This is a genomic window from Brenneria rubrifaciens (assembly GCF_005484945.1).
Taxonomy (GTDB): Bacteria; Pseudomonadota; Gammaproteobacteria; order Enterobacterales; family Enterobacteriaceae; genus Brenneria; species Brenneria rubrifaciens.
This window is the reverse complement of sequence record NZ_CP034035.1, coordinates 1,153,430-1,211,100: the sequence shown is the minus strand read 5'-3', so window position 1 is coordinate 1,211,100 and position 57,671 is coordinate 1,153,430. Positions and strand designations below refer to the sequence as shown.

Annotated in this window: 52 protein-coding genes and 2 tRNA genes (2 of these 54 running past the window's edge); 17 read left to right on the top strand and 37 right to left on the bottom strand. The window is 52.4% G+C overall.

The annotated features are described in order from the left end of the window. Together EH207_RS05680 and gpmA are read left to right on the top strand one after the other, a co-directional pair. Positions 1-1,342 carry the 3' end of an efflux RND transporter permease subunit gene (locus EH207_RS05680; RefSeq protein WP_137713112.1) on the top strand. It extends 1,796 nt beyond the left edge of the window, so only the last 1,342 of its 3,138 coding nucleotides appear in the window; its start codon lies beyond the left edge, outside the window; it ends in the stop codon at positions 1,340-1,342. Positions 1,343-1,479: 137 nt separating this feature from the next. Continuing rightward, positions 1,480-2,232, top strand: a complete 753-nt coding sequence (gpmA, locus tag EH207_RS05675; RefSeq protein WP_137713111.1) for a 2,3-diphosphoglycerate-dependent phosphoglycerate mutase — start codon at positions 1,480-1,482, stop codon at positions 2,230-2,232. Between the two features lie 72 nt (positions 2,233-2,304). Here the strand turns inward: gpmA and aroG are convergent, their stop codons facing one another. After that, positions 2,305-3,360: a 3-deoxy-7-phosphoheptulonate synthase AroG gene (gene aroG / locus EH207_RS05670; protein ID WP_137713110.1), complete on the bottom strand. Its 1,056-nt coding sequence runs from the start codon at positions 3,358-3,360 to the stop codon at positions 2,305-2,307. 266 nt (positions 3,361-3,626) lie between these two features. Between aroG and zitB the strand changes: the two genes are divergently transcribed. Continuing rightward, on the top strand, positions 3,627-4,547 hold the full coding sequence (gene zitB / locus EH207_RS05665; protein ID WP_137713109.1) for a CDF family zinc transporter ZitB: 921 nt from the start codon (positions 3,627-3,629) through the stop codon (positions 4,545-4,547). Positions 4,548-4,562: 15 nt separating this feature from the next. Here the strand turns inward: zitB and pnuC are convergent, their stop codons facing one another. From pnuC to sdhC, 24 genes are all read right to left on the bottom strand, one after another. After that, positions 4,563-5,288: a nicotinamide riboside transporter PnuC gene (gene pnuC / locus EH207_RS05660; RefSeq protein WP_137713108.1), complete on the bottom strand. Its 726-nt coding sequence runs from the start codon at positions 5,286-5,288 to the stop codon at positions 4,563-4,565. A gap of 65 nt (positions 5,289-5,353) precedes the next feature. Further along, on the bottom strand, positions 5,354-6,412 hold the full coding sequence (gene nadA, locus EH207_RS05655; protein WP_137713107.1) for a quinolinate synthase NadA: 1,059 nt from the start codon (positions 6,410-6,412) through the stop codon (positions 5,354-5,356). Positions 6,413-6,663: 251 nt separating this feature from the next. Continuing rightward, the gene (locus EH207_RS05650; RefSeq protein ID WP_137713106.1) at positions 6,664-7,380 is read right to left on the bottom strand and encodes a DUF554 domain-containing protein; all 717 of its coding nucleotides are present in this window, start codon (positions 7,378-7,380) and stop codon (positions 6,664-6,666) included. Between the two features lie 387 nt (positions 7,381-7,767). Then, positions 7,768-7,843, bottom strand: a tRNA-Lys gene (locus tag EH207_RS05645). Between the two features lie 46 nt (positions 7,844-7,889). Then, positions 7,890-7,965 (bottom strand) — tRNA-Lys (locus EH207_RS05640). A 173-nt stretch (positions 7,966-8,138) separates the two neighbouring features. Beyond that, a complete protein-coding gene (gene cpoB, locus EH207_RS05635; protein ID WP_137713105.1) occupies positions 8,139-8,909 on the bottom strand; it encodes a cell division protein CpoB in 771 nt (256 codons plus the stop codon). Between the two features lie 9 nt (positions 8,910-8,918). After that, positions 8,919-9,434, bottom strand: coding sequence for a peptidoglycan-associated lipoprotein Pal (gene pal / locus EH207_RS05630; RefSeq protein WP_137713104.1), 516 nt, complete (start codon positions 9,432-9,434; stop codon positions 8,919-8,921). A 41-nt stretch (positions 9,435-9,475) separates the two neighbouring features. Continuing rightward, positions 9,476-10,768 carry a Tol-Pal system beta propeller repeat protein TolB gene (gene tolB, locus EH207_RS05625; protein WP_137713103.1) on the bottom strand — a complete coding sequence of 431 codons (1,293 nt, stop codon included), beginning with the start codon at positions 10,766-10,768 and terminating at the stop codon, positions 9,476-9,478. A gap of 140 nt (positions 10,769-10,908) precedes the next feature. Next, the gene (gene tolA / locus EH207_RS05620; RefSeq protein ID WP_137713102.1) at positions 10,909-11,976 is read right to left on the bottom strand and encodes a cell envelope integrity protein TolA; all 1,068 of its coding nucleotides are present in this window, start codon (positions 11,974-11,976) and stop codon (positions 10,909-10,911) included. A 64-nt stretch (positions 11,977-12,040) separates the two neighbouring features. Beyond that, the gene (tolR, locus tag EH207_RS05615) at positions 12,041-12,466 is read right to left on the bottom strand and encodes a colicin uptake protein TolR (protein WP_137713101.1); all 426 of its coding nucleotides are present in this window, start codon (positions 12,464-12,466) and stop codon (positions 12,041-12,043) included. A gap of 12 nt (positions 12,467-12,478) precedes the next feature. Continuing rightward, positions 12,479-13,165 carry a Tol-Pal system protein TolQ gene (tolQ, locus tag EH207_RS05610; RefSeq protein WP_137713100.1) on the bottom strand — a complete coding sequence of 229 codons (687 nt, stop codon included), beginning with the start codon at positions 13,163-13,165 and terminating at the stop codon, positions 12,479-12,481. After that, entirely contained in the window at positions 13,162-13,566 is a 405-nt protein-coding gene (ybgC, locus tag EH207_RS05605) for a tol-pal system-associated acyl-CoA thioesterase (RefSeq protein WP_137713099.1), read from the bottom strand. The genes tolQ and ybgC overlap by 4 nt, the downstream gene beginning before the upstream one ends. 133 nt (positions 13,567-13,699) lie before the next feature. Then, positions 13,700-13,993 carry a cyd operon protein YbgE gene (gene ybgE, locus EH207_RS05600; protein WP_137713098.1) on the bottom strand — a complete coding sequence of 98 codons (294 nt, stop codon included), beginning with the start codon at positions 13,991-13,993 and terminating at the stop codon, positions 13,700-13,702. Further along, entirely contained in the window at positions 13,990-14,106 is a 117-nt protein-coding gene (gene cydX, locus EH207_RS05595) for a cytochrome bd-I oxidase subunit CydX (protein WP_137713097.1), read from the bottom strand. The genes ybgE and cydX overlap by 4 nt, the downstream gene beginning before the upstream one ends. Before the next feature lie 16 nt (positions 14,107-14,122). Next, the gene (cydB, locus tag EH207_RS05590; RefSeq protein WP_137713096.1) at positions 14,123-15,262 is read right to left on the bottom strand and encodes a cytochrome d ubiquinol oxidase subunit II; all 1,140 of its coding nucleotides are present in this window, start codon (positions 15,260-15,262) and stop codon (positions 14,123-14,125) included. A gap of 13 nt (positions 15,263-15,275) precedes the next feature. Beyond that, positions 15,276-16,844, bottom strand: coding sequence for a cytochrome ubiquinol oxidase subunit I (gene cydA / locus EH207_RS05585; protein WP_137713095.1), 1,569 nt, complete (start codon positions 16,842-16,844; stop codon positions 15,276-15,278). 741 nt (positions 16,845-17,585) lie between these two features. Then, the gene (sucD, locus tag EH207_RS05580; RefSeq protein ID WP_137713094.1) at positions 17,586-18,458 is read right to left on the bottom strand and encodes a succinate--CoA ligase subunit alpha; all 873 of its coding nucleotides are present in this window, start codon (positions 18,456-18,458) and stop codon (positions 17,586-17,588) included. After that, positions 18,458-19,624: an ADP-forming succinate--CoA ligase subunit beta gene (gene sucC, locus EH207_RS05575; protein ID WP_137713093.1), complete on the bottom strand. Its 1,167-nt coding sequence runs from the start codon at positions 19,622-19,624 to the stop codon at positions 18,458-18,460. Before sucC ends, sucD begins: the two co-directional genes overlap by 1 nt. 207 nt (positions 19,625-19,831) lie before the next feature. After that, positions 19,832-21,061, bottom strand: coding sequence for a 2-oxoglutarate dehydrogenase complex dihydrolipoyllysine-residue succinyltransferase (gene odhB / locus EH207_RS05570; RefSeq protein ID WP_137713092.1), 1,230 nt, complete (start codon positions 21,059-21,061; stop codon positions 19,832-19,834). Positions 21,062-21,078: 17 nt separating this feature from the next. Further along, positions 21,079-23,886, bottom strand: a complete 2,808-nt coding sequence (sucA, locus tag EH207_RS05565; protein ID WP_137715278.1) for a 2-oxoglutarate dehydrogenase E1 component — start codon at positions 23,884-23,886, stop codon at positions 21,079-21,081. 259 nt (positions 23,887-24,145) lie between these two features. Next, the gene (locus EH207_RS05560; protein WP_137715277.1) at positions 24,146-24,862 is read right to left on the bottom strand and encodes a succinate dehydrogenase iron-sulfur subunit; all 717 of its coding nucleotides are present in this window, start codon (positions 24,860-24,862) and stop codon (positions 24,146-24,148) included. Between the two features lie 15 nt (positions 24,863-24,877). Further along, complete coding sequence (sdhA, locus tag EH207_RS05555; protein ID WP_137713091.1) at positions 24,878-26,644, bottom strand: succinate dehydrogenase flavoprotein subunit; 1,767 nt, start codon at positions 26,642-26,644, stop codon at positions 24,878-24,880. Continuing rightward, on the bottom strand, positions 26,644-26,991 hold the full coding sequence (sdhD, locus tag EH207_RS05550) for a succinate dehydrogenase membrane anchor subunit (protein ID WP_137713090.1): 348 nt from the start codon (positions 26,989-26,991) through the stop codon (positions 26,644-26,646). The genes sdhA and sdhD overlap by 1 nt, the downstream gene beginning before the upstream one ends. Then, the gene (sdhC, locus tag EH207_RS05545) at positions 26,985-27,374 is read right to left on the bottom strand and encodes a succinate dehydrogenase cytochrome b556 subunit (protein ID WP_137713089.1); all 390 of its coding nucleotides are present in this window, start codon (positions 27,372-27,374) and stop codon (positions 26,985-26,987) included. The genes sdhD and sdhC overlap by 7 nt, the downstream gene beginning before the upstream one ends. Positions 27,375-28,050: 676 nt before the next feature. On the opposite strand from sdhC, the gene EH207_RS05540 reads away from it, so the two are divergent. Next, on the top strand, positions 28,051-29,337 hold the full coding sequence (locus tag EH207_RS05540; RefSeq protein ID WP_137713088.1) for a citrate synthase: 1,287 nt from the start codon (positions 28,051-28,053) through the stop codon (positions 29,335-29,337). Positions 29,338-29,487: 150 nt separating this feature from the next. Here EH207_RS05540 and pxpA read toward each other — a convergent pair whose 3' ends face one another. The 7 genes from pxpA to EH207_RS05505 form a co-directional block, all read right to left on the bottom strand. Then, a complete protein-coding gene (pxpA, locus tag EH207_RS05535) occupies positions 29,488-30,225 on the bottom strand; it encodes a 5-oxoprolinase subunit PxpA (RefSeq protein WP_137713087.1) in 738 nt (245 codons plus the stop codon). Continuing rightward, on the bottom strand, positions 30,215-31,144 hold the full coding sequence (pxpC, locus tag EH207_RS05530) for a 5-oxoprolinase subunit PxpC (protein WP_137713086.1): 930 nt from the start codon (positions 31,142-31,144) through the stop codon (positions 30,215-30,217). The genes pxpA and pxpC overlap by 11 nt, the downstream gene beginning before the upstream one ends. Then, a complete protein-coding gene (gene pxpB / locus EH207_RS05525; RefSeq protein WP_137713085.1) occupies positions 31,138-31,794 on the bottom strand; it encodes a 5-oxoprolinase subunit PxpB in 657 nt (218 codons plus the stop codon). The genes pxpC and pxpB overlap by 7 nt, the downstream gene beginning before the upstream one ends. A gap of 134 nt (positions 31,795-31,928) precedes the next feature. Beyond that, positions 31,929-32,672: a type 2 GTP cyclohydrolase I gene (locus tag EH207_RS05520; protein ID WP_137713084.1), complete on the bottom strand. Its 744-nt coding sequence runs from the start codon at positions 32,670-32,672 to the stop codon at positions 31,929-31,931. Then, positions 32,665-34,128 (bottom strand): deoxyribodipyrimidine photo-lyase, encoded by a 1,464-nt coding sequence (gene phrB / locus EH207_RS05515; RefSeq protein WP_137713083.1) that lies wholly within the window; start codon positions 34,126-34,128, stop codon positions 32,665-32,667. The genes EH207_RS05520 and phrB overlap by 8 nt, the downstream gene beginning before the upstream one ends. A gap of 21 nt (positions 34,129-34,149) precedes the next feature. After that, positions 34,150-35,109 (bottom strand): YbgA family protein, encoded by a 960-nt coding sequence (locus tag EH207_RS05510; protein WP_137713082.1) that lies wholly within the window; start codon positions 35,107-35,109, stop codon positions 34,150-34,152. A 168-nt stretch (positions 35,110-35,277) separates the two neighbouring features. Next, positions 35,278-35,484, bottom strand: coding sequence for a YbfA family protein (locus EH207_RS05505; protein WP_137713081.1), 207 nt, complete (start codon positions 35,482-35,484; stop codon positions 35,278-35,280). A gap of 397 nt (positions 35,485-35,881) precedes the next feature. On the opposite strand from EH207_RS05505, the gene kdpF reads away from it, so the two are divergent. The 7 genes from kdpF to EH207_RS05470 all read left to right on the top strand — a co-directional run bounded on the left by kdpF (position 35,882) and on the right by EH207_RS05470 (position 44,428). Further along, the gene (kdpF, locus tag EH207_RS05500; protein ID WP_137713080.1) at positions 35,882-35,971 is read left to right on the top strand and encodes a K(+)-transporting ATPase subunit F; all 90 of its coding nucleotides are present in this window, start codon (positions 35,882-35,884) and stop codon (positions 35,969-35,971) included. Continuing rightward, the gene (kdpA, locus tag EH207_RS05495; RefSeq protein WP_137713079.1) at positions 35,971-37,659 is read left to right on the top strand and encodes a potassium-transporting ATPase subunit KdpA; all 1,689 of its coding nucleotides are present in this window, start codon (positions 35,971-35,973) and stop codon (positions 37,657-37,659) included. The genes kdpF and kdpA overlap by 1 nt, the downstream gene beginning before the upstream one ends. A 15-nt stretch (positions 37,660-37,674) precedes the next feature. Continuing rightward, positions 37,675-39,807 carry a potassium-transporting ATPase subunit KdpB gene (gene kdpB, locus EH207_RS05490; RefSeq protein WP_175413645.1) on the top strand — a complete coding sequence of 711 codons (2,133 nt, stop codon included), beginning with the start codon at positions 37,675-37,677 and terminating at the stop codon, positions 39,805-39,807. Positions 39,808-39,825: 18 nt separating this feature from the next. After that, positions 39,826-40,401 carry a potassium-transporting ATPase subunit KdpC gene (kdpC, locus tag EH207_RS05485; protein WP_137713078.1) on the top strand — a complete coding sequence of 192 codons (576 nt, stop codon included), beginning with the start codon at positions 39,826-39,828 and terminating at the stop codon, positions 40,399-40,401. Positions 40,402-40,449: 48 nt separating this feature from the next. Continuing rightward, positions 40,450-43,182, top strand: a complete 2,733-nt coding sequence (gene kdpD / locus EH207_RS05480; protein ID WP_137713077.1) for a two-component system sensor histidine kinase KdpD — start codon at positions 40,450-40,452, stop codon at positions 43,180-43,182. Positions 43,183-43,197: 15 nt separating this feature from the next. Continuing rightward, on the top strand, positions 43,198-43,878 hold the full coding sequence (kdpE, locus tag EH207_RS05475) for a two-component system response regulator KdpE (RefSeq protein WP_137713076.1): 681 nt from the start codon (positions 43,198-43,200) through the stop codon (positions 43,876-43,878). Positions 43,879-43,999: 121 nt separating this feature from the next. After that, positions 44,000-44,428 (top strand): EamA family transporter, encoded by a 429-nt coding sequence (locus tag EH207_RS05470; protein WP_137713075.1) that lies wholly within the window; start codon positions 44,000-44,002, stop codon positions 44,426-44,428. 89 nt (positions 44,429-44,517) lie between these two features. On the opposite strand, the gene pgm is transcribed toward EH207_RS05470, so the two are convergent. Both pgm and seqA read right to left on the bottom strand, forming a co-directional pair. Next, the gene (pgm, locus tag EH207_RS05465; RefSeq protein ID WP_137713074.1) at positions 44,518-46,161 is read right to left on the bottom strand and encodes a phosphoglucomutase (alpha-D-glucose-1,6-bisphosphate-dependent); all 1,644 of its coding nucleotides are present in this window, start codon (positions 46,159-46,161) and stop codon (positions 44,518-44,520) included. A 33-nt stretch (positions 46,162-46,194) separates the two neighbouring features. Beyond that, positions 46,195-46,725 (bottom strand): replication initiation negative regulator SeqA, encoded by a 531-nt coding sequence (seqA, locus tag EH207_RS05460; protein WP_137713073.1) that lies wholly within the window; start codon positions 46,723-46,725, stop codon positions 46,195-46,197. Between the two features lie 219 nt (positions 46,726-46,944). Between seqA and ybfF the strand changes: the two genes are divergently transcribed. Both ybfF and ybfE read left to right on the top strand, forming a co-directional pair. Beyond that, positions 46,945-47,712 carry an esterase gene (gene ybfF, locus EH207_RS05455; RefSeq protein WP_137713072.1) on the top strand — a complete coding sequence of 256 codons (768 nt, stop codon included), beginning with the start codon at positions 46,945-46,947 and terminating at the stop codon, positions 47,710-47,712. Between the two features lie 239 nt (positions 47,713-47,951). Then, complete coding sequence (gene ybfE / locus EH207_RS05450; RefSeq protein WP_137715275.1) at positions 47,952-48,248, top strand: LexA regulated protein; 297 nt, start codon at positions 47,952-47,954, stop codon at positions 48,246-48,248. 41 nt (positions 48,249-48,289) lie between these two features. Here ybfE and EH207_RS05445 read toward each other — a convergent pair whose 3' ends face one another. After that, a complete protein-coding gene (locus tag EH207_RS05445) occupies positions 48,290-49,960 on the bottom strand; it encodes a methyl-accepting chemotaxis protein (RefSeq protein WP_137713071.1) in 1,671 nt (556 codons plus the stop codon). Positions 49,961-50,917: 957 nt separating this feature from the next. Here EH207_RS05445 and fldA point away from each other — a divergent pair. Beyond that, positions 50,918-51,445, top strand: coding sequence for a flavodoxin FldA (fldA, locus tag EH207_RS05440; RefSeq protein ID WP_137713070.1), 528 nt, complete (start codon positions 50,918-50,920; stop codon positions 51,443-51,445). A 344-nt stretch (positions 51,446-51,789) separates the two neighbouring features. Next, the gene (gene fur, locus EH207_RS05435) at positions 51,790-52,239 is read left to right on the top strand and encodes a ferric iron uptake transcriptional regulator (protein ID WP_137713069.1); all 450 of its coding nucleotides are present in this window, start codon (positions 51,790-51,792) and stop codon (positions 52,237-52,239) included. Between the two features lie 69 nt (positions 52,240-52,308). On the opposite strand, the gene glnS is transcribed toward fur, so the two are convergent. Both glnS and nagE read right to left on the bottom strand, forming a co-directional pair. After that, on the bottom strand, positions 52,309-53,967 hold the full coding sequence (gene glnS / locus EH207_RS05430; RefSeq protein WP_137713068.1) for a glutamine--tRNA ligase: 1,659 nt from the start codon (positions 53,965-53,967) through the stop codon (positions 52,309-52,311). 192 nt (positions 53,968-54,159) lie between these two features. Next, a complete protein-coding gene (gene nagE / locus EH207_RS05425; RefSeq protein WP_137713067.1) occupies positions 54,160-55,653 on the bottom strand; it encodes an N-acetylglucosamine-specific PTS transporter subunit IIBC in 1,494 nt (497 codons plus the stop codon). A gap of 443 nt (positions 55,654-56,096) precedes the next feature. On the opposite strand from nagE, the gene nagB reads away from it, so the two are divergent. After that, positions 56,097-56,897 (top strand): glucosamine-6-phosphate deaminase, encoded by an 801-nt coding sequence (gene nagB, locus EH207_RS05420; RefSeq protein WP_137713066.1) that lies wholly within the window; start codon positions 56,097-56,099, stop codon positions 56,895-56,897. Between the two features lie 20 nt (positions 56,898-56,917). Next, positions 56,918-57,671: the 5' portion of an N-acetylglucosamine-6-phosphate deacetylase gene (gene nagA, locus EH207_RS05415; protein ID WP_137713065.1), read on the top strand. 404 nt of this gene lie beyond the right edge of the window; only the first 754 of its 1,158 coding nucleotides appear in the window; it begins with the start codon at positions 56,918-56,920; the stop codon falls past the right edge of the window.

Genomic DNA, 57,671 nt, shown 5'->3' with positions numbered 1-57,671 from the left:
TGAAGTTGAATCCGTTTTCGGTAAGGCCGGCCGGGCGGAAACCGCGACCGATCCCGCGCCGCTGACCATGTTGGAAAGCACCATCCGGCTGAAGCCCCGCGAGCAATGGCGACCGGGCATGACCCTGGACAGGTTGGTCGCCGAACTGGATCAAACCGTCAATCTACCTGGGATCGCCAACGTCTGGGTGCCGCCGATTCGTAATCGTCTGGATATGCTGGCGACCGGTATTAAAAGCCCGGTCGGCATCAAGGTGAATGGCAATAATTTGCAGGACATCGAGCGTATCGCCGCTCAGATCGAACAGGTGGTGAAAAACGTCCCCGGCGTGACGTCAGCACTGGCGGAGCGGTTGGCGGGCGGCCGCTATATCGACATTGATATCGACCGCCAGCGGGCCGCCCGCTACGGCGTTTCCGTCGATGAGTTGCAGTCTCTGGTCGCGGCCCTAATCGGCGGACAGAATATCGGCGAAACCGTTGAAGGCCGTCAGCGCTACCCCATCAACCTTCGCTACCCGCGCGAATTGCGAGACTCGTTGGAAAAGCTGCGTGATTTACCCGTCGTCACGGCGAGTGGCGCACGCGTCACGCTTTCAGAACTGGCTGATATTCGTGTCAGCGACGGGCCGCCGATGCTGAAAAGTGAAAACGGACGGCTGTCTGAATGGATTTATGTGGACCTGCGCGGCCGCGATCTGAAATCTGCCGTCGAAGAGATGCAACAGGCGGTGGCGCAGCAGATAACACTGCCGGAAGGGGTGTCGCTCAGTTGGTCCGGCCAATTTGAATATCTCGTACGCGCCACGGAGAAAATGAAAATCGTCGTGCCCTTCACACTGTTGATAATCTTTGTACTGCTGTATGTGACGTTTAAACGGGTGAAAGATGCCCTGCTGATTATGGCTACCCTGCCCTTTGCCCTGATCGGCGGCGTCTGGTTACAGTCTATCCTCGGCTATAACCTTTCTGTGGCCTGCGCCGTCGGCTTCATCGCGCTGGCTGGCGTCTCGGCCGAGTTTGGCGTCATTATGCTGTTGTATCTCAATCATGCGGTGGAAAAATACCGTGTGCCCGGTCAGCCGTTATCCCGGCAACAGTTGATGGACGCCATTTACGAAGGTGCGGTACTGCGTGTTCGCCCCAAAATGATGACCGTCGCCACCATCATGGCCGGCCTGCTGCCCATCATGTGGGGAGGGGGCAGCGGCTCGGAAATTATGCAGCGGATTGCCGCTCCGATGATCGGCGGTATGGTCAGCGCCCCGTTGCTTTCCATGCTGGTTATCCCGGCGGTGTACCTGTTATTCCACAAGGATGATAAGAACACGCTGAAACGATAAAGCAAGAGTGTGATGTGGCGCAAATAGCGAGCGGATAAATCATCCCGCCCAACGACTATCGATTGCCGATAATCGTTCTGCGCCCCTATAATGAAACCCGTTATCACAGAAATCTCAGGATATGGAGGAGTTTAGCTATGGCTGTAACTAAGCTGGTACTGGTAAGACACGGTGAGAGCCAGTGGAACAACGAAAACCGCTTCACAGGCTGGTATGATGTTGATTTGTCCGACAAAGGTCGCACAGAAGCCAAAGCCGCCGGTAAATTGCTTAAAGAAGAAGGTTTTGCCTTTGACTTTGCTTATACCTCCGTGCTGAAACGCGCCATTCATACGCTGTGGAATATACTGGACGAGCTGGATCAAGCCTGGCTGCCGGTAGAAAAATCCTGGAAAATGAATGAGCGTCATTACGGCGCCCTGCAAGGCCTGAACAAAGCGGAAACCGCGGAAAAATACGGTGACGAGCAGGTGAAACAATGGCGTCGCGGCTTTGCGGTGACACCGCCGGAACTGACTCGTGATGATGAGCGTTACCCCGGACACGACCCGCGTTACGCTTCACTGAGCGAGGCAGAACTGCCGTTGACCGAAAGCCTGGCGCTGACGATTGAACGTGTTGTGCCTTACTGGAATGAAACCATTCTGCCACGCATCAAAAGTGGTGAACGGGTGATCATCGCCGCTCATGGCAACTCCCTGCGTGCACTGGTTAAATACCTGGACAACATGGGCGAAGATGAAATTCTCGAACTGAATATCCCGACTGGCGTGCCATTGGTTTATGAATTCGATGAAAACTTCAAACCGATCAAACACTACTATCTGGGCAATGCTGATGAAATTGCAGCAAAAGCCGCCGCCGTAGCGAACCAGGGTAAAGCCAAGTAACAGACGACTACCCTGATAAATAAAAAAAACCGGCTAATCAGCCGGTTTTTTTTATTTACTACGACGCGATGATCATTTACTGCGGCGCTCACGCACCGCCGACGCCAGTTGGCGCAACAGCATATCGGTATCTTCCCAGCCGATGCAGGCATCGGTTACGCTCTGACCGTACACCAACGCTGCATTGCTTTCCAGGCTCTGATTGCCTTCAACCAGATGACTTTCAACCATAACCCCCACAATCGCTTTTTCACCCTGAGCAATCTGGCCGCTCACGTCTTCGCAGACTTCCATTTGCTTTTTGAATTGCTTGCTGCTGTTGGCATGGCTGAAATCGATCATCACCTGCGGCGTCAGGCCCGCTTTTTCCAGACCTGCCTTCACCTCTTTCACATGTTCGGCACTGTAGTTCGGCGTTTTGCCACCGCGCAGAATAATATGGCAATCACGGTTACCGCTGGTGTTGACAATCGCGGAATGACCCCATTTGGTTACGGACAGGAAACAGTGCGGGGCGCTGGCGGCATTGATGGCATCAATAGCGACTTTGATCGTCCCGTCGGTGCCGTTCTTGAACCCGACCGGGCAAGACAAACCCGACGCCAGTTCGCGGTGTACCTGAGATTCAGTGGTCCGCGCGCCAATCGCGCCCCAACTCATCAAATCCGCCATATATTGCGGCGTGATCATATCCAGAAACTCTCCGGCCGCGGGCAGACCCATATTGTTAATTTCCAGCAACAGTTGACGTGCAATACGCAGGCCGTCATTGATCTGATAACTGTTATCCATCAGCGGATCGTTGATTAGCCCTTTCCAGCCTACCGTCGTACGCGGTTTTTCAAAATAAACCCGCATCACCACTTCCAGATCGTCGCTCAGTTCCTGGCGCAATTTAAGTAGGCGGGCCGCATACTCTTTAGCCGCTTGCGGATCGTGAATAGAGCAAGGACCAATGACAACCAGCAAGCGGTCATCATTACCGTTAAGGATCTTATGGATGGCTGTGCGCGCGAACGATACCGTTTCTGCGGCTTTGTCCGTAGCGGGGAATTTTTCCAATAGTGCAACCGGAGGCAAAAGTTTCTTAATGTCTTTAATCCTTAAATCATCATTTTGGTAGTTCATAGTTATTCCATCGATTTCAGAACGGTATTTTCAACGCATACCCCATGCTTGCCACCCGAATGCAAGATAGCCGATCGCTTAGGAGACAAGATTTTTCCAATTATATGTCAATCAGGCGCTGTCGTGGCGCTGAATTCGATGGTATTTATTCATCTAAACACCATCAACGCGCGGTGTCGTAAGATTAAGAGGATATTTTTCACCGCTGCTTACGCCCTAAGTAGCGTAAAATGGATACCAGACAAGCAATCGACAAGGGATAAACGATGGCACACAACCACACTCATGCGGAGTCAAGCAACAGCAAACGCCTGCTGGCGGCATTTATTATTACGGCAACCTTTATGGTGGCGGAAGTGGTGGGGGGATTGTTGTCGGGTTCTCTTGCGCTACTCGCGGATGCCGGTCATATGCTGACCGATACGGCGGCCCTGTTCGTCGCACTTCTGGCCGTCCGTTTTGCCCAGAAGAAACCGAATGCCCGTCATACCTTCGGCTATTCGCGCTTCACCACGCTTGCCGCGTTCGTCAACGCTCTGACGCTGTTGGCCATTACCGCATTCATTGTCTGGGAGGCGATCCAGCGCTTCTACGAACCTCAACCCGTAGCGGGTGTCCCTATGCTACTGGTTGCCATTGGGGGCATGCTGGCGAATATCGTCGCCTTCTGGTTATTGCACCACGGCAGCGAAGAGAAAAACATTAATGTCCGGGCCGCCGCTCTGCATGTGCTGGGCGATTTACTCGGCTCGGTTGGCGCGATCGCCGCAGCACTCATCATTCTGTTCACCAACTGGACGCCTATCGACCCTATTCTGTCGATTTTAGTCTCCTGCCTGGTATTGCGCAGCGCGTGGTCACTGATGAAAGAGAGTATTCATGAACTGCTGGAAGGTACGCCGAGCCAGATAAGTATTGAGGCGCTCAAGAAAGATCTGACCATGAATATTTCCGAAGTGAGAAATATCCATCATGTGCACGTATGGCAGATTGGCGAAAAACCTATGATGACGCTGCACGCACAGGTCATTCCACCTTACGATCACGATGCGTTATTAAGGAAGATTCAGGCGTATTTACTGGAAAACTATCAGGTTGGCCACACAACAATACAGATGGAGTACCAGCACTATGACGGTGAACACTGCGATATCCATCCCGCAGTTGGTCATCATCACCCTCATTGACTTGCCGTGTTCCAATCAGGTGTCGCGGGCCAGCGGTACGGCGTGATTGTCCCGCGCACTTTTAATCCACAGCCAGGAGCCGTTCAGCGCAACCAGCGTCAGAATGGCATATTCCAGCGCCATGGCATAAACCCCCTGATAGGCAAAAATCACCACGCTGATAATGTCGATCACCACCCAAAGCAGCCAGTTTTCAACATATTTTCGCGTCATCAGCAGCATAGCCACAATGGATAACACCATCATTGTGGAATCCCAGAACGGGAACGCGTCAGGTTGCAGCTCCGGCATCTGTACATCCAGGCCGAACATTTGCATAGCCAATACCGCCACGCGCGTCAGCATGGCGAAAACCGGATCGATATAGACCGTCATCAGACCAATCGCCAGCACGCTCGCAGCGGACCAGCCAACCAGCTTCGGCAAAGGTAGCCAGCGGATCCTGAGTTCAATCTCATTCGCATCGGTCTTGCGTGTCCAGGCATACCAGCCATAAATATTGGCGGCGAAAAAGAAAATTTGCAGCAGCAGGCTGGCGTAGAGTTGAATCTGGAAGAAAATTACCGCGAACAGCGTGACGTTGAGCAAACCAAACGGGTAGTTAATGGTCTTTTCCAGACTCGCCAGCCAGATGCACAATAGCCCGAACAACGTGCCGATCGCCTCGATCCAGGACAGCGCGTATCCGCCCGCACCCAGGGGAATGTGAACCAAGATATTGCTGGTACTGAAAAAATCCATCTCACCACCCTGTCTCAATCATTAATGCTGTGTATCGGTCGAAACCCGTTAAGCGCCGTTGTCTGTCAGGCATTCCCGCGTACGCGTAATTTCAATTCCGCCGCAAAAGCAAGCATCCGATTCAGCGGAACCAGTGCGCCTTCGCGCAGTGCGGCATCGACATGGATTTCATGACTTCCCCCCCGTTCCAAACCGTTGGCAATCGCCTCAAGGCCATTCATCGCCATCCAGGGACAATGTGCGCAGCTACGGCAAGTCGCCCCCTCACCCGCGGTTGGCGCTTCTAAAAGTGTCTTATTTGGGCACGCCTGCTGCATCTTGTAAAAAATACCGCGATCGGTGGCCACAATCAGTTCACGCTGAGGCAGCGTTTGTGCCGCCTGAATCAACTGACTGGTTGAACCGACTGCATCGGCCATTTCGACAACGCTTTGAGGAGATTCCGGGTGCACCAGAATCGCCGCCTCCGGGTAAAGCACTTTCATGCGTTTCAGCGCCTGAGTTTTAAACTCATCATGCACGATACAGGCCCCTTGCCAACACAGTACATCGGCCCCGGTCTGCTTTTGCACGTAACTCCCCAGATGGCGATCGGGCGCCCAGATAATTTTTTCTCCCAGACTGTCGAGGTGCTCAATCAATTCAACAGCGATACTGGATGTCACGACCCAGTCGGCGCGTGCCTTGACTGCGGCGGACGTGTTAGCGTAGACCACCACGGTGCGGTCGGGATGACTATCACAAAACTGGCTGAACGCTTCGCTCGGACAACCGAGGTCGAGCGAACACTCCGCCTCAAGCGTAGGCATCAGCACGGTTTTTTCCGGGTTAAGGATTTTTGCCGTTTCGCCCATGAAACGAACCCCTGCGACCAACAGCGTCGAGGCGGTATGCGTGCTGCCGAAACGAGCCATTTCCAATGAGTCCGCCACACAACCACCGGTTTCTTCCGCTAACGCCTGGATTTCCGGATCAGTATAGTAATGGGCAACAATTACCGCATTTTTCTGCTGTAGTAAGGTTTTTATCCTGCCACGGTAGTGCTGCTTTTGTTCAGCAGACAAGGGTTTAGGCTTTGCCGGGAAGGGATAAATTGTTTCATTGCTATCGAAAAGGATGCTCATTATGGATTTCCATGATGACAACGTAGAAGAAAGAACTAAACGGCCTATGTCGCTCAGTTTCAGACTCTGATGTTTTTTATCCTAAACAAAATACCGAAAAAATCGCATAAAGTCGCTTTATTTTTACAGAAATATGACCAGCTTGTTTAATTTTCACAAAACAATAGTCAGCGGACAGCCATGTAACTCTGCCCGCCGCCGAACGATTCACATCGTGTCAATATCGCATTGATATTTTCGCTATCGGCGACTCAGCCGAAGAGACGGTGCCAGTATAGGGATATTGGAACGATCAGTATCAGCGCAGGCAGGAAGTTGACGACCGCAAAGAGCTTAATCTGAGCAATCCGCAATCCGACAGCAACCATAATGATGCCGCCACAGGCGGAAAAATCCCCCATGGTGATCACGGTCATGAAGGGCATTATCAGTTTGGCGAAGAAGAACAGCAGCGCCTGGATAATTAACTGCGGGATGGCAATCGACATCACCGCGAAACCGAGCGTAATTGAGAAGATCATCGCGGTAAAAATATCCAGAGCCGATTTGATAATCAGTAACTGGTAATCGCCGGTTAATCCTTCGGTTAACGCCCCGACCACGCCCGTACCACTAGCACAGAACAACACGATCAAGGCGGTGAAATTTTGTGTATAAACGTCCTGTGGTAACCGGTGTTCAGCCGTTGGCAAAACTCGGCTCAGCATTTTTTGGATAAATCGCCCAAACTGCTGAACGCCATATTCCATACGCAGCAATTCGCCTACCGCAACACCGATGACAACCGCCAAGGCGACTGCGGGCAGTTGCTGCACCTTGACGATCAGGGTTATCCCCATCGCGATAGATACCATGGCAAACGCCGGAGGCAATCCGTCCTGCAGGCGTTGCGGAATAAACCGCCGAAGGGCAACACCCATACCACCACCGATCAGGATAGCGGCACTATTAATCAAAGGGCCTACCATAAAAATCTCCCTAACCACGGCAGCATATGCTTCTCCATGGCGCTGATTCCACAAAAAACTATAGGTTTATAAATGAACTGATGGGTTCTACAGCTCTATAGCAAGGGATTGAAAACCGTAATATAGCGCAAACCTCAGAGTTAGGGGGAAAGCATAAAAAAGAATAGCGAGTTCAAACCTGAACATATCTTATCCCCACACGATAAGTGCGATATAAGAAGTAGGTTGGATTCACATGAGAAAGAAACTACTTTATAGAAATGGTGGTGGTTTATGGGGATTACTCGGCCTGTGGCCTCGCCCCGCTACAAGATCAACGTTTCGCGTTGCAGTCTCGATCCGCGATACGGAAACCGCTCGAAGAAAAATAAACAAAGCGCTTGAAACTGGTGGGTCGTGCAGGATTCGAACCTGCGACCAATTGATTAAAAGTCAACTGCTCTACCAACTGAGCTAACGACCCGCAATGCGGAAACGGCTTAAAGAAAAATAAACAAAATGCTTTAAATTGGTGGGTCGTGCAGGATTCGAACCTGCGACCAATTGATTAAAAGTCAACTGCTCTACCAACTGAGCTAACGACCCAATTCCATGCTGCCCTGGCATGACTTTCTTGCCTTGGCAACGGCGGCATATATTACTAACTTAAATTTCCAGCGCAACCTATTTCCCATAAAAACGGTTCGACTGCTTATTCTTAAGACATTCAGGCACAAAAATTGCGCATAGCGCGCAATTTTTGTGCCTGACGAAAGCGATTATGATGCGGATAAACGTTTTTGAGCCTGTTTTGCACTTTCCGTATTCGGATACATCTTTACGACTTGCTGATAAACAGCTTTGGCTTTATCCAGTTGCCCTTTTTCCTGCATGATCACCCCAACCTTCAATAACGCTTCGGCGCTCTTAGGCGATTTAGGGTAATTTTTCACAACATTGGCAAAATAGTAGGCGGCATCATCTTTTTTACCTTTGTTGTAATTCAACTGCCCAAGCCAATAGTTGGCATTAGGTTGGTAAGTTGAATCCGGGTATTTTTTGACGAAAGCCTGAAATGCGCTGATAGCCTGATCGTACTGTTTTTTCTCCAGTACCAGGGCAACCGCCTCATTGTAATCACTATTCACATCACCAGACGTCGTGGCTGGCGCCGCATTGTTTGCGGCCCCGGCGTCAGTCCCCGCAGTTGGCGAACGGTCCGTTGGCATTGCTGATGACTGCGAACTCAATCCATCTATTTGCTGATAGATCTGTTTTTGTCGTTCAACAACCTGATTCAGTTGATATTGGCTTTCCTGAATCTGCCCACGCAGGTTGTCGATATCGCGTTGCGTATCAGAGAGCTGTTGCTGAAGTTGGGTTAAAAGCTGACTATGAGCGTTGGAAATACGCTCCAGTTGAGTGACTCGATCTTCCACCGAGCCAGAGCCGACATTACTGATTGGCGATTGGGCAGTAGCGGCCCAGGGGACCGCTACGCCAACCAGTAACGACAGACTCAACAAGTGACGTCTGAAGTTACTGTTCATGCGATTCTCTTAGTATACCAGAACGGCACGACGGTTTTTGGCATATGCCGCTTCGTCGTGGCCCAGAACGGCTGGTTTCTCTTTACCGTAAGAGACGATAGAGATTTGATCAGAGGAAACGCCTTTACCTTGCAGGTACATTTGTACCGCGTTGGCACGACGCTCGCCCAGAGCAATGTTGTATTCCGGCGTACCACGTTCGTCCGCATGACCTTCGATAGTCACTTTGTAAGAGGGGTTGCTACGCAGGAATGCCGCGTGAGAGTCCAGCAGTTGCGCAAAATCAGAGCGAATATCGTACTTGTCCAGATCGAAGTAAACGATGTTGTTACGCTGTAATTCTTGCACCTGCAAACGAGCCTGCTCAGAAGAAGACATGTTGCCGCTTTCCATACCGCTACCGCTGCCTGCTGCACCGATGGAAGATTGGTCGTCACTACCCGCATTCTTGTTGGAACTACATGCGGCAACTGCCAGCACCGGCAGAGCCAACATCAGGCCTTTCAGCACTTTGTTGAATTGCATCTTTTTATGTCCTTTGAATAGGTTATTGTACATATCTGCACTTATAGATACGGCGACCAGGCAGGGAATTTAACCTGCCCATCAGTCGCCGGAAGACGCGCTTTAAAACGCCCATCAGTCGAAACCAGTTGCAACACGGAACCCAGCCCCTGTTTAGAGCTATAGATAACCATGGTGCCATTCGGCGCGATACTCGGCGTTTCGTCCAGGAACGTGTCCGTTAATACTTGTACGGCTCCCGTTTCTAGATCCTGTTTGGCAATATGCTGGACACCGCTATTGGAAGCCACCATTACCAGAAATTTACCATCGGCGCTTAATTCAGCGTCCTGATTCTGGGCACCTTCCCAAGTCAGACGTTGAGGTGAGCCACCGTTAACATTCGTTTTGTAAACCTGGGGACGCCCAGCCTGATCGGAAGTATAGGCCAGTGACTGGCTATCTGGGAACCAGCTTGGCTCCGTGTTATTACTGCGGCCATCGGTCACCGGGCTGATTTGTCCAGAACTCAGATTCATCACATACAGATTCAAACTTCCGCTTTTGGACAATGCTAGCGCCAGTTTGCTGCCATCTGGAGAGAAAGAAGGCGCTCCGTTATGGCGAGGGAACGACGCTACCTGCCGGATCGCACCATTTGCCAAAGTCTGGATAACCAGCGCCGAACGACCACTTTCAAAGGTTACATAAGCAAGCTTACTTCCATCTGGAGACCAGGCGGGAGACATCAACGGCTCAGGAGAACGGTGTACGACAAACTGGTTATAGCCATCGTAATCCGCAACGCGCAATTCGTAAGGGAACTGACCACCGTTGGTCTGCACAACATAAGCGATACGAGTACGGAAAGCGCCTTTGATACCGCTCAATTTTTCGAACACTTCATCACTGGCGGTGTGTGCGGCATAACGCAACCACTGTTTAGTCACTTTAAACTGATTCTGCGCCAAAACGCTGCCGGGGTTACCAGAGGTGTCGACCAATTGGTAAGAGACAATATAGCTGCCGTCAGCGCTGGGTTGAACCTGACCGACGACAACGGCGTCAATACCCAGCGCAGTCCAGGCGGCGGGCGTTACCTCAGATGCGGTGGTCGGTTGTTGAGGCATACGATTGGCATCGATCGGATTGAACTTGCCGCTGTTACGCAGGTCAGCACCGACAATACCGCCCACATCTTCAGGCGCAGCTCCCGGCCCCGCCCATTTGAAAGGAACAACGCCGATCGGACGGGCAGAGTCTACCCCCTGGGTAATCTCAATACGCACTTCCGCGTGTACGGCTGCGGCAAACAGCATTAAAAAACTTAATGCGACCTTAAGTACCTGCTTCATTTCATCTCCCTTAACCAGACGCAGAGCCTGCGATCAATTAGCAGAATTTTAACAAAAACAAACCAATGTCAACAAAACACCATAACCTGGTTTGCTTACCATAGTAATAATCTTAAACATATATGGGTAAACAGCCTGGGTTACTGCGGTTTAAAGTCTATCGGCGCATTTTTGAAAGCCTCATAAACATCTGAACTTGGCGGCTTGGGAATTCTCGCCTGTTTAGCCGCGGCGACCGCAGCCTGGCACAAGGCGGGATCGCCACCTTCAGCATTCACATCGATTAACAAACCATCAGGAGCCAGCTTAATACGTAGTGTACACGTCCGGCCTTTAAACAACTGCCAGTCATAAAATTTGCTCTGTATTGCCGCACGAACCTGACTACCGTAACTGTCGAGCGCCGCGCCTGACGCGCCGCTCTTCTTATTGTTACCTGTGCCGGCAGGCGCGCCGCCACCCGATTTAGGGGCGTTTTTTGATGAGGCCAATCCCCCTAACAAATCATCAACGTCGCTTTCCTGCTTACTTGCCTCATCGGCTGCTTTTTTCTTCTCTTCCGCCGCTTTTTTGGCGGCAGCGGCAGCTTCCGTTTTCTTGGCTGCCTCCGCCTTCGCCGCTTCTGCGGCTTTCGCTTTGGCCGCTTCTTCAGCCTGTTTCTTCGCTGCGGCAGCGGCAGCCTGCTTCCTGGTTTCTTCTTCCGCTTTCTTCTTCGCATCCGCCGCGGCTTTCGCCTGTTGCTCCGCTTCGGCTTTTGCTTTTGCGGCAGCGGCCTCGGCTTGTTTCTGCTGCTCTTTCGCCATTTGAGCCGCTTCTTCAGCCTGTTTGCGCTGTTGCGCTTGCTCCTCAGTCTGCTTTTTAGCCTCTTCCTGAGCCTGCAAACGTTCTTTTTCCAGCGCTTTTAACCGCTGTTGCTCAGCCGCCTGCTTCTGCTGTAACTCCTCAGCTTGTTGCTCAGCCTGTTTTTTCCGTAATTGCTCTGAACGCTTTGCATCCGTTTGCTGCTGTTGCTGACGATTGTATTGTTCGACGACGGCGCTGGGATCAACCATGACGGCATCAATTGATGAGCCACCGCCACCTCCGCTGGCGTCCATTGTTTGAGTCAACGAACTCCACAGCAGCAAAGCAATGAGTATGACGTGCAGAACAGCCGAAATAATAACGGCGCGTTTCAGCTTATCGTTTTGTTCGGTTGCCTTTAGCACAAGCGATTCCCAAAAACAGTGTTGCCAAAAATATGCCCAACGATCACTACGGTGGTTAGCCCATCTAAATCGGTTGCGTCATCAAACCCACGGATTTGACCCCGGCCTGATGCAGCAAGTTCAGCGCTTTGATAATCTCATCATAGGGAACATCCTTTGCACCACCAATCAAAAACACTGTCTTGGGATTAGCCGCCAACCGAGATTGCGCTTCTGCCACCACCTGTTCAGCCGGTAACAGATCCATTCTGTTTTGTTCAACAACCAGGCTGTACTGCCCTACCCCGGAAACTTCAACGATCACTGGAGGGTTGTCACTACTGGAAACCGTTTTGGAATCGGTCGCTTCCGGTAAGTCAACTTCAACGCTTTGGGTAATAATCGGCGCCGTCGCCATGAAAATCAGCAACAGCACCAACAACACGTCCAGCAATGGAACAATGTTGATCTCGGACTTCAGTTCACGACGTCCTCTGCGTATTCGTGCCATGCCTCCCCCTGATTATTGGTGTTTATCGCTGGAGAAAGCTTGACGGTGCAGGATGGCGATGAACTCTTCCATAAAGTTGTCATAGTTCTGCTCCAGCTTGTTCACACGCTGGTTAAGACGGTTGTACGCCATGACTGCGGGGATTGCCGCAAACAGACCAATCGCCGTTGCAATCAACGCTTCAGCGATACCAGGCGCCACCATCTGCAAGGTTGCCTGCTTCACCGCCCCCAGCGCGATAAAGGCATGCATAATCCCCCAAACAGTACCAAACAGGCCGATATACGGGCTGATAGAACCCACCGTACCCAGGAACGGGATATGCGTCTCCAACGTTTCCAGTTCACGGTTCATGGAAATGCGCATCGCACGGGAAGCCCCTTCCACCACCGCTTCGGGCGCATGGCTGTTGGCTCGATGCAAACGGGCAAACTCTTTGAAACCGGAATAAAAGATTTGTTCCGTACCCGTCAGGCTTTCGCGGCGGGTCTGGCTCTCCTGATACAAACGAGACAGTTCGATACCGGACCAGAACTTATCGTCAAATGCTTCCGCGTCACGCGTCGCGGCATTCAGAATACGGGTCCGCTGAATGATAATCGCCCAGGAAGCGATGGAAAAACAGATTAAAATCAGCATGATTAGTTTGACCAGAAGGCTCGCCTTCAGGAACAAATCAAGAATATTCATGTCAGTCACTGCTTAAACTCCGCGACAATAGACTTAGGAAGCGCAATGGGCTTCATTTGATGTGGATCGATACAGGCGATCAAAACTTCAGCATGGCTCAATAAGCGACCAGACGAATTGAGAATGCGCTGTGCGAAAGTCAGAGAAGCGCCGCCTATAGAAACGACCTCGCTTTGCACTTCCAACATATCGTCAAGGCGCGCCGGGGCAAGATACTCCACCGTCATCCGGCGAACAACAAAAGCGACATGTTCGCTCATTAAAGCGTGCTGGTGAAAATTACGTTCACGCAGCATCTCCGTTCTCGCCCTTTCATAAAAGGCAACATAGCGCGCGTGGTAAACAACACCACTTGCATCAGTGTCTTCAAAGTAGACCCTAACTGGCCAGCGGAACAACGTATTACTCACTCTGCATCCCGGTAATGCAATAAACATCGCTACTATACGCAAGAGATATGAGGTTTGGAATGGATTGTGACAGTGGAAAGAAAATAATTATGGGTAGCAAGCACCCCATAATTAAACGGAACAGGCGGCAATTTTAGCTAAAGAAGTAATACAAACCTGCGCACAGGATCACAAAGGCCGGAAGCGGCGAAAAAAAAGCGCGCCAACGCACTCGACGAGGGCGAAAACCAACGCCGTGGACCACACCTGCACACACCGCCCAAATCAGCAAAAAACCCTGCCAAACGGACAACTCACTGGTACGAGCGGCAAAACGCGCGGGATCCCAGAAAACACAACCGGCCACCAGCAGGGCCATGATAAGGGAAAGAGCCCTTAGCGGGCTCTTATCCATCAGACGATAGAGTTTATCGACCAAATCACTCATTGCGTTTTATCTTCGGTCACTTTACTTGCCTCGCTCTGCTCAAGCGCCAGGGCAGTGATAATCCCCAGTGAACAAGCAAGAAGCGTTCCGAGTATCCAGGCAAAATACCACATAAAATAAGCTCCTTACTTAGTACATAGAGTGAGAGTTTTGCTCAATATGTTCTTTGGTAATCCGTCCGAACATTTTGTAGTAACACCAGGCCGTATAAGACAGCACAATCGGGACGAAAATGATCGCCACCACGGTCATGACTTTTAGGGTCAACAGGCTGGAGGTCGCATCCCACAGAGTGAGGCTGACATTCGGCGCTGTTGACGATGGCATGATGAATGGGAACATCGCAACACCCACCGTCAGAATCACACAGGCGATGGTCAGTGAGGAAAACAGGAAAGCCCATGCCCCTTTCTCCATTCTGGCCGTCACGATGGTCAGCAGCGGTAATACCACACCCAACAGAGGAATCGCCCACAGTACAGGATAATTGTTGAAATTAATCAACCAGGCACCTGCCTGATGCGCTACTTCTTTGTGCAGCGGATTAGACTCAGCCGCCGTGTTTATCACGGACGTTACGACATAGCCATCAATACCGTAAATCACCCAGACACCGGCCAGCGCGAACGTCACCATCATGACCAACGCGGAGATCTGTGCCGCCGATTTTGAACGAACGTGCAAATCGCCAGTCGTTCGCATCATCAGGTAGGTCGCGCCCTGCGCCACAATCATGGTCAGGCTGACAATACCCGCCAGCAGGCCAAACGGATTGAGGAGCTGGAAAAAGTTGCCGGTATAGTACAAGCGCAGATATTCATCCACATGGAACGGTACGCCCTGCAACAGGTTACCGAACGCCACACCGATCACCACAGGCGGGACGAAGCTGCCGATAAAGATGCCCCAGTCCCACATGTTGCGCCAGCGCGGATCTTCGATTTTTGAACGATAGTCAAAACCGACCGGGCGGAAGAACAATGATGCCAACACTAGAATCATCGCAATGTAGAAGCCGGAGAACGCGGCGGCGTAGACCATCGGCCAGGCAGCAAACAGCGCGCCGCCCGCCGTGATCAGCCACACCTGGTTTCCGTCCCAGTGCGGGGCGATACTGTTGATCATCACGCGGCGTTCGGTATCTCCACGCCCCATCAAACGAACCAGTATCCCAACCCCCATATCAAAACCATCAGTGACGGCAAAACCAATCAGCAAGATGCCGATCAACAGCCACCAGATAAAACGCAAGACTTCATATTCAAACATAGTGGACTCCTGTTTACCGTGCTTCCTGCGCAACCGCTATGGGTTGTTCAAAGTGGTAGCGCCCTGTTTTCAGGCTGCTTGGGCCAAGGCGTGCGTATTTGAACATCAGATACATTTCCGCGATCAGGAATAGCGTATACAGGCCACAAATCAGCGCCATAGAGAAGAGGATATCCCCTGCGGTCAGCGATGAGTTTGCCACCGCAGTCGGCAGTATTTCACCGATGGCCCAAGGCTGACGACCGTATTCTGCGACAAACCAGCCCGCTTCAACCGCGATCCACGGCAATGGAATACCATACAGCGCCACACGGTGCAGCCATCTTTTCTGACCTATTTTTCCACGCAGCACGGTCCAGAAGGACAGACCGATGATCAGCAACATCAGGATGCCGCAAGCCACCATGATACGGAAAGAGAAATACAGCGGTGCAACGCGTGGAATAGAGTCTTTGGTTGCCTGCTGAATTTGTTCTTCAGTTGCATCAGTTACCTTAGGCGTATAGCGTTTCAGTAACATGCCGTACCCCAAATCCTGTTTAGACTGGTTAAACGCTTCTTTAACGGCAGGATCGGTGTTGCCGGCACGCAGTTCTTCCAGCAACTGGTAAGCCTTCATACCATTACGGATACGAACCTGATGCATTTCCATCAGTTCTTTAAGGCCAGTCACTTGCTTGTCGGTAGAACGCGTGGCAATCAGACCCAAAACATACGGTATCCTGATGGCATAGTTGTTTTCCATATTGTCCTGATCCGGCAAACCAATCAGGGTAAAGGAAGCTGGCGCGGGTTGCGTTTCCCATTCTGCTTCAATCGCGGCGAGCTTGGTTTTCTGCACGTCCCCCATTTCATAACCGGACTCATCACCCAGCACGATAACGGATAAAACGGAAGCAAGACCGAAACTGGCGGCAATGGCGAAAGAACGCTTGGCGAAAGCGATATCACGGCCTTTCAGCAGATAGTAGGAGCTAATCCCCAAGATGAACATGGCGCCGGTGGTATAGCCCGCAGCGACAGTGTGAACGAATTTCACCTGAGCAACCGGGTTCAGCACCAGATCGGCGAAGCTCACCATTTCCATACGCATGGTTTCAAAATTGAAATCAGAAGCGACGGGGTTTTGCATCCAGCCGTTCGCCACCAGAATCCACAACGCGGAAAAGTTTGAGCCCAACGCAACAAGCCAGGTAACCGCCATGTGTTGCACTTTTCCCAGACGGTCCCAGCCGAAAAAGAACAAGCCAACAAAGGTGGATTCCAGGAAGAACGCCATTAATCCTTCAATGGCCAGCGGCGCGCCAAAAATATCCCCGACATAATGCGAGAAATACGACCAGTTTGTACCAAACTGGAACTCCATGGTCAGCCCGGTTGCAACGCCCAGCGCAAAGTTAATCGCAAATAACTTGCCCCAGAACTTGGTCATATCTTTATAGATTTGTTTGCCAGACAGCACATATACCGTTTCCATAATCGCCAGCAAGAACGCCATCCCCAGCGTTAATGGCACGAATAGAAAATGGTACATCGCGGTTAAGGCAAACTGTAAGCGTGACAGTTCGACTATATCAAACATCTTGACTCCTTGCTCCTCGCAGGAAGGTTTTAGCTTGCAGAAGCTGACAAGCCACTAAAAACCCGGCAGTAGACACCCAAAAAGAACACAACAAAAAATTGCTTTAGCACAGGCTTAACATACGCCGCCCAATAATTCAGCGAATCCAACGGTAAGCCAAAGAAAGATCATAAATATTACAAATATCCTACCCTCGAACAGGTAGAAATATATTACGCCTGTAATCCCCTACAATAAATAGGTTTTTACGTGACATAGATTGGGTTTTTGTTTTCAAATCAACTTTTCCATCAAAACGCACAACAGGCAATAATTGATCTGCCGCAATTTAAGCGTATTTTAAAGAATATATCCAGAAGTAGATTTTGATCTGTCGCAATTTAGCTTCTATTTGTTAATCATGGGTTTTTATAAATTTGATATATGTCTCCATTGTTAAATACATGTGATATCAAAGTTGAAATAAAAATTAATTCAGCAATATATTTTTTACTTTAGTCTCGACAAATTATCTTGAATTTTAAGTTTACCTATTTCTGTTTTTTTGTCTTTTCCGCATGTTATCAATGATATTTACGTATCTTTTTGTTATTGCATTGTTATTTTTACTGAGAATACCATTTTATTGTGAAAACCGTTTGAATAGACTATTTTTTCTGCAAAAAAAAAGGCCACTCTGGGTGGCCGACATGTCGAACTTTAACCGTGTGATACATTAATGCGTTTGCCGTTATTTCCGGCTCAGCGAGAAAGTACCGTTTTTACCGCTTCGCCGATATCCGCCAGACTACGTACCGTTTTCACGCCCGCGGCTTCCAGCGCGGCAAACTTATCATCGGCAGTCCCTTTACCCCCGGCGATAATCGCACCGGCATGGCCCATACGCCTGCCTTTCGGCGCGGTTACGCCCGCAATATAGCCCACAACGGGCTTGGTCACGCGCTCTTTGATATAGGCGGCCGCTTCTTCTTCCGCCGTCCCGCCGATTTCGCCAATCATGACAATGGCTTCGGTCTGAGGGTCATGTTCAAACAGCTTCAAAATATCAATAAAGTTAGAACCGGGGATGGGGTCACCGCCGATACCCACGCAACTGGACTGTCCCAAACCGGTATCCGTCGTCTGTTTTACCGCTTCATACGTCAGCGTACCAGAACGGGAAACGATACCCACTTTGCCCGGCTGGTGAATATGGCCCGGCATAATACCGATCTTACATTCACCCGGGGTGATCACGCCCGGACAGTTCGGACCGATCATCCGAACGCCGCTTTGTTCCAGTTTGACCTTTACCATCAGCATATCCAGCGTCGGGATACCTTCAGTGATACAAATAATCAGCTCAATGCCCGCGTCGATCGCTTCCAGAATGGAGTCTTTGCAGAATGGCGCAGGGACATAGATAACCGAGGCCGTCGCGCCTGTGGCTTCAACCGCTTCACGCACCGTATTGAAAACCGGCAGCCCCAGATGCTCGGTACCGCCCTTGCCCGGCGTTACCCCCCCCACCAATTGTGTGCCGTAAGCCAGTGCCTGCTCAGAATGAAAAGTCCCCTGACTGCCGGTGAACCCCTGGCAAATAACTTTGGTATTTTTATCGATCAGAATGGACATTATTTCCCCCCTGCTGCTGCAACAGCTTGCTGAGCCGCATCCGTCAGGCTGGTTGCAGCGATAATATTCAGGCCGCTATCCACTAATTTTTTGGCGCCCAGTTCTGCGTTATTGCCTTCCAGACGAACGACAACAGGAACGTTAACGCCCACTTCTGCCACCGCGCCGATGATACCGTCAGCGATCAAATCACAACGCACGATACCGCCGAAAATATTGACGAATACGGCTTTCACTTTGTCATCAGACAAAATGATTTTGAACGCTTCGGTGACACGTTCTTTAGTTGCGCCGCCGCCCACATCGAGAAAGTTGGCCGGCGCGCCGCCGTGCAGCTTAACAATATCCATGGTTCCCATCGCCAGGCCAGCTCCGTTCACCATACAACCAATATTGCCGTCCAGCGCCACATAGTTCAGTTCCCACTGCGCCGCATGCGCTTCACGGGGATCCTCCTGGCTGGGATCGCGCATTTCACGCAGTTCAGGCTGACGGAACAACGCATTGCCATCTGCGCCCAGTTTGCCATCCAGACAAACCAGATCGCCTTCTTTGGTGATCACCAGCGGGTTGATTTCAACCAAGGCCAGATCGCGTTCCAGGAACATCGTTGCCAGCCCCATGAAAATTTTGGTGAACTGAGCAATTTGTTTGCCGCTTAAACCTAATTTAAAGGCTAACTCGCGCCCCTGATAAGGCTGTGGTCCGGTCAGCGGGTCCAACGCCGCTTTATAAATCAGTTCAGGGGTATCTTCAGCGACTTTTTCAATCTCAACGCCGCCTTCGGTTGAGGCCATAAACACCACGCGACGGCTACCGCGATCGACAACAGCGCCCAAATAAAGCTCTTTATCAATCTCGGTGGCCGCTTCAACCAAAATCTGATGCACCGGTTGTCCCTGCGCATCCGTCTGATAGGTCACCAGGTTTTTACCCAGCCAGTTTTCGGCAAACGCGCGAATATTTTCTTTATTACTGACCACTTTAACGCCGCCCGCTTTACCGCGGCCACCCGCGTGAACCTGGCATTTCACCACCCACGGGCCAGCACCAATCTTAGATGCCGCTTCTTCCGCTTCACGCGGCGTGGCGCAGGCATAACCGGTCGGAGCCGGTAAACCATACCGAGCAAAGAGCTGTTTTGCCTGATATTCATGTAAATTCATGATGTTCTATCCATTTAAGTTTGGGGATACGCCGCTGGACTTAATTCTTTATCAGTCAAGACTCATGCCGGAGATAACCCGGATGGGATAATGACCCTTCGTCTCTGGACGTTCTGATATTTTTGGATAACGCCGCTCGCAAAAACGGCCTGCATAGCACCTATTTTCTCAGGCGGTAACTCTTTACAGATTTACCGCCCGCTTCGATTAGACGTCCAGCAACAGACGAGTAGGATCTTCCAGCATCTCTTTCACTGTCACCAGGAAACCGACTGATTCACGACCGTCGATCAGGCGATGATCGTATGACAGCGCCAGATACATCATTGGCAATATGACAACCTGCCCCTCAACCGCCATCGGACGATCTTTAATGGCATGCATGCCAAGAATCGCACTTTGTGGCGGGTTGATGATCGGCGTAGACATCAGAGAACCAAACACACCGCCGTTGGTAATGGTGAAGTTACCGCCGGTCAGTTCTTCAACGGTCAATTTTCCATCCCGGCCCTTTAACGCCAACTCTTTGATTTTTTTCTCAATATCCGCCATTCCCAGCGCATCGACCTCACGCAGCACGGGTGTAACCAGACCGCGCGGCGTCGACACGGCAATGCTGACATCGAAATAGTTGTGGTAAACCACGTCTTCGCCGTCGATGGAAGCATTCACTTCCGGGTAGCGTTTCAGGGCTTCAACCACAGCTTTGATGTAGAAGGACATAAAGCCCAGGCGTATGCCGTGGCGCTTCTCGAAAGCTTCGCCATACAGCTTGCGCAGATCCATGATAGGTTTCATGTTGACTTCGTTGAACGTCGTCAACATCGCGGTACTGTTTTTCGCTTCCAGCAAACGTTCGGCAACGCGTTTGCGCAACCGCGTCATCGGCACACGTTTTTCGCTGCGGCCGCCGAGTGCAGGCTCAGGGGAAGAGGACGCGGCAGGCTTTTCTTCTTTCTTAACGTCTTTATCTTTCTGCTGCGCAGCCAGATATTTATCAACATCTTCACGGATGATTCGTCCGCCGACGCCGCTGCCTTTAATGGCGGAAGCATCAAGGTCATGCTCCGCAATCAGGCGGCGAATCGCCGGACTGAGCGCATCATTATTTTCTTCTTCCAGCCCCGCGGTGTGACGCTGCGCCGGAGTAGATTCCTGATTCTGTGATTTCTCGCTGGTTTCTTTACCGGAGCTGTCGCCAGCACGAAGGCGGCCCAACACCTGGCGAGAGGTCACCGTGGCGCCTTCATCCTCCAGAACAGCCTCCAGAATACCGGCCTCAGAAGCAGGCACTTCCAAAATGACTTTGTCGGTTTCAATTTCAACCAGCACTTCGTCACGCTGGACGCTATCGCCTGGTTTTTTGTGCCAGGTGGCAACAGTGGCGTCGGCTACCGATTCAGGCAGGTCGGGAACGAGAATATCTACGCTACTCATTATCTATCCTTTTAAATTTAATCAACGTTCAGCGCGTCATTAACCAGAGCTTGTTGTTGTTTCTGGTGTACGGAGAAATAGCCAACAGCAGGCGAAGCCGATGCCGGACGTCCGGCGTAACGCAAAGAAGCCCCAAAGGGAATAACTTCACGGAGATGATGCTGGCTGCAATACCAGGCTCCCTGATTCAACGGTTCTTCCTGACACCACACGAAATCATGCACATGCGCGAAGGGTTCAAGCACCGCCTGAACTGCCTGATGCGGGAACGGGTAAAGCTGTTCGATACGCACAATGGCCACATCTTTTTGATCGTTCTTACGACGTTGCTCCACTAAATCATAGTAAACCTTACCGGAGCAGAGAACGACGCGTTTGATGGCTTTGGGCGCCAGGTCGTCAACTTCGCCAATCGCTGGCTGAAATTGACCGTCAGCCAACTCATCCAGAGACGAAATTGCCAGCGGGTGACGCAACAGCGATTTCGGCGACATCACAATTAACGGACGGCGCATGCCGCGCAACGCCTGACGGCGCAGCATGTGATAGACCTGAGCCGGGGTCGAGGGAATACACACCTGCATGTTCTGTTCGGCGCACAATTGCAGATAGCGCTCCAATCTGGCTGATGAGTGTTCCGGGCCTTGACCTTCATACCCATGCGGCAACAGCATGACCAGGCCACACATCCGTCCCCATTTCTGTTCGCCGGAACTGATGAACTGATCGATAACCACCTGAGCGCCGTTGGCAAAGTCGCCGAATTGCGCCTCCCAGATCGTCAGCGTCCGCGGTTCCGCCGTGGCATAGCCATACTCGAATGCCAGCACCGCTTCCTCGGACAATACAGAGTCCCAGACATTGAACTTACCTTGCGAGTTATGCACGTGGTTTAGTGGGGTATAGCTGGAACCGTTTTTCTGATTGTGGATCACCGCATGACGATGGAAGAATGTTCCGCGCCCGGTATCTTCGCCCGACAGACGAATAGAAACGCCGTCATCCACCAGCGTCGCGTAGGCCAGATTTTCCGCTGCCCCCCAGTCAAATGGTTTATTGCCGAGCGCCATCTCGCCGCGGTCTTTATAAACCTTGGCGACGCGAGGATGAATCTCAATGCCTTCCGGCACATCGCTGATACGTTTGGCGAGTTCCTGTAGACGCTTCATCCCGACTTTATGCGGATACGGTTCATCCCATTCGTGATGCAGATAAGGCGTCCAGGTAAAGGACTGAATGTCCATCTCTCGCCACTCTTCCACCACGCACTCACCGGCATCCAACGCATCACGATACAGGTTGACCATTTCGGTCGCGTCTTCAAGCGTAATGACTTTCTCCTGTTCCAGACGATCGGCATACACCTTTCGCGGCGTCGGATGTTTTTTGATCTTATGATACATCATCGGCTGCGTGGCGCTCGGCTCATCCGCTTCATTATGCCCATGACGGCGATAGCAAATCAGATCGACAAACACATCACGCTTAAACGTGTTACGAAAATCGAGCGCCAGGCGGGTCACAAACGCAACCGCTTCAGGATCGTCGGCATTCACGTGGAAAATCGGCGCCTGAACCATCTTGCCGATATCCGTACAGTATTCCGTCGACCGGATATCCAACAGGTTAGATGTGGTAAAGCCGATACGGTTGTTGATGACAATACGCAGCGTGCCGCCGACTTCGTAGCCGCGCACCGTCGACATGTTCAGCAGTTCCTGCACCACGCCCTGACCGCTGATCGCCGCATCACCGTGAATGGTTACCGGCAGTACGCGCGGACCGCTCTGACTATTCAAGCGATCCAGACGAGCACGGACCGAGCCCGTCACCACCGGACTGACGATCTCCAGATGCGAAGGGTTGAACGCCAGCGCCAGGTGAACCAGTCCCCCTTCGGTTTCAATATCGGCGGAGAAGCCCTGATGATATTTCACGTCCCCCGTGCCGAGATGTTCTTTGTGCTTACCGGCGAATTCGTCGAACAGATCCTGTGATTGTTTACCCAGGACGTTGATCAGCACATTCAGGCGACCGCGGTGAGCCATGCCAAGCACCGCTTCACGCGTCCCATTTTTGCCCGCATGACGGATCATCTCTTTCAGCATCGGCACCAGGGCATCGCCGCCCTCCAGTGAGAAGCGCTTGGCGCCGGGAAATTTTGCCCCAAGATAGCGCTCAAGACCTTCTGCCGCCGTCAACTCTTTCAGGAAGCGCTTTTTCTCCTCAGCGCTGAACGACGGTTGGCCGATAACCGATTCAATACGGTGCTGAATCCAGCGTTTTTCTTCCGTATTGGTAATGTGCATGTATTCGGCGCCGATGGGTCCGCAATAGGTGCGTTTCAGCGCCTCATACAGATCCGCCAGCTTCATGGTCTCTTTGCCAATCGCAAAGGAACCTACGTTGAAGGTTTCCTGCAAATCATCCTGCGTCAGGTTATGGTAATCCAGATCCAGTTCAGCGACCGGTATCTGCGGGCGCAGATCAATCGGATCGAGGTTCGCCTGTTGATGGCCGCGAAAACGGAAAGCGTTGATTAACTGCAACACTTTGACCTGCTTGGCATCCATGTCAGGATCGGTAATTGATGAGGAAAAGCGTGACGAATCTTTCGCCAAACGGCGGAAGTATTCACGCGTTTTAGAATGGAGTTGATCGGGCTTGACCCCAGTAGTGGGCAGTTGCTGGAAAATCGTGCGCCAGCTGAGATCAATAGAATCCGGATCGGTTAAAAAATCTTCATAGAGCTCTTCTATGTAGGACTGGTTTGCGCCCGCCAGATAGGAGGAATCCAGCCAGGCCTTCATTGCGCCGTTCTGCATCATGATCCCTTAAGCTAATAAGCTTCAGTTTTCGCCGTGGTTAACATGTCATTAAGTGCCGTATAACATCAGTTACCCTAAACGGTTCACTTGTCGTACCTCGGTACACTCGGGGTATCCCGCCCCTTAAGGAACCTTTAAAAACCGGTTCGGGCGCGTAAGCCGGTTTTTAAAGGTTTCCTGCGATCCCTCTAAAGCATATCAACCCCAGAGGGACGTTCGTATCTTTTTACTACTTAATTTTCATACTGTTAAATTATTACGCGTTACGTTGCAACAACATCGATTTTATATGGCCGATCGCCCGCGTCGGGTTGAGTCCTTTCGGACAAACATTGACACAATTCATGATGCTATGGCAGCGGAAAACACTGAAAGCATCGTCAAGTTCGTCCAGCCGCGGCTTGGTTTCCGTATCACGGCTGTCAATCAGGAAACGGTATGCCGCAAGCAGCCCCGCGGGTCCAACAAATTTGTCCGGGTTCCACCAGAACGACGGACAGGACGTGGAACAACAGGCGCACATGATGCATTCATACAACCCATCCAGTTTTTCACGCTGCTCCGGTGACTGAAGGTGTTCGCGTGCCGGTGGATTTTTCCCATTATTCAACAGGTAAGGTTTTATTTTCTCATATTGGGCATAGAACTGTCCCATGTCCACTACCAAATCACGCACAACCGGTAAACCGGGCAGAGGTCGGATGACAATGTTACTGCTTCCGTGACGCAATGCCGATATCGGCGTGATACAGGCAAGGCCATTCTTACCGTTCATGTTGACGCCGTCGGAACCACACACACCTTCACGGCAAGAGCGGCGGAAAGACAGTGTCGGGTCCTGCTCCTTAAGCAGAATCAGCGCATCCAGCAACATCATGTCCCGCCCTTCTTCTGCTTCCAGCGTGTAATTTTGCATCCGCGGCGCATTATCAACATCCGGGTTGTAACGATAAATAGAAAATTCAAGTTTCATCATTTATCTCCGCGATTAATAAGTACGTATTTTCGGCGGGAACGCCGGACGTAATTTAGGCTGCATGTTCACCTCACGGCGCGTCATGCTATCGGCGTGCGGCAGATACAACGAATGACATAACCAGTTCTCATCATCACGATCAGGATAGTCGAAACGACTGTGCGCACCACGGCTTTCGGTGCGAAAATTGGCAGATGCCGCCGTTGCATAAGCGGTTTCCATCAGGTTATCCAATTCCAGACATTCAATGCGCTGGGTATTGAATTCGGTAGAATTATCATCCAGACGCGCGCTTTTAAGACGCTCGCGGATCGTTTTTAGCTCTTCCAGCCCTTTCGCCATCGCATCCCCTTCGCGGAAGACCGAGAAGTTGTTTTGCATGCAGGATTGCAACGCTTTACGGATTTCAACCGGATCTTCACCGGAACGCGTGTTGTTCCAGCGGTTCAGACGTTCGAGCGACGCTTCAATATCCGACTCGCTGGCGTCGCGGCTGACGCCCTGTTCTTCCAGCGATTCTTGTAGATGCATACCCGCAGCGCGGCCGAACACCACCAAATCGAGCAGAGAGTTGCCCCCCAAGCGGTTCGCGCCGTGTACCGAGACACAGGCGATTTCGCCAACGGCAAACAGGCCGGGGATCGGCACATCTTCCCCCTTCTCGTTGAGCGTCAGCGCCTGACCGCTGACTCTGGTCGGAATCCCCCCCATCATATAGTGGCAAGTTGGAATAACCGGAATCGGTTCTTTGATGGGATCGACATGGGCAAAGGTGCGGGACAATTCCAGAATACCCGGCAGACGGGATTCCAGCACCTCTTTACCCAAGTGGTCCAGTTTCAGCTTGGCATGCGGCCCCCACGGGCCCTCGCAGCCGCGACCTTCACGGATTTCAATCATGATGGATCGGGCGACTACATCACGGCCGGCCAAATCTTTGGCATTCGGCGCATAGCGTTCCATGAAGCGCTCGCCGTGCTTATTCAGCAGGTAACCTCCTTCGCCGCGACAGCCTTCGGTCACCAGCACGCCAGCCCCCGCGATACCGGTCGGGTGGAACTGCCACATTTCCATATCCTGCACCGGCACACCGGCACGCAGCGCCATGCCGACGCCGTCGCCGGTATTGATATGCGCATTGGTGGTGGACTGATAAATACGGCCCGCTCCGCCCGTCGCCAGTACGGTGGCGCGCGCCTTGAAGTAAACGACCTCGCCGGTTTCGATACAGATAGCGGTACAACCGACCACTGCGCCATCCTGATTTTTCACCAGATCCAGCGCATACCACTCTGAGAAGATGGTGGTATGGTTTTTCAGGTTTTGCTGATAGAGCGTATGCAGCAAAGCATGGCCGGTACGGTCAGCCGCCGCCGCCGTGCGAGCCGCCTGCTCGCCGCCAAAGTTTTTGGATTGTCCGCCAAACGGACGCTGATAAATGCGACCATCATCCAGACGTGAGAATGGCAACCCCATATGTTCCAGCTCCAGGATCGCTTCCGGGCCGGTTTTACACATATATTCAATGGCATCCTGATCGCCGATATAATCAGACCCTTTCACGGTGTCATACATATGCCATTCCCAGTTGTCTTCATGGGTATTGCCCAGCGCGACGGTGATGCCGCCTTGTGCGGAAACGGTATGGGAACGGGTCGGGAAGACTTTGGATAACAGGGCGCAGGAAAGGCCCATCTGGGATATTTGCAACGCGGCGCGCATACCTGCGCCACCCGCACCAACAACAACCGCATCAAACTCTCTGACTGGCAAATTCATTACGCACCCCACACCACGATGGTTCCATAAATGACGTACACCAACAGCGTAACCACGATCGCCAACTGTATAGTCAATCGCAGGGCCAGCGGTTTAATGTAGTCGGTCAGCACTTGCCACATCCCTATCCATGCATGTACCAGGATGGAAAATAACGTTAACAGTGTGAATACTTTGGTGAGAGCCATAGCGAAAAAACCACGCCAGACTTCATAAGTGATGTCGTTGGCGCTCACAATAAAACCAACGATGTACAACACATACAACATGATGACGATGGCAGAAGCGCGAATTAATAACCAATCGTGTACGCCATTGCGTCCTAACGCAGAAGCATTGCTTACCATACGAGGACTCCAGCCAGTAGTGAAAGCACGATAGTGATAATAAAAGAAAGATTCGCGGAACGTTTACCCGCGACAAGATCTTCTTCTAGGTAGCCGGCATCCATCATCAGGTGACGTAATCCCCCCACGATGTGGTAGGCCAGTGCAGTGAGAATGCCCCAAACGATAATTTTAACGATGACGCTATCCATTATTTCCGCAGCCCGCAGGAAACCCACTTCAGAAGAAAGGGACAAACCTAGCAGCCACAGTAAAATACCGACAGCGACAAAAGTAATAACGCCGGAAACGCGGTGAAGAATAGAGGCTATGGCAGTAACGGGAAACTGGATCGTTTGCAGATCCAGGTTGACAGGTCTTTGTTTTTTCACGGATTTTCCCACTCAGCTTTTATTATTGTTTCCTACTCCAGACCTGAGGAGGTCAGACAGCATGAAAGTCGAAACCTTAATAGCCGGGTTTACCGTACGCGCTCAAACATCGACATTCCGGTGCCAGACAGCGCATGATCCATGCATACTGGGTGCTCTCAGGGTGTTCTGGAGACCTGTTAGAAGTATAGTTCCCATACATTCTCATTACAATTCCCATACAAAATGTTTGGTAAAATCTCCTTTGAATAGTGATTCATATCACAAATTTAACAATTCATATAAAACAAACCATATTTACTGACAAATATTAAACATTTAAATTACAACTAGTGCGCCAAATTCTCTATGATGTATTAAAGCACTGCGGTTATTCTTCCACACTGACATAACTTGTGTAACAGTGTGGAGAGAGTACCCATGTAATAATTATAGGTAATGACTACCATTAATTCTAAGAACGGTTGATTTTGAGAACAATTAAGTCTGAGAAGGGTTAATTGCCTGAAGAATAATGTTTTCATCCTGAATTGGGGCCGGCTAAATTGCCACTGCCCTACTCTGTGCCCCTACTGGCAATATCTGTCACAACAGAGTTTCATCGGCGCGTAATGGATCCGGTGTACAGGCATGACGGTATTTCTTCGGTGAAAAAAAATCTAAAATTAAAGCGCTAAGGAGACTGTAAATGGCTGATAAAAAAGCAACGCTAACGCTAGATGGTAAAGATCCGATCGAACTGAATATCCTGTCCGGTACGCTTGGCTATGATGAAATAGACATTCGTCCTCTTGGCGCTAATGGCTTGTTTACTTTCGACCCAGGCTTTACCTCAACAGCATCCTGCGAATCCAAAATTACCTATATTGACGGCGAAGAAGGCATTTTGTTGCACCGCGGTTACCCGATTTCCCAACTGGCGGAAAAATCCAACTATCTGGAAGTGTGTTACATCCTGCTGTTCGGTGAAGCGCCGACACCAGAGCAATACGAGACGTTTAAAACCACGGTCACCCGCCATACCATGATCCATGAACAGATTACCCGTCTGTTCCACGGCTTTCGGCGCGATTCGCATCCGATGGCGGTGCTATGCGGGGTAACGGGCGCGCTGGCGGCGTTCTACCACGATTCTCTGGACATAAGCATCGAACGTCATCGTGAGATTGCCGCCTACCGTCTGCTGTCTAAAATGCCGACCGTCGCAGCCATGTGTTATAAGTATTCACTGGGGCAACCATTTGTTTATCCGAGAAATAATCTGTCCTATGCCGGCAACTTCCTGCACATGATGTTCTCCACGCCCTGTGAAGAATACGAGGTGAACCCGGTGCTGGAACGCGCCATGGACCGCATCCTGATTCTTCATGCCGACCACGAACAGAACGCATCGACATCTACCGTACGCACCGCCGGTTCTTCCGGCGCCAACCCATTCGCCTGTATCGCCGCCGGGATAGCTTCCCTGTGGGGACCGGCGCACGGCGGCGCGAACGAAGCCTGTTTGCGAATGCTGGAAGAAATCAGCTCAGTTGAACATATTCCTGCCTTCATCGAACGCGCAAAGGATAAAAACGACTCCTTCCGTTTGATGGGTTTTGGTCATCGCGTATATAAAAACCACGATCCACGCGCCACCGTGATGCGTGAAACCTGCCATGAAGTGCTGAAAGAGCTGGGCCGTAAAGACGACCTGCTGGAAGTGGCGATGGAATTGGAAAATATCGCGCTGAACGACCCGTACTTCATCGAGAAGAAACTGTATCCAAACGTCGATTTCTACTCAGGTATCATCCTGAAAGCAATGGGCATTCCGTCTTCCATGTTCACCGTTATCTTCGCCATGGCGCGTACGGTCGGCTGGATTGCACACTGGAATGAAATGCACGACGAAGGGATCAAGATTGCCCGTCCTCGCCAGTTATACACCGGCTACAGCAAACGGGACTTTAAATCCAATCTGAAAAACGGCTAAAACCGCTCAGCCAGACAAACCGTAGGCCGGATTTCCGGCCTACGGTTTGTGGCAATGGCGACATCAGTAGAATATGAGGTCATTTCCCAATCTGGCCATAAGCGCCTGATCGGGCAACATCGCTCTGCATTGGTTTACTCAAGGGGATAGCTACGCCGCCGCCACTTTTATCTGATGTTGAGTGAAGCAGTTACGCAACTTGCGTACAAAAGTCAGCGCGTGTACGCCATCGCCGTGCACACACACCGTATCCGCCTGGACATGCACCCAGGAACCGTCGCTGGCGCGCACCCGCTGGCGTTGGATCATTTCCAATGTTTGCGCCAGCGCCAGATCATCGCTGTTGATCAACGCGCCGGACTGCTTGCGGGGAACCAATGAACCATCAGGCTGGTAACACCGGTCGGCAAACACCTCCTGACGCGTCTGTAGCCCAAGACGCTGCCCGGCACGAATCAGTTCACTGCCCGCCAATCCCACCAGACGCAGCTCCGAATTAATCACCTTTACCGCGCGCGCAATGGCATCCGCCAGCGCGGGCTCACGCGCCGCCTGATTATAGAGCATACCATGCGGCTTCACGTGCGCCAGTTTGCCGCCTTCCGCCTCCACAATCGCATTCAACGCGCCAAGCTGATAAACCACCTGTGCAAAGACCGTCTCTGCGGGAAGATTCATTTCACTACGGCCAAAGTTCTCACGGTCGGGAAAACCCGGATGCGCCCCCAACGCCACGCCATAGTCGATTCCCCAACGCACCGACTGCCGCATGGTTTGCGCATCTCCCGCATGAAATCCACAGGCAATATTTGCCGAACTGACCAACTTCAGCAACGCTTCATCGTTTTCGCCACCTTCACCCAGGTCGGCATTCAGATCAATATTCATGCAGCCTCCACGCCAATTGTTCCAGATAACGCTGCTGTTCTTGTGCCGCCTGCTGAGCTTCGGTCAACGTGCAACGGATGAAATGGATCGGTTCGCCAAGCCGGATTTGCGCCAGATGATACAGATCGGCGCCAATCACACAGGCGATGCGTGGATAGCCTCCCGTGGTTTGAGCATCGGCCAGCAACACGATCGGATGACCGCTATGCGGGACCTGCACAACGCCAGGCAGTAAACCATGCGACGACATTTCACGCTGCGTCTTTCGTTGCAGCGTCGGCCCCCGCAGACGATATCCCATCCGATTGCTTTGCGGACTCAGGTGCCAGGGAGTACGCCAGAATGTCTCTTGCGCTTCCTCGCTGAACTCCTGATACTCCGGTCCCGGCAGCGCCCGCACGCGGTTTCCAAACAGCAACTGTTTAACCCCTATTTCCCTGGTCGGCAATCGGGTGGAGGCGCCCAGCAAAAGCTCGTCGCCATCCGCCAGCAAACGCCCGGCATATCCGCCAAAACCCGCCTTCAAATCGGTACTGTGCGAACCTAACGCTTCCGGTACGTCAATGCCGCCCGAGAACGCCAGATAACTGCGCATACCATGATGCGGTAAATGCATTTTCAATGTCTGTCCGGCTTTTACGGCAAAACGCCAGCCGGTCCATAACGGTTTGCCATCCAAATCGGCATGGCAGTCAGCCCCGCTTAGCGCAATCCAGCAGGGCGACGTAAACGTAGCGACAAATTTTCCCAGCGTAATCTCCAGCGCCGGCGCGCCTTCCGCATTGCCCACCAGCAGATTGGCCAGCTTCAATGCGGGAATATCCAGCGCGCCGGCTTGACTGATGCCCAGACGACGGAATCCCCGCCGGCCGCTGTCCTGCACCGAGGTATGCAATCCGGCATGAATAATTTTCAGCATATGCCCTCTTTCTGCGGCACAAAACGAACATTATCGCCAGGACGCAACAAGGTAGGCGGCATGGTTTGCGGATTGAACAACGTTAGCGAGGTGCGGCCGATCAACTGCCAGCCTCCCGGCGTCGTCAATGGGTAAATGCCCGTTTGCGCCCCGCCGATACCGATCGAACCCGCGGTAACCTGCAAACGCGGTTCCGCGCGTCGGGGCGTATGCAGCCGCTCGTCCAGTCCCCCCAGATAGGCGAACCCGGGTTGAAACCCCAGGAAATACACGACATAGCTGGCGGCAGCGTGCGTTTCCACCACCTGACGCTCGGTCAGATTGCAATGACGCGCGACAAGATCCAGATCCGGCCCGGACTCACCGCCATAAACGACCGGAATATCGATATCACGAGGATCGAACGCCAACGACTCACTGTCTTCCCACCAGCGTTGCAGACGTTCAATGGCATCCAATGCGATCCGTTGCGGGTGTTCCAGTAGTACGGTCAGATTATTCATGCCCGGAATCGCTTCCTGCACTTCTTCGTGGTGATTCAACCGCTCCGCCAATCCCCAGATGCGCTGCTGACTTTCCAGCGTCATCGGCGGCTCCAGCTCCAGAACAACGGTTTTCTCGCCCAGCAGATAACATCGTGCTCGTTGCAATCTTTTCTCCTGACTGACCCTATCATCACATCTTCCTGTTATGGGAGCATGCAATAAAGATACCAATATGACTTTTGAAGCCGCGTTTAGTTTAACCTTCGTCCTATCGCCTTAAATAGCAAGGTGTTTCAAGCTTAAGCGGGATTGGGAATATCAATAAATGTCACATCGAACTGGTGGTGTCGAGCCAACCAATCCCCCAAAGCGCGGATGCCCCCCCGTTCGGTGGCGTGATGCCCGGCAGCAAAGAAATGCAGCCCCATTTCACGGGCAATATGAATTGTCTGCTCGGATACTTCACCGGTAATAAACGCATCCACGCCAAATCTGGCTGCCTGTTCAATAAAGCCCTGACCACCACCGGTACACCACGCAAGACGTTGTATCTGTTGCGGTGCATTATCCCCACAATGCAGCATCGAACGCCCCAAACGGTTTTCCAGACGGCGGCAAAACGCATCGCTGCCCATCGGCTGCGAGAGTTCACCATAAGGCACCAGCGGTTCAATCATCCCCAGCACATTGATCTCCAACAGCGCGGCCAGTTGCGCGTTATTTCCTAACTGTGGATGGGCATCCAGCGGCAAATGGTAGCCATACAGATTAATATCGTTGACCAGCAGCGTCTTAAGTCGATGACGTTTCATGCCGCTGACAATCGGGGATTCGTTTTTCCAGAAATAACCGTGGTGCACCAGAATGGCATCCGCCTGAAGTTCAACCGCCGCATCCAGTAACGCCTGCGACGCCGTCACGCCGGTAATAATACGCTCAATCTCCTCACGCCCTTCCACCTGCAAACCATTCGGCGCATAGTCTTGAAACGTCTCGGCGTTCAATAACTGGTTAATCAGTTTTTCCAAATCACGATTACGCATACTTGCCCTTCTCTTCCTGTTCATTATTCGCCGCGCTCGCGCTTTTGGCGGCTTCAAATGCCGCCAGCGTCTGCTGTCTGGCCGCTTTGTGGTCGACGATCGGCCGCGGGTAATTCAAGGTACAACGCTGTTTCTCGGCCCACCGATGCGGTTGGTGAATCCCGGTATCCGGCACTGCCGCCAACTCCGGCACGAACCGGCGGATAAACTCGCCCTGTGGATCGAAACGTTCGCCCTGCGTGGTCGGGTTGAATATACGGAAGTAGGGCGAGGCATCAGTGCCTGTCGATGCCGCCCATTGCCAACCGCCGTTGTTGGCCGCCAGATCTCCGTCCAACAGTTGCTGCATAAAATAGCGCTCCCCTTCACGCCAATCGATAAGTAAATCTTTTACTAGAAAACTGGCGCAAATCATACGCAAACGGTTATGCATCCATCCGGTTTGATTCAACTGTCGCATGGCGGCGTCGACGATCGGATAACCGGTTTGTCCCTGTTGCCAGGCCGCCAGATCCGCCGGCGAGCGACGCCACTGCACGTTTTTCGTCCAAGCGGTAAACGGTCTGTGCTTGCTCAACGCCGGCCATGCCACCAGTAAATGGCGGTAAAACTCACGCCAGATCAGCTCATCAAGCCAGATAGAAGCCCCGCTTTCCCGCTGTTCCAGTCGTTCGGGACACTCGGCGCGCAGACGATTAAAACACTGGCGTGGCGAAACCACGCCCAGCGTCAGATAAGGAGAGAGTTTGCTGGTGCCGGCCAACGCCGGTAAATCGCGCTGTTGAGGGTAATCCTGTACTTGCTCGCGGCAAAACTGTCTGAGCCGCTGTATCGCAGTCTGTTCCCCGGCGGGGAAATCCTTATCGATCTCCTGCCGGGGATAGCTGAACGGGGTGAAGTGCGTGATATTGGTTACGCCGCTGTTTCGCACTTCAGGGGCAGGAACAGAGCGGGTGTCCGTTTCCAGCAGACGTTTAACAAACGCCCGGCGAAAAGGGGTAAAAACCTTATACATTTCACCGTTTCCGGTCAGTACGCTTCCCGGCGGTAAAAGGAGGCTGTCATCAAACCCGTGACACGCCACCTTGCCTTCCAGCAACGTCTCGGCCTGCTGGTCGCGCTGACGCTCATTAATTTCATACTGCCGGTTATAGAACAGATGCGACACGCGCTGCTGCCGGCAGAACGTAAACAGCCAGCTAACCGACTCGGCAAAATCAGGACATTCGTGGTAAAAAAGCGCGATCCCTTTTTCAGCCAGCGCCTGTCGCACCGCTTTAAGATTTTCCAACAAGAATGCCGCCTGACGCGGCGACATAGCATGTCGCCGCCACTGCTGCGGCGTCGCAATGAATACCGCCAGTACCCGCGCCTGCGGATCGTTACAGGCGGCCGAGAGCGCCAGATTATCGGTAATACGTAAATCATTTCGCAACCAGACCAAATGGGTGTTCATGAATTATCCTCAGTCTGCCAGTTAGTGACCGTAGCGCAGCCTCAGCGCTTCTGGATAGGGCTCGAAATAGCGCTGTTGCGCCAGATACTCATCAGGATATTCCGCCATATAGTGTTTGAGTAACGTGATGGGCGCCAGCAAGGGCTGTAGCCCCTGGCGATAGCGGTCAATCAGTTGTGCCAGCTCCTGCCGCTGTTGTACGTTGAGCTGACGGCGGAAATAGCCCTGTACATGCATCAGCACATTGGTGTGATTACGCCGCGTCGCCGGGCGGGCAAGCAGCGTCATCAGCCGCAGACGGTACTCCGTCATAAACGCATCCAGCGATTCCCACTTATCAATGCCCGCCACAAAGCGTCCCAATTCACGGTATTCTGGCTGCGAATGCGCCAGCAACAACAACTTATAGCGGCTGTGAAAAGCAATCAGAGCACCCCGGCTAAGTCCCTGTCGCCAGAGTTGCTGCAATTCATGCAGTGTATAAACGCGTTCGATAAAATTTTCTCGCAACGCGGGATCGTGCAATCGTCCATTTTCCTCAATCGGCAGCCAGGGCATCTGGTGCCGCAATTCCTGAGTAAACAGACCCACGCCGCTTCTGCGTGCGTTCTTCTGCGATTCGTCATAGACCTTTACCCGTTCCATGCCGCAACTGGGGGATTTGGCGCAGACGATATAGCCGCATAAATGCGGTAAATGGCTGACGTTTTCCGCGGAAAACGTCAGCATTTTCTCCGTCACATCCAGCGGTGAACCGTTACTGGCGCGCAACATAACCTTATTCTCGTCCGCTTTGACCAATCTCAACGCAGGACGCGGCACCGGCAATCCCACTGCCATCTCAGGACAAAGCGGTTCAAAGCGAAAATACGGCGCCAGTTGTTCAACGGCAAAAGCCAGACGCTTGTGTCCTCCGTCAAACCTCACCGGATTACCAAGCAGGCAGGCGCTGATGCCCACCGGGATAAGTTCAAGCTTCATGATTCGCCCTTACAGAAAATACACTTCTCTGTTCAGCATAGCGGATTCCCCCTATTTTCTGTGCAGTGGATGGCGAAAATAGGGCTCAAAATCAGGATATTGATAAAGTAGCGGGGAGAAAAAACCCCTGCCGCAGCAAGGGTTAAACAAGAATGGGAAAACGGGCTGTCAATAAAACTCACATGCCGTCGCTTCGGACTGTGCCATCCATACCGGTTTATCGCTGGTTTTCAGCCACACGCGATGCAGATAGCTGTAAAAACGCGCCCGATCGCGGCGGAATACCATAACCGGCAACGCTGCAATACCGACGAATACAACCGCGATACGACGCAGGAGAATACGGTATAAAGGATAAGCGGTGTAATGTGGCATAACGATCCTCCTTCGGTAACGCAAGCAGCGTGGCCTGCATGAACCATAAAATTTACGCCGGGATATTGATTAAAACTTTATCGTCTTCAGTGACACTTTACTACTCATCCGACCAGAAAAAACATCAAATAATCGACAGATTTTCTCATTACCTCGTCACCAAGTGACTTAATAGTTAAGAATCAAGATTAACTGGTTAAATTATGTTTTATCGCCCGCTCAACGCCCTTACTCGCTTCAGTGCCATTTCTTATCCGCTGTTTGTCCAATAAACCGCCTTTTTACCGAGCATTTTTATACTTTATTTACGCCACCGTTGTGAAAATTTGCACTTTCTTTTCCCGCCCTTACGTAGCCTGACGATGTTCATTCTGATTTACGCCTGTGGAGGTGTTTCGTGAATTTAGGCATCCTGTTAGGCAGCCTGCTAGTGTTGCTTTTATTGGGTTATCTGGTTTATGCCCTGTTGAAAGCGGAGCGTTTTTGATGGCTGCCAATGCATTCTTATTGATCTTCGGCTTATTGCTGATCCTGATGTTACTGGCGCAACCGCTGGGTAGCGTTCTGGCCCGTTTGATCGAAGGTGAAACCGGCGCGTTACTGCAAAAATTCGAGGCGGCGGCGACGCGCGGTCTGGGTATCTATGCCGGTGAAATGCGCTGGCGGCAGTATGCGCTGGCCATTGTTACCGTTAACCTGCTCGGCTTTGTCTTTCTGTTTGCTCTGCTGATTTCTCAGGGAAATTTGCCCCTGAACCCGGAAGCGCTACCGGGTCTGTCGTGGCATCTCGCGCTGAATACCGCGGTCAGCTTTGTCACCAACACCAACTGGCAGGCTTATAGCGGGGAGAATACGCTGAGTTATCTGAGTCAGATGGCGGGACTCACGGTACAGAACTTCCTCTCCGCCGCCAGCGGTATCGCAGTGGCATTCGCCTTGATCCGCGCATTTTCTCGTCGTGCCGTCAGCACGCTGGGCAACGCCTGGATCGACCTGCTGCGTATCACGCTCTATATCCTGTTGCCGCTATCACTGCTGCTGGCGCTGTTTTTCGCCAGTCAAGGCGTTTTGCAAAATCTTTTGCCTTACCAACACTTGACGACCCTGGAAGGGGTAGCGCAAACCTTGCCGATGGGCCCGGTCGCCTCTCAGGAAGCCATCAAAATGCTGGGCACCAACGGCGGGGGATTTTTCGGCGCAAATTCCGCCCATCCCTTTGAAAACCCAACCGCACTCAGCAACTTCATTCAGATGCTGGCGATCCTGCTGATCCCCGCCTCACTCTGTTTCGCCTTCGGCAAAGCGGTTAGCGACAACCGCCAGGGCTATGCCTTGCTGTGGGCCATGACGCTGATGTTAATCGCCGCCGCCGCGCTGGTGATGAATGCGGAACTCAACGGTAATCCGCACTTGCTGGCCTGGGGAGCAGACAGTGCGGGCAACATGGAAGGCAAGGAAACCCGTTTCGGCATTCTGACCTCCAGCCTGTACGCCGTGGTGACCACCGCGACTTCGACAGGTGCGGTCAACGCCATGCATGACTCCTTTAGCGCACTGGGCGGCATGGTGCCCCTATGGCTGATACAGATCGGCGAGGTGGTGTTCGGCGGCGTCGGTTCCGGTCTGTACGGCATACTGCTGTTCGTTTTGCTGACGGTGTTTATCGCCGGGCTGATGATTGGCCGCTCTCCCGAATATCTGGGGAAAAAGATCGATGTCTTTGAGATGAAAATGACCGCGCTGGCCCTGCTGATCCCGCCCGCTCTGGTGTTGCTCGGTACTGCGCTGGCGCTGAGTACCGAAGCGGGCCGCCGCGGTATTCTGAATCCGGGCGCGCATGGATTTAGTGAAGTGCTCTACGCCGTTTCCTCCGCCGCCAATAATAACGGCAGCGCCTTTGCCGGGCTGAGCGTTAACACGCCGTTCTACAACACCCTGCTGGCTGTCGCCATGTTGCTGGGGCGCTTTGCCGTTATGATCCCGGTGCTGGCCATCGCGGGTTCGCTGGTAGAAAAGAAACGCCAGCCGGAAAGTAAAGGGTCGCTGTCTACCCGCAGCCCGCTGTTCATCGGCATGTTGAGCGTCATCATCCTGTTGATTGGCGCGCTGACCTTTATTCCCGCGCTGGCTCTCGGGCCAGTAGCCGAACATTTACAGCTCAGCTTGACGCACTAAGGCTGGAGAAAATTTATGACTCGTCAAACGATGAATCAACCGGCAGTGACAGAACATCCGAACAATCGTAGTCACTCTACTCACCCGCGCAAACCGCAAACGTTGTTCGATTCGGCATTCATTCGCTCGGCGCTGATCGATGCCGTGAAAAAGCTTGATCCGCGCGTACAATGGCACAACCCGGTGATGTTCGTGGTCTACCTCGGCAGCCTGCTGACATCCATTATCTGGTTAACCATGCTGACCGGATCAACATCCGGCGATGCGCTTTTCACCGGGCTGGTGTCACTGTGGCTATGGATTACCGTGCTGTTCGCCAACGTTGCCGAAGCGCTGGCCGAGGGCCGTAGCAAGGCGCAGGCCAGCGCCCTGAAAGGCGTGAAAAAAACCAGTTGGGCTTACAAACTCTCCGCGCCGCACCCTACGGCCGACGTGGAGAAAGTCACCGCCGACAGCCTGCGTAAAGGGGACATCATCTTAGTGAAGGCTGGGGAAACCATCCCCTGCGATGGCGAAGTGCTTGAAGGGGGCGCATCGGTAGACGAAAGCGCCATCACCGGGGAATCCGCGCCGGTTATCCGCGAATCCGGCGGCGATTTCGCCTCCGTGACGGGCGGGACGCGTTTACTGTCCGACTGGCTGGTCGTCGAGTGCAGCGTGAATCCCGGAGAAACCTTTCTTGACCGCATGATTGCCATGGTCGAGGGCGCACAGCGGCGTAAAACACCGAACGAAATCGCTCTGACCATTTTGCTGATTGAACTGACGATCATTTTCTTGTTGGTGACCGCCACGCTCTATCCCTTCTCCTGGTTCAGCGTTCAGGCCAACGGCAGCGGCGAGATCGTCGGGATTACGGTGTTGGTGGCGCTGCTGGTGTGTCTGATCCCCACCACCATCGGCGGCTTGCTTTCCGCCATCGGCGTGGCGGGCATGAGCCGGATGCTGGGTGCCAACGTGATCGCCACCAGCGGCCGTGCGGTAGAAGCCGCAGGCGATATCGATGTACTGTTACTGGATAAAACCGGCACCATTACGCTGGGAAACCGTCAGGCATCGGCTTTTCTACCCGCCCCGGAGGTCACAGAGCAGGCATTGGCTGAAGCCGCTATGTTGGCGTCGCTGTCCGATGAAACGCCCGAAGGCCGTAGTATCGTGGTATTGGCAAGACAGCGCTTCAACCTGAGTGAACAAGATGCGCGGACGCCCGATGCGACCGTTGTCCCGTTTTCCGCCCAGACCCGCATGAGCGGCGTGAACATCGATCAACGTATCATCCGTAAAGGCGCGGTCGACGCGCTGCGCCGGTACATCGAAGCCAATCGGGGGACGTTTCCCCATCAGGTAGAAGAACTGGTTTCCCAGGTAGCCCGCCGCGGGGGGACGCCGCTGGTGGTCGCGGAAGGCAAACGCGTGCTGGGTGTGGTGGAGCTGAAAGATATTGTGAAAAGCGGCATCAAGGCACGCTTCGCCGAGTTACGCAACATGGGGATCAAAACCGTGATGATCACCGGGGATAACCCACTGACGGCCGCCGCGATTGCGGCGGAAGCCGGTGTGGACGATTTTCTGTCGGAAGCCACGCCTGAAACCAAACTGGCTCTGATTCGCCAATATCAGGCTGAAGGCCGTCTGGTGGCGATGACCGGAGACGGCACCAACGATGCCCCCGCGCTGGCGCAGGCGGATGTGGCGGTTGCCATGAATTCGGGCACGCAGGCGGCAAAGGAAGCGGGCAACATGGTTGATCTGGACTCCAATCCGACCAAGCTGATTGAAGTCGTGCATATCGGTAAACAGATGCTGATGACGCGGGGATCGTTAACCACATTCAGCATCGCCAACGATGTCGCAAAATATTTCGCCATTATTCCGGCAGCCTTTGCCGCGACCTATCCGCAGCTCAACGCGCTGAACGTCATGCAGCTTCATTCGCCCGCGTCGGCCATGCTTTCCGCCGTGATCTTCAATGCACTGATTATCGTCTTTCTGATCCCGCTGGCGCTTAAGGGCATAAGCTACCGGCCGATGAGTGCGGCGGCGCTGCTGAGCCGCAACCTGTGGATTTATGGTCTTGGGGGACTGGTTGTGCCGTTTGCCGGTATCAAGCTCATCGATTTATTGCTGACCGGATTGAATCTGGTTTAACCGTTGACAGGTAATACTATGCGCTATTTACGCTCTTCACTGTTTCTTTTACTGATGCTGATACTGCTGACCGGCGGGGTTTATCCGTTACTGACCACCGGATTGGCCCAATGGCTGTTTCCGTCGCAGTCCAACGGTTCGCTGGTATATCGCAATGGCACGGCGGTAGGCTCTTCCCTGATCGGTCAGGCATTCACGCACAAAGGCTATTTTCAGGGACGCCCATCTGCAACCGCGGATACATCCTATAATCCCCTCGCGTCCGGCGGCAGTAATCTGGCCGCCAGCAACCCGGCGCTGGATAAGTTACTGGAGCAACGCGCGGCTGGGTGGCGCCAACTGAGCGGCGGCGTCCAGCCGATACCGGTTGAATTACTGACCGCCTCGGCCAGCGGGCTTGATCCGCATATTTCACCAGACGCCGCGCGCTATCAGGCCAGCCGCATTGCTCAGGTCAGAGGGATTTCGCTGCAACGGGTTCAGCAACTGATTGACCAACTGACCCAAACCGGCAAACCCGCGTTTATCGGTCAACCGACCGTGAATGTCCTGATGCTCAATCTGGCCTTGGATAAGGAAAAACCGCTTCCCTGATACACTATGATTAATGATGTTTTATGACGTACCTGACAAGGACAAACCATGATTGACGGTGAAGATCGTCGCCCGAATCCAGACAACCTGCTGGCGCAAATTGGCGATCCGCCGCGCGGTAAGCTGAAAATCTTTTTCGGGGCCTGCGCCGGCGTCGGCAAAACCTACGCCATGCTACAGGAAGCCCAACGGCTGCGGCGCCAGGGGCTGGACATTCTGGTTGGCGTAGTTGAAACCCACGGTCGCAGTGAAACCGCGGCGCTGCTGGAAGGCTTGCCGCAGCTTCCGCTCAAGCGTATTCATCATCGTGGCCGCCATAACGCCGAATTCGATCTCGATGCCGCACTCGCGCGCTGCCCGGCCCTGATCCTTATGGATGAACTGGCGCACAGCAACGCGGCCGGTTCCCGTCATCCCAAACGCTGGCAGGATGTTCAGGAGCTGTTGGACGCGGGTATTGATGTGTTTACCACGGTCAATGTGCAACATCTGGAAAGTCTGAACGATGTGGTCGGCGGCGTCACCGGCATTCGGGTGCGGGAAACCGTGCCCGACCCCATCTTCGATCACGCCAGTGAAGTCATCCTGGTCGATCTGCCGCCGGACGATCTGCGCCAGCGTCTGGACGAAGGCAAAGTGTATCTGCCATTGCAGGCCGAGCGCGCCGTGGAGAATTTTTTTCGCAAAAGCAACCTGATCGCGTTGCGTGAACTGGCACTGAGGCGCATGGCGGATCGGGTTGACGATCAAATGCGGGCGCTGCGTGCCGGTCAGGGCCGCGAGCATGTCTGGCATACGCGGGACGCCATTTTGCTCTGCATCGGGCACGGTACCGGGAATGAAAAGCTGGTGCGCACCGCCGCTCGGCTGGCGGCGCGGTTAGGCAGCGCCTGGCATGCGGTTTACGTTGAAACCCCGCGGCTGCACCAATTACCGGAACCGCGGCGGCGCGCCATTTTGCGCGCGCTCAAGCTGGCTCAGGATCTGGGCGCGGAAACCACCACGCTGTCCGAACCCGATGAGGAATACGCCGTCCTGCGCTATGCGCGGGAGAACAATCTGGGGAAAATCGTTATCGGCCGCCATACTGAACAGCGTTTCGGCTGGTGGTGGCGTACGCGCTTCGCCGAGCGTCTTGGGCGGCTGGGTCCGGATCTGGATCTGGTCGTCGTCTCTGTTCAGGATGAGCCTCTCGCCGCGTCGGTGAAAACGCCAGATACGCGCGGACTGGCGGAAAAATGGCGCATGCAGCTTTATGGGTGCGTAATGGCGATGTTGCTGTGCGCTTTGATCACGTTGCTGGCCTCCTGGTCACCGTTTTCGACGCTGGAACCTGTCAATCTGGTGATGGTCTATCTGCTGGCCGTGGTGATCATCGCGCTGTTTTACGGTCGTTGGCCTTCCGTCTTTGCCGCGGTCATTAACGTCACCAGCTTTGACCTGTTCTTCATCCTGCCGCGTGGCACCTTGGCGGTGTCGGATGCGCAATATCTGGTGACCTTCGCGGTGATGCTGGGTGTCGGGATTCTGGTGGGTAACCTGACGGCCGGGGTTCGCTATCAGGCCAGGGTCGCGCGCTACCGCGAACAACGGGTACGTCATCTGTATGAAATGTCGAAAACGCTTAACAGTAGTTTGTCCAGTCTGGATATCGTTAAGGCCAGCCATCATTTTCTGCGAACCACCTTTCAGGCCAAAATCGCCCTGCTACTGGCGGATAAAACTCATTCCTCCTCTCCTGAGTTACACCAGCCGGTTATCGAGGGGCAGGAACAGTTGATCGTGGATAAAGCCATTGCCCGCTGGAGCTACGATCACCGTGCGCCCGCCGGCGCGGGCACCAGCACCTTACCCGGCGTGCCTTACCAGATCCTGCCGTTAGCCACGACACAGCAGATTTTCGGCGTACTGGCCATTGAGCCAAATAATGCCCGCCAGTTGATGATCCCGGAGCAACAGCGCCTGCTGGAAACCTTCACCGTGCTGATCGCCAACGCGCTGGAGCGTCTGCATTTGATGCGAAGCACGGAAAATGCCCGCCTGGACGCGGAGCGCGAGCAATTGCGTAACTCGTTGCTCGCCGCGCTGTCGCACGATCTGAGAACGCCGCTGACGGTCCTGTTCGGCCAGGCGGAGATTCTGACGCTCAATCTGGCCAGCGAGGGATCTCCCTATGCGCCTCAGGCCAGCCAAATCCGCCAGCAAATTCTCAACACCACGCGACTGGTGAACAATTTGCTGGATATGGCGCGAATCCAGTCCGATGGCTTCAACCTGCGCAAAGCGTGGCAGTCGCTGGAAGAGTTGATTGGCAGCGCGTTACAACAGTTGGAAAGCTCGCTGGCAAAGAATACTATTCAGGTGAATCTGCCCGATGAGATGATTCTGGTTTACTGCGATGCCAGCCTGATTGAACGGGTGCTCATTAATCTGTTGGAAAATGCGCTTAAATACGCGGGAGAGCAGGCAACCATCGTCATTGAAACGAGGATCGAACACCGGCCGGAGACTGGCGAGGGCTGGCTGGAAGCCATTGTACGAGATGATGGGCCGGGTATCGAGGCCGGGCAGGAAAACGTTATTTTTGATAAATTCGCGCGCGGTCACAAAGAGTCATCCATCCCCGGCGTCGGGCTGGGACTGGCGATTTGCCGCGCCATCGTCGAGATTCACGGCGGTCAGATCTGGGCTGCCAACGTTGAAACAGGCGGCGCCGCATTTCACTTCACGCTGCCGTTGTCCGCCCCGCCGGCGGTCGAACCGGAAGAACTTGAGACTTGAGGAGCATTGATCCCGTTGCAGGCCACAATTCTGATCGTGGAAGATGAAAAAGAGATCCGCCGTTTTGTCCGTCAGGCGCTGGAGGGTGAAGGTTGCCGCGTATTCGAGGCAGAGACGCTGCAACGCGGCCTGCTTGAAGCGGCAACGCGTAAACCCGATCTGGTGATCCTCGATCTCGGCCTGCCCGATGGGAACGGCATCGACTATATCCGTGATTTACGCCAATGGAGCGGCATGCCGGTTATTGTGCTTTCCGCCCGGACCGACGAGCAGGACAAAATCGATGCACTTGATGTCGGCGCCGATGACTACCTGACCAAACCGTTTGGCATTGGTGAATTGCTGGCCAGAGTGCGGGTTTCATTACGTCGTCACGGCAGTGATCAACAGGAAACGCCGCTCGTCAGTTTCGGCAATGTGACGGTTGATCTGCTTAATCATTTGGTCAGCCGGGACGGACAGACGTTGCACCTGACGCCCCTTGAGTTCCGGCTGCTGGCGACGCTGGTATCCAATCCCGGCAAGGTGCTGACGCAACGCCAGTTACTCAGTCAGGTGTGGGGCCCCAATGCGGTCGAACACAGCCATTATCTGCGAATTTACATGGGACATCTGCGTCAGAAATTAGAAAGCGATCCGTCGCGGCCACAGCATCTGCTCACCGAAACCGCCATCGGCTACCGGTTTATGCCATAAGGTGTTTTACGCCATCTCCGCCCCGACTCTGGCGATCGGCCGCCACAGGGCGTAACATTTCCGTTTTATGCGTCACAACGTTACTGACCTCTTTTTTTATTACTTACAGGGATATGTCGTCATGAGCAGTTGGTTGATCTATGCATTGCTTTCCGCGCTTTGTGCCTCGCTGGTCGCACTGTTTGGCAAAATTGGCCTGCAAAACCTTGACGCCAATACCGCGACGGCGATCCGTGCCGTCGTCATGGCGCTCTTTCTTATCGGTGTCGTGGTTGCACAGGGAAAAACCGCGCTGGTTGGCGACATTCTCGCCAATAAAAAAGCGCTGCTGTTTATTCTGCTGAGCGGCGTGGCAGGCGCAATGTCATGGCTGTTTTACTTTATGGCGCTGAAACATGGGAACGTCGCCCAGGTTGCGCCTATCGATAAACTCAGCGTTGTGTTTGCCGTTGTTCTGGCGGTACTGCTGCTGGGGGAAAAGATTTCGCTGCTGGCCGGCGCAGGCGTGGCCCTGATTTCGGCGGGGGCGTTAATGGTGGCGCTGGGATAAAAAATCGCCGGGTGCCATTTCAAACCTCGCTTGCGACGGCTCGTGGTAAAAAAGGCGCTGAGGCGCTGTAAACAGCGCCTGCGTTTGACTTATTTGGCATTCGCCAGCACCGTACTGACAATCTCTACCGCCTCTTTCTCTATACGCTCCCGATGTTCCGCACCGAGGAAGCTCTCGCAGTAGATTTTGTAGGCTTCTTCCGTACCGGAAGGACGCGCCGCAAACCAGCCGTTATCGGTCATCACTTTCAAACCGCCGATAGACGCGCCATTGCCCGGCGCCGTCGTCAGGCGAGCGGTAATCGCATCTCCCGCCAGCGTGCTCGCCGAAACCTGTTGTGGCGATAACCTGGACAACGCCGCCTTCTGAGCATGCGTCGCCGGCGCCTGAATACGATTATAGCTCGGCGCGCCAAAACGCTGCGCCAGATGGTCATAATGTTGCTGTGGGTTTTTACCCGTCACCGCAGTAATTTCCGCCGCCAGCAGGCACATGATGATCCCATCTTTATCCGTTGACCAGGGCGTACCGTCAAAACGCAGGAACGAGGCGCCCGCGCTCTCTTCACCGCCGAAGCCAAAGCTGCCGTCAAACAGGCCGTCGACAAACCACTTAAAACCGACCGGCACTTCCACCAGCTTACGCCCCAGATCGGCCACCACCCGGTCGATCATGGCGCTGGAAACCAGCGTTTTCCCGACGGCGACAGCGTCGCCCCACTGCGGACGATGCCGGAACAGGTAGTCGATGGATACCGCCAGATAGTGATTCGGGTTCATCAACCCCGCAGGCGTCACGATGCCATGGCGGTCGTAGTCAGGATCGTTGGCGAAGGCAAGATCAAACTTATCACGTAGCGCCAATAGCCCGGCCATCGCCGATACCGACGAGCAATCCATGCGAATCACGCCGTCGTGATCCAGCGTCATGAAGCGGAACGTCTGATCGACGGCATCGTTCACCAGCGCCAGATCCAGCTTGTAATACTCGGCAATACGCTGCCAGTAGGCGATACCGGAACCGCCCAGCGGATCAACGCCCAGCTTCAGGCCGGCACGTTGAATAGCAGCCATATCCACCACGCTGGTCAGCCCTTCCACATACGGCTGTACCAAATCCTGTTCGTGCAGGTAGCCGCTTTTCCACGCCTGATCCAGCGTAATGCGTTTTACTTCCCGCAGCGCATCAGCCAACAGCGCGTTCGCACGCTTTTCAATCACGCTGGTAAGATTGGTATCCGCAGGGCCGCCGTTTGGCGGGTTGTATTTAATCCCGCCGTCCTCCGGCGGGTTGTGAGACGGCGTAATGACGATACCGTCAGCCAATGCGCCTCCCTGATGGTTGTGCACCAGAATTGCATTGGAAACGGCAGGCGTCGGCGTAAAACCGTTGTCTTGCTGAACAATCACATCCACGCCGTTGGCCGCCAGCACTTCCAACACCGAAATAAATGCGGGCTCTGACAAGGCATGGGTGTCTTTGCCGACATAGCACGGGCCGCTGACGCCCTGCTTTTTGCGCTCTTCCGCAATCGCCTGCGCTATCGCCAGAATATGCGCTTCATTAAAACTGTGACGCTCTGCACTGCCACGGTGACCGGACGTACCGAATTTCACCGCGTGTGCGGCATTCCCGACGTCCGGCCGCAAAACATAATATTGTGACGTTAACTGCGCCACATTGATTAAATCGCTTTGCAGGGTGGGTTTCCCTGCTCTGGGGTGATTAGCCATTGGCATTTCTCCCTGACGCTATCAAATTAAAGGTTAGATAGTACCGCAAACTTTCTCTGTCAGTTCGGCTGGGAACTGCATTGTCAACATGATGTGCTCAATCATGCCGCGTTTACGACCGGTATTGGTATTGGTAATAACCCAGTATGGCGTACCCGGAATATGCCTGGGTTTCGTGTGCGTGCCATGCTGAAGTAAGGTTTGCTGATCGCCAGCAAAGTACACCCGCGTGCGGCCGTGAAGTGATTCCGTCGCTGCCGCAAACGCCTGCGGCGACAAGGTATACAGCGTGGACAGTACCAGCATAAAGCGATTGATGGCTTTGTTCTGTTCAGCGTATTCGTCCGACAGCAGCAGCTCACGCAGCATACGGACCCGATCGCTCGGCCCCGGCGCCGAGAGCGGCTTAGCACTGGCTATCGGCTCTCGCGCCTGCGGCGAGACAACCTGGCCGGCGGTAAATTTCAACATACGCCGTAAAATATCCGATGCGCTCTCGCCAATATGCTGTGTGTGGCTGGCGATATAACGATAAAGCTCTTCGTCGACCTCAATAGTTTTCATCTTTATCCAGTACTGTTTTATTATCCAAATCAATCGTCAAGGAGTATACAAGCGATTAAACGCTCTCGAACAGCGACATAGCGCGGACAATGCGAAAAGTCGGACTATGCCCCAATATCCCGGCATCTGCTCAAGTGGTCATACCTGTTTCTCCGGCGACAGCATTACGTCGTAAAGTCATGATACCCTAAGCGTCTGTCTCTCTGAATGAACTTCACCATGAAATTGAATTATCGCAGATATTATGCTCATCAGCCGCAGGGCAAGCTACCCGTGATCCTTATTCACGGCCTGTTTGGTAATCTGGATAATCTTGGGATAGTGGGCCGGGAACTGCAAAATCAGCATGAGATACTACAAATCGATTTACGCAATCACGGTCTGTCGCCACGTTCGCCACAGATGACCTACCCGGCCATGGCGCAGGATGTTTCGACGCTAATGGATGAATTAAACATAGAACGGGCTGCCGTTATCGGCCATTCCATGGGCGGAAAAGTCGCCATGTCGCTCACGGCGCTGATCCCTGAGCGATTGGAAAAACTGGTGGTGATTGATATCGCGCCGGTGGGCTATCAGGTACGCAGGCACGATGCGATTTTCTCCGCGCTCAGCGCGGTCACCGAGGCGGGGATCACCTCACGTTCAGACGCCGCCGGATTGATGCGCCAGTTCATTAAAGAAGAAGGCGTGATTCAGTTTCTGCTGAAATCTTTCCATCAAGGCGAATGGCGTTTTAATGTGCCGGTATTGCGGGAACAGTATGAAAATATCGTCGGTTGGCAGGCCATCCCCGCGTGGCAGGGACCCATTCTGTTTATTCGTGGTGAAAACTCGCCGTATCTGGACGATATCCACCGTGATGCCTTGTTGAGCCAGTTCCCGGCCGCCCGCGCTCATGTGATCGGCGGCGCTGGTCACTGGGTTCATTCAGAGAAACCGAATGCTGTTTTGCGGGCCATTCATCGTTTTCTGGATGCCGGTTAACCAGGCTCGCAAACGGCCTAAGTTATCCGTTGTCGCCGTCAGTACCGCTAGGGTATGATGGCGCCCGCAGTAGAGGGATGGCTGATAAGCCACAAGCATTGTAACCACATCATCAAAATGCACGCGTTATATATCCGTAGATTTCATCATGCAGGCAAGCCGGTTCAACTGCCTGATGAGAGGTAAAGGAAATAAGGATGTGCGCGTTTTGGTCCGAATACCTTGCACTATCACTACTTATGGCAAAAGAACAAACGGATCGCACCACGCTGGATCTGTTCGCAGATGAGCGCCGCCCAGGTCGCCCGAAAACCAACCCGCTTTCACGTGATGAACAGCTAAGAATCAACAAGCGCAACCAACTGCGGCGCGATAAAGTTCGCGGGTTGCGGCGTATTGAATTAAAAATCAATAGCGAGGCGGTGGATATACTAAATAGCCTGGCAGAACAACAGAATATCAGCCGTAGCGAACTGATTGAGCAAATACTGCTGGCTCAGTTGGCCGGACAAACCTCTCAAGATAGCGATGTCTAAGGTTTGTGTGGCGTCATCCCTGACACCGATAAAGATCAGGATCAGAATTTTTCCCAATTATCCTTGCCAGGCGGCAGCGCTTTCCTGGCAGGCGCAGCAGCGACGGCCCGGGGCGCCTGCGCTGATTTTGCCGCGACCTGCGGTTGTGAATGCTGCTCGGACAACTGGAATAAAGAAACCGTCTGGTTGAGCAACGCAGCCTGCTCCTCAAGCGACCGTGCGGCAGCCGAAGCCTGTTCCACCAACGCCGCATTCTGCTGAGTAACGCTATCCATCTCCGCGACGGCCTGACCAACCTGCGCAATCCCTTTGCTCTGTTCTTCCGAAGCGGAGGCGATTTCGCCCATGATATCCGTTACGTTTGTAACCGCCCGCACGATTTCATTCATGGTGCTACCGGCATCTTCAACCAGATTTGAGCCGGTATCCACACAGCGTACCGATTCGGCGATCAACCCTTCAATTTCTTTCGCGGCTTGCGCGCTGCGTTGCGCCAGGCTACGAACCTCCCCTGCGACCACGGCGAAGCCACGACCTTGCTCACCGGCCCGTGCCGCCTCTACCGCGGCGTTAAGCGCCAGAATGTTGGTCTGGAAGGCAATACCGTTAATCACGGTGGTGATTTCTGCAATCTTTCTTGAACTGCCAGAGATTTCCGCCATGGTTTTCACCACATTTTCAACGATACCACCGCCTTTCTTCGCAGTTGTGGAAGCTTGCAGCGCCAACTGGCTGGCATGACTGGCGTTTTCCGCGTTCTGCTTCACCGTTGCCGTCAATTGTTCCATGCTGGCCGCGGTTTCTTCCAGTGCGGAAGCCTGTTGTTCCGTGCGTGATGACAAATCATTATTGCCAGCGGCAATTTCCGACGCCCCCTGATAAATAGAATCCGTACTGCCTCGGATAATGCTGACAGTATTTGCTAAACTGGCTTGCATTTCGCGCAGTAGCGGGAACAATCTGCCAACGCAATTACGGCTAAAATCAACAATCGGTTTACCCAGTTGGCCCGAGGCAATCACGCCGAAATGATCGCGCAGAACATTCAAAGGACGCACCAGACAGACCACCAGATAACGGTCAGTCAGAAACAGTAGCACCAGACCGATGATCAACCCCGCCAGCAAAATAACCTGGCCGATGAAGGTGATTTCCTCAAAACGAACACCTGCGGCAGCAAACTTTTCTGAGCCGGCTTTATTAAAGGCGCTCAGCGATGCCCCAAACTTACGGCTTAATGGCGGTACACCATCTCTGGCCAGATTTTGATAATCATCCAGCATATTTCCAGCAGCTTTTTGATACAACGGTTCAATGCCCTGAACAATCAGGTCATTCCAGTCGCGGCTGACCGCCTGGACCAGTTCATCATCCAGTCCTGCATGGTCGATGGTATTGAATGTCGCCAAATCCGATTTCAACGTGTTAAGGGCCGCCAATGCCGAAGCCTGCTCCTGCTCCGCCGTCGTATTGTCGCCGCTGCGCCGGGCATCAACGGATCGGGCCAAACGCGTTACCATACGGAAATATTGATCATTCCCCTGATTCACAAAGTTCATGTTCTGCACCAGCAGAGTGCTGGTCTTGGATGTCGTTGTCATCTCTTTAAAAGAGAACATGGTATATATCGACACGCCTCCCCACAGCACGCAAAAGGTGCCCAGCACCCACAGCATTGCCGTTCTAATGGTAATGTTCTTTATAGAACTCATAGCTCACTCCAACTCTAGGCGGTAAAATATAATAAGGATGGTTTTTATCGTTGTTCGACATACAGAGTCTGGAAAATTCATACTACGAAATATGCCTTTTCTCTCCGGCACCCGAATTTCACGATATTAAACCCAACAGGATCACGCTATTAATCGACAAAATTCAGAGAATATTTATAGCTGGATATATCTTTTCGACGACTGTTTTTCCATTCCGTGAACAATCTCATAGTTTTATATGAATTAAGCTATTTATCTGATTGAGTTATACCAAAAACCGTTTACTGACCATCAACATTTAAGTGCCCGCTTCGTTCAAGAGTAGTGAAAACCGCGCCGCGGGGTAACCGGGCATCCCGCCTTGTACCGGAACGTCCTACGCGTTCTCACTATTCTGGAGAATTCGATATTTTACCGTGAGTTTTCTCCAAGAATTGAGTATGTTAATACGCTGGCAATACGATATTTATTGTAACACTTAATTACCCTACTAATTATTTCTTGCCAAAACCGACACTAACGAAATTTCTTAAAATTTATCAGCTTTTTAATTTATCTGCTAAGTGAGTTAGCATTATAAAGAGTAAAACAATGCAGCTTCATTACATTTGACACACTTTCACATAAACAAAAGTTCATTTTTAAAAGGGCTACCAATTTGAATGTTTCTTTTCCGCAAAATATAAGGGAATGGAGGATATCAAGATATGGCCAGGAAGAGCGTGACATGACCAAATGAAATCGGTATCACTTCTTCAGAACTCAGCCATTCTTTCATTGATTCCATCAAGAGCATCCGTTCCTGCGGTTATGAATGATGACAAAGCAAAATACATTGTCCAATTGAGTTATCCTTACCGATACGAGTTTCTCATGCAGGTAGTGTCTGTTATCATGAGCCGATAAGTCGATGAGGTATGGCATCATATCATTAAGAATCAAGAGGTTATCTAATTCATGGCACTGATAGGAATTTTCTTTGGCAGTGATACTGGCAATACGGAAAACATTGCCAAGACGATCCAACAGCAACTGGGCGCCGGTGTTGCTGAAGTTCATGACATCGCCAAAAGCAGTAAAGAAGACCTTGAGGCTTTCGATATTCTACTCCTGGGTATCCCCACCTGGTACTACGGTGAAGCCCAATGCGACTGGGATGACTTTTTCCCCACGCTGGAGGAGATCGATTTCACGGGCAAACTGGTTGCCCTGTTTGGCTGTGGCGATCAGGAAGATTATGCGGAATATTTCTGCGATGCCATGGGGACTATCCGCGATATTATTGAGCCGCGCGGAGCAACCATTGTCGGCCACTGGCCAACAGAAGGGTACTACTTTGAAGCCTCCAAAGGCTTGGCTGATGATGACCATTTCATCGGCTTGGCTATCGACGAAGATCGTCAACCTGAGTTGACCAACGATCGCGTCTCTGCCTGGGTAAAACAGATCAGTGAAGAGCTGAGTCTGAAAGATCTGGTCAGTTAATGAGGCTTTTGGCTCTGATACCCTGATCAGAGCCAAATTGATAGGAAAAACCTTTTATAATGATTGACACATTTTTTTAACTTCCCTTCATTAACCTGTACAATATACCCATCGGTTTTGTACGTGTATAAATATTTCCCCATTTATCAACAATACATTGCGTTGAATGTCTATAGTATAGATAGGGATAATATTGTTAACATTCCATTGTTTTCATTTTGAATGCACGGTTCTATAATGAGGCACTATTCTATCTTTTGAGCTCTATCTTTTGAGCCGACCGATGTCATAGGCTAGATGCTAGATAGCCTCCATTGATAAGTAAGCAACAGGACTAAATCCGCATGACTGACAATAATTCCGCATTAAAGAAGGCCGGCCTGAAAGTGACTCTTCCAAGACTGAAAATTTTGGAAGTACTACAGGACCCTGAGTGCCACCACGTCAGTGCGGAAGATTTATATAAAAAACTGATTGATATGGGCGAAGAGATTGGTCTGGCGACTGTCTACCGTGTACTGAATCAGTTTGATGACGCAGGCATTGTAACCCGACATAACTTTGAAGGTGGCAAGTCAGTTTTTGAACTGACCCAACAACATCATCATGACCATCTGATTTGCCTGGATTGCGGCAGAGTCATTGAATTTCGTGATGAATACATTGAAGGGCGCCAGCGCGAAATCGCTGAAAGACACAGCATCAAGCTGACTAACCATAGTCTGTATCTATATGGGCATTGCAGTAACGGGGATTGCCGTGAAAACGAAACCCTGCACGACGCAAAAAGATAAATCTACCGCATATAATAAAACCGCCGCGGCGGTTTTATTTTTTACCTCATCTGACCAATCTACCCGGCGTTAGCCAACCCAAGTATCCCGCAAGCCTACCGTACGGTTGAACACCAGATGCCCAGCACGAGAGTAAACGCGATCTGCGCAGAAATAACCTTCTCGTTCAAACTGATAGGCTTTTTCGGCTTCAGCCTGCGCCAGACTTGCTTCAACAAAACCGTGAACGACTTTCAGTGAATCCGGGTTAATGGTGGACAGAAAATCATCCGCCGCTGCCGGGTTCGCGACGCTGAACAGACGATCGTACAGGCGAAATTCCGCTGGCAGCGCGTGTGCGGCCGACACCCAGTGAATAACCCCTTTCACTTTGCGACCATCTGACGGATCTTTGCTTAGCGTTTCAGGATCGTAACGGCAATAAATGGCCGTGATCGTGCCCTGCTCGTCTTTCTCAATATGATCGGCCCTGACCACGTAAGCGTTACGCAGACGAACTTCTTTGCCCAGCACCAGACGCTTGTACTGCTTGTTGGCTTCTTCACGAAAGTCAGCGCGATCAATATAAACCTCACGGCTGAACGCCACCTGGCGCGTGCCCATCTCCGGTTTGTTCGGATGATTCGGCATGATGACCCACTCTTCATGGTCTGAAGGCACATTTTCGATAATCAGTTTCACCGGTTCCAGAACTGCCATAGCACGCGGTGCATTTTCGTTCAGGTCGTCACGGATACAGGATTCCAGCGCCACCATTTCGACAATGTTGTCCTGCTTGGTGACGCCAATACGCGCACAAAACTCGCGGATAGACGCGGCGCTATAGCCGCGACGACGTAAACCGGAAATGGTCGGCATTCGCGGATCATCCCATCCCTCGACAATCTTTTCCTCGACCAGTTGATTGAGCTTACGCTTAGACATGATGGCATATTCAAGATTCAGACGAGAAAACTCATACTGACGCGGATGGCAGGGAACGGTGATGTTGTCCAGAACCCAGTCATACAAACGGCGGTTATCCTGAAACTCCAACGTACACAAGGAGTGGGTCACCCCCTCCAGCGCATCGGAAATGCAGTGGGTAAAGTCATACATCGGGTAGATGCACCACTTATTACCGGTCTGGTGATGCTCAGCAAACTTGATACGGTAGAGAACCGGATCGCGCATCACGATAAACGACGATGCCATATCAATTTTAGCGCGCAGACAGGCGGTTCCTTCGGCAAAACCCCCGTTACGCATTTTTTCAAACAGCTCCAGGTTCTCCTGTACGGTACGGTCACGATAAGGGCTATTTTTACCCGGCGACGTCAGCGATCCACGGTATTCACGAATCTGCTCCGGCGTCAGTTCATCAACATACGCCAACCCTTTGCTGATCAACTCAACCGCATACAGATGCAGTTGATCGAAATAATCGGAAGAATAGCGAACATCACCGCTCCATGAAAAACCCAACCATGTTACGTCACGTTTGATTGACTCGACGTATTCAATATCTTCTTTTACCGGGTTGGTATCGTCAAAACGCAGATTACACTGCCCCTGGTAGTCACGGGCAATACCAAAGTTCAGGCAGATAGACTTCGCATGCCCGATATGCAGATAACCATTAGGCTCCGGTGGAAAGCGCGTCTGAATGCGATCGTGCTTACCGGATGCCAAATCTTCATCAATAATCTGGCGAATAAAGTTAGTTGGGCGGGCTTCAGCCTCACTCATTCTCGATTCCTCAATGCTAAAACGACCTATAACCGTTAATGATCCAACAAGCTACGCCTGGAAACAACCGTTAGTTTCATTAAATTATCAATGATGAAAAAAAAGGGTGAGACAGTGATCTCACCCCGCATATTTAACCGATATGACGCTACTGAATATAACGGACCGCCATTCACATGGCGCCAAATGGCGTCACTCTTGACTGATTTTCTTCAGCGCGGAAGCGATGGATTCTGCCTGCGTCCCCACCACAATCTGGACGCTCTGCTTATTGAGACGGACAACGCCCGCCGCGCCGAGCCGTTTGACCTGAGCTTCATCAACCAGGCCGGAATCCGCGACATTCAGACGCAAACGCGTAATACAGGCATCAATTCCAACCAGATTATCTTTGCCGCCAAGCGCCTGCAAGTAGCCACGCGCCAGTTGATGGCTGTCTTTGGCCGTGGGTGCCGCTGACGCCGTATTGACAATATCTCCATCGGCCTCGCTACCCGTGACGGACAGTTCACGCCCCGGCGTCAGTAGGTTGAAACGGGTGATGGTAAAACGGAATACCAGATAGTAAATCACGAAGAACGCCAGCCCTTGCGGTATCAGCATATACCAGTGCGTTGCCAGCGGGTTGCGCGATGACAGTATCATATCCACCAGTCCGGCGCTAAAGCCAAAACCTGCTATCCAATGCATGCTGGCCGCAATGAAAACCGAAATCCCGGTGAGCAGCGCGTGGAGGAAATACAGCACCGGCGTGACAAACATAAATGAAAACTCAAGCGGTTCGGTGATCCCGGTGAAGAAGGAAGCAAATGCGGCCGCGATCATAATCCCGGCGACTTTACTCTTATTCTCAGGGCGCGCGCAGTGATAGATGGCTAACGCGGCGCCGGGCAGACCAAACATCATGATCGGGAAGAACCCGGCCTGATATCGTCCGGTAATTCCAATAACCGCTTTACCGGCGTCGATAGACTGTTGTCCAGCCAGGAAATTCGGAATGTCGTTAATCCCGGCCACGTCAAACCAGAATACCGAGTTCAGCGCATGGTGCAGACCGACAGGAATCAACAAGCGGTTGAAGAACGCATAGACACCAGCGCCAATCGAACCTAATTGCTGAATGTTCTCGCCAAAAGCCACCAGCGCATTATAGATGATCGGCCAAGCGTACATTAAAATGAACGCCACCACAATCATCAGGAATGAGGTAAGAATTGGAACCAGACGACGCCCGCTGAAGAATGACAAGGCTTTTGGCAATTCCACCTGACTAAAGCGGTTATACAGTTCCGCAGAAATAACCCCGACCAGAATACCGATGAACTGATTTTCAATTTTCCCGAAAGCCGCAGGCACCTGATCGACCGGGATCTTCTGAATCATAGACACTGCCGCGGGTGAGCAGAGCGTGGTCAGCACCAGAAAGCCGACAAAACCGGTTAGTGCGGCGGCGCCATCTTTATCCTTTGACATGCCATACGCGACACCCACGGCAAACAGCACCGCCATATGCTCAATAATGGCTGCGCCTGATTTGATAAACAGAGCCGCCAGCGCGTTTTCACTTCCCCAACCGACCGGATCAATCCAGTAGCCGACGCCCATCAGGATGGCGGCGGCAGGCAGCGTAGCGACAGGCACCATCAGTGCCCGCCCAACCTTCTGTAAATAGTTAAGAATACTCACCTTTCCCTCTCTTCCCCTGTGGGGCAAACAATACCGCCAGTTAAACTTGCTCACTGCCCAGAAAAACCATGAGGCGTGGTTTTGGCATGGAGTGTAAGAAAAATATTTCGCAACGCAAATTAAACCCAAGCATTATGTGATAGCAATCGCTAAAAAATCGCATATAAAAAGTTTATACCTGAATAAAACACCCACTTATTTTAAGATAAAAAAAAACAAGGTACACTGAGGTCCGGTTTTAAACTCGGTACTGAAACGCGCTGACAGCGCGATTTCGCCTAATACTTATTTTAGTCCTGTCGCTATCAAGGCGCGGTATGGCGGCAACGGAACCCACTCACAGAAACCTGGATAACCTGAAGACAGGGAGGGACGAGAAATGCCCGCACAACCGCGAATTGTAGATGACGTAACCGCTTATTAAGTTAACCAGGAGAGCACTGATGAGACTCATCCCCTTAAATACGGCTGCTGACGTTGGCAAATGGGCCGCACATTATATCGTCCAGAAAATTAACGATTTTAGCCCCAGCGTCAACCGCCCCTTTATTCTCGGTCTCCCAACAGGCAGCTCGCCGCTGGAAGCCTACAAAGCACTCATAGTCATGCATCAAGCCGGTCTGGTGAGTTTCAAACACGTTGTGACGTTCAATATGGATGAGTATGTCGGCCTGCCCGCCAATCATCCTGAAAGCTATCATACCTTCATGTATCAGAATTTTTTCAATCACATTGATATTTCGCAGGAAAATATTAACCTGTTGAACGGTAACGCAAAGGATATCGCGGCAGAGTGTCGCCGCTATGAAGATAAAATCAAATTCTATGGCAAGATCCACCTGTTTATGGGGGGAGTGGGCAACGATGGACACATTGCTTTCAATGAACCCGCCTCATCTTTAGCCTCCAGAACGCGTATCAAAACCCTGACGGAAGAAACACGCATTGCCAACTCTCGTTTTTTTGGCGGTGACGTGAGTCTGGTGCCGAAATATGCCCTTACCGTAGGCGTAGGAACGTTGCTGGACGCCGAAGAAGTGATGATTCTGGTCACCGGCCGCAATAAAGCACAGGCATTACGGGCGGCGGTGGAAGGAAATGTAAACCACATGTGGACAATCAGTTGTCTACAGCTTCATGCTAAAGCGCTGATGGTTTGCGATGAACCCTCCACCATGGAACTGAAGGTCAAAACCGTTAAATATTTCCGAGAGTTAGAAGCGGAAAATATGAAAAATCTTTAATCTGTAGCCGGGAGTTGATGATGTTTGCTTTAACAAATGGCCGGATTTTTACCGGTCGCCAGGTGCTTGATAATCATGCCGTCGTGATTGCCAACGGTCTGATAGAGCGTGTCTGCCACGTTGACACGCTTCCCGCCGATCTGGAAAAGCATGACTTGGGCGGTGCGTCGATTGCCCCTGGATTTATCGACCTGCAACTCAATGGCTGCGGCGGCGTCCAGTTTAATGACTCACTGGAATCCATTTCCATCAAAACGTTGGAGATAATGCAGCAGGCCAATCAGAAATCAGGCTGCACCAGCTTTTTACCGACGCTTATCACTTCCAGCGATGCGTTTATAAAGCATGCCGTCGGCGTCATGCGGGCCTATCTCGCGAAAAACCGTCATCAGGCGCTGGGGTTGCATCTTGAGGGTCCCTGGCTGAATATCATCAAAAAAGGCACGCACGATCCCGCCTTTATTCGTCAGCCGGGGAAAGAACTGGTTGATTTCGTGTGTCAAAACGCAGATGTCATCACAAAAATCACGCTGGCGCCGGAAAAAGTCAAATCATCGATCATCCGTCAGCTTACGGATGCGGGGATTGTGGTTTCAGCAGGGCATTCCAACGCGACCTGGGAACAGGCCAAACAAGGATTTGCCGCAGGTATCACCCTTGCCACACACCTATTTAACGCCATGCCTTGCCTGACGGGGCGTGAGCCGGGTCTGGTCGGCGCCATCTACGATGCGCCAGAAGTCTATTGCGGTATTATCGCTGATGGTTTACACG

Coding starts and splice junctions, on each gene's coding strand:
- sdhD (WP_137713090.1), bottom strand. CDS start 26,991: ATGGTAAGCAATGCTTCTGCGTTAGGACGCAATGGCGTACACGATTGG.
- nadA (WP_137713107.1), bottom strand. CDS start 6,412: ATGAGCATCCTTTTCGATAGCAATGAAACAATTTATCCCTTCCCGGCA.
- pxpA (WP_137713087.1), bottom strand. CDS start 30,225: ATGAATATTGATCTGAATGCCGACCTGGGTGAAGGTGGCGAAAACGAT.
- sdhA (WP_137713091.1), bottom strand. CDS start 26,644: ATGAATTTGCCAGTCAGAGAGTTTGATGCGGTTGTTGTTGGTGCGGGT.
- nagB (WP_137713066.1), top strand. CDS start 56,097: ATGAGACTCATCCCCTTAAATACGGCTGCTGACGTTGGCAAATGGGCC.
- ybfE (WP_137715275.1), top strand. CDS start 47,952: ATGGCAAAAGAACAAACGGATCGCACCACGCTGGATCTGTTCGCAGAT.
- gpmA (WP_137713111.1), top strand. CDS start 1,480: ATGGCTGTAACTAAGCTGGTACTGGTAAGACACGGTGAGAGCCAGTGG.
- pgm (WP_137713074.1), bottom strand. CDS start 46,161: ATGGCTAATCACCCCAGAGCAGGGAAACCCACCCTGCAAAGCGATTTA.
- cydX (WP_137713097.1), bottom strand. CDS start 14,106: ATGTGGTATTTTGCCTGGATACTCGGAACGCTTCTTGCTTGTTCACTG.
- EH207_RS05505 (WP_137713081.1), bottom strand. CDS start 35,484: ATGCCACATTACACCGCTTATCCTTTATACCGTATTCTCCTGCGTCGT.
- kdpA (WP_137713079.1), top strand. CDS start 35,971: ATGGCTGCCAATGCATTCTTATTGATCTTCGGCTTATTGCTGATCCTG.
- EH207_RS05510 (WP_137713082.1), bottom strand. CDS start 35,109: ATGAAGCTTGAACTTATCCCGGTGGGCATCAGCGCCTGCCTGCTTGGT.
- sucC (WP_137713093.1), bottom strand. CDS start 19,624: ATGAATTTACATGAATATCAGGCAAAACAGCTCTTTGCTCGGTATGGT.
- glnS (WP_137713068.1), bottom strand. CDS start 53,967: ATGAGTGAGGCTGAAGCCCGCCCAACTAACTTTATTCGCCAGATTATT.
- tolB (WP_137713103.1), bottom strand. CDS start 10,768: ATGAAGCAGGTACTTAAGGTCGCATTAAGTTTTTTAATGCTGTTTGCC.
- seqA (WP_137713073.1), bottom strand. CDS start 46,725: ATGAAAACTATTGAGGTCGACGAAGAGCTTTATCGTTATATCGCCAGC.
- tolR (WP_137713101.1), bottom strand. CDS start 12,466: ATGGCACGAATACGCAGAGGACGTCGTGAACTGAAGTCCGAGATCAAC.
- EH207_RS05470 (WP_137713075.1), top strand. CDS start 44,000: ATGAGCAGTTGGTTGATCTATGCATTGCTTTCCGCGCTTTGTGCCTCG.
- cpoB (WP_137713105.1), bottom strand. CDS start 8,909: ATGAACAGTAACTTCAGACGTCACTTGTTGAGTCTGTCGTTACTGGTT.
- kdpD (WP_137713077.1), top strand. CDS start 40,450: ATGATTGACGGTGAAGATCGTCGCCCGAATCCAGACAACCTGCTGGCG.
- cydB (WP_137713096.1), bottom strand. CDS start 15,262: ATGTTTGAATATGAAGTCTTGCGTTTTATCTGGTGGCTGTTGATCGGC.
- kdpB (WP_175413645.1), top strand. CDS start 37,675: ATGACTCGTCAAACGATGAATCAACCGGCAGTGACAGAACATCCGAAC.
- kdpC (WP_137713078.1), top strand. CDS start 39,826: ATGCGCTATTTACGCTCTTCACTGTTTCTTTTACTGATGCTGATACTG.
- sucA (WP_137715278.1), bottom strand. CDS start 23,886: ATGCAGAACGGCGCAATGAAGGCCTGGCTGGATTCCTCCTATCTGGCG.
- pal (WP_137713104.1), bottom strand. CDS start 9,434: ATGCAATTCAACAAAGTGCTGAAAGGCCTGATGTTGGCTCTGCCGGTG.
- EH207_RS05650 (WP_137713106.1), bottom strand. CDS start 7,380: ATGGTAGGCCCTTTGATTAATAGTGCCGCTATCCTGATCGGTGGTGGT.
- EH207_RS05445 (WP_137713071.1), bottom strand. CDS start 49,960: ATGAGTTCTATAAAGAACATTACCATTAGAACGGCAATGCTGTGGGTG.
- ybfF (WP_137713072.1), top strand. CDS start 46,945: ATGAAATTGAATTATCGCAGATATTATGCTCATCAGCCGCAGGGCAAG.
- pnuC (WP_137713108.1), bottom strand. CDS start 5,288: ATGGATTTTTTCAGTACCAGCAATATCTTGGTTCACATTCCCCTGGGT.
- aroG (WP_137713110.1), bottom strand. CDS start 3,360: ATGAACTACCAAAATGATGATTTAAGGATTAAAGACATTAAGAAACTT.
- ybgE (WP_137713098.1), bottom strand. CDS start 13,993: ATGAGTGATTTGGTCGATAAACTCTATCGTCTGATGGATAAGAGCCCG.
- fldA (WP_137713070.1), top strand. CDS start 50,918: ATGGCACTGATAGGAATTTTCTTTGGCAGTGATACTGGCAATACGGAA.
- EH207_RS05520 (WP_137713084.1), bottom strand. CDS start 32,672: ATGCGTAATCGTGATTTGGAAAAACTGATTAACCAGTTATTGAACGCC.
- odhB (WP_137713092.1), bottom strand. CDS start 21,061: ATGAGTAGCGTAGATATTCTCGTTCCCGACCTGCCTGAATCGGTAGCC.
- EH207_RS05560 (WP_137715277.1), bottom strand. CDS start 24,862: ATGAAACTTGAATTTTCTATTTATCGTTACAACCCGGATGTTGATAAT.
- cydA (WP_137713095.1), bottom strand. CDS start 16,844: ATGTTTGATATAGTCGAACTGTCACGCTTACAGTTTGCCTTAACCGCG.
- sucD (WP_137713094.1), bottom strand. CDS start 18,458: ATGTCCATTCTGATCGATAAAAATACCAAAGTTATTTGCCAGGGGTTC.
- pxpC (WP_137713086.1), bottom strand. CDS start 31,144: ATGCTGAAAATTATTCATGCCGGATTGCATACCTCGGTGCAGGACAGC.
- phrB (WP_137713083.1), bottom strand. CDS start 34,128: ATGAACACCCATTTGGTCTGGTTGCGAAATGATTTACGTATTACCGAT.
- fur (WP_137713069.1), top strand. CDS start 51,790: ATGACTGACAATAATTCCGCATTAAAGAAGGCCGGCCTGAAAGTGACT.
- zitB (WP_137713109.1), top strand. CDS start 3,627: ATGGCACACAACCACACTCATGCGGAGTCAAGCAACAGCAAACGCCTG.
- EH207_RS05540 (WP_137713088.1), top strand. CDS start 28,051: ATGGCTGATAAAAAAGCAACGCTAACGCTAGATGGTAAAGATCCGATC.